Annotated in this window: 50 protein-coding genes and 2 CRISPR repeat arrays (1 of these 52 only partly in view); of the genes, 22 read left to right on the top strand and 28 right to left on the bottom strand. The window is 66.4% G+C overall.

Annotated elements, in window-relative coordinates; all coding sequences use genetic code 11:
* On the bottom strand, window positions 1–222 hold the 5' portion of the coding sequence (locus ACM9LZ_RS17690; protein WP_416620829.1) for an NADP-dependent malic enzyme. It extends 2,052 nt beyond the left edge of the window; 222 of the gene's 2,274 nt are visible here — the first part of the coding sequence; the start codon lies at window positions 220–222; the stop codon falls past the left edge of the window.
* A 270-nt stretch (window positions 223–492) separates the two neighbouring features.
* Between ACM9LZ_RS17690 and ACM9LZ_RS17685 the strand changes: the two genes are divergently transcribed.
* From ACM9LZ_RS17685 to ACM9LZ_RS17670, 4 genes are read left to right on the top strand one after another with little or no spacing between them, the layout of a single operon-like run.
* Window positions 493–2,034 carry an AbgT family transporter gene (locus ACM9LZ_RS17685; RefSeq protein ID WP_416620828.1) on the top strand — a complete coding sequence of 514 codons (1,542 nt, stop codon included), beginning with the start codon at window positions 493–495 and terminating at the stop codon, window positions 2,032–2,034.
* Window positions 2,031–3,053, top strand: a complete 1,023-nt coding sequence (locus ACM9LZ_RS17680) for a ligase-associated DNA damage response exonuclease (RefSeq protein ID WP_416620827.1) — start codon at window positions 2,031–2,033, stop codon at window positions 3,051–3,053. The genes ACM9LZ_RS17685 and ACM9LZ_RS17680 overlap by 4 nt, the downstream gene beginning before the upstream one ends.
* A complete protein-coding gene (locus tag ACM9LZ_RS17675) occupies window positions 3,053–4,675 on the top strand; it encodes a cisplatin damage response ATP-dependent DNA ligase (RefSeq protein WP_416620826.1) in 1,623 nt (540 codons plus the stop codon). Before ACM9LZ_RS17680 ends, ACM9LZ_RS17675 begins: the two co-directional genes overlap by 1 nt.
* Entirely contained in the window at window positions 4,672–4,962 is a 291-nt protein-coding gene (locus ACM9LZ_RS17670) for a hypothetical protein (RefSeq protein ID WP_416620825.1), read from the top strand. Before ACM9LZ_RS17675 ends, ACM9LZ_RS17670 begins: the two co-directional genes overlap by 4 nt.
* 189 nt (window positions 4,963–5,151) lie before the next feature.
* Here the strand turns inward: ACM9LZ_RS17670 and ACM9LZ_RS17665 are convergent, their stop codons facing one another.
* Window positions 5,152–6,120 (bottom strand): glycosyltransferase family 2 protein, encoded by a 969-nt coding sequence (locus ACM9LZ_RS17665; RefSeq protein ID WP_416620824.1) that lies wholly within the window; start codon window positions 6,118–6,120, stop codon window positions 5,152–5,154.
* A 127-nt stretch (window positions 6,121–6,247) separates the two neighbouring features.
* The gene (locus ACM9LZ_RS17660) at window positions 6,248–7,897 is read right to left on the bottom strand and encodes a hypothetical protein (protein ID WP_416620823.1); all 1,650 of its coding nucleotides are present in this window, start codon (window positions 7,895–7,897) and stop codon (window positions 6,248–6,250) included.
* Between the two features lie 216 nt (window positions 7,898–8,113).
* Between ACM9LZ_RS17660 and ACM9LZ_RS17655 the strand changes: the two genes are divergently transcribed.
* The 4 genes from ACM9LZ_RS17655 (at window position 8,114) to ACM9LZ_RS17640 (ending at window position 11,229) form a co-directional block, all read left to right on the top strand.
* A complete protein-coding gene (locus ACM9LZ_RS17655) occupies window positions 8,114–8,677 on the top strand; it encodes a hypothetical protein (RefSeq protein ID WP_416620822.1) in 564 nt (187 codons plus the stop codon).
* A gap of 145 nt (window positions 8,678–8,822) precedes the next feature.
* Complete coding sequence (locus ACM9LZ_RS17650; RefSeq protein ID WP_416620821.1) at window positions 8,823–9,215, top strand: PepSY domain-containing protein; 393 nt, start codon at window positions 8,823–8,825, stop codon at window positions 9,213–9,215.
* A complete protein-coding gene (locus ACM9LZ_RS17645) occupies window positions 9,215–9,874 on the top strand; it encodes a response regulator transcription factor (protein ID WP_416620820.1) in 660 nt (219 codons plus the stop codon). The genes ACM9LZ_RS17650 and ACM9LZ_RS17645 overlap by 1 nt, the downstream gene beginning before the upstream one ends.
* The gene (locus ACM9LZ_RS17640) at window positions 9,874–11,229 is read left to right on the top strand and encodes a sensor histidine kinase (RefSeq protein ID WP_416620819.1); all 1,356 of its coding nucleotides are present in this window, start codon (window positions 9,874–9,876) and stop codon (window positions 11,227–11,229) included. The genes ACM9LZ_RS17645 and ACM9LZ_RS17640 overlap by 1 nt, the downstream gene beginning before the upstream one ends.
* Window positions 11,230–11,231: 2 nt before the next feature.
* Here the strand turns inward: ACM9LZ_RS17640 and yihA are convergent, their stop codons facing one another.
* The 6 genes from yihA to ACM9LZ_RS17610 all read right to left on the bottom strand — a co-directional run bounded on the left by yihA (window position 11,232) and on the right by ACM9LZ_RS17610 (window position 15,886).
* Window positions 11,232–11,912: a ribosome biogenesis GTP-binding protein YihA/YsxC gene (yihA, locus tag ACM9LZ_RS17635; protein WP_416620818.1), complete on the bottom strand. Its 681-nt coding sequence runs from the start codon at window positions 11,910–11,912 to the stop codon at window positions 11,232–11,234.
* Between the two features lie 163 nt (window positions 11,913–12,075).
* The gene (yidC, locus tag ACM9LZ_RS17630; RefSeq protein ID WP_416620817.1) at window positions 12,076–13,806 is read right to left on the bottom strand and encodes a membrane protein insertase YidC; all 1,731 of its coding nucleotides are present in this window, start codon (window positions 13,804–13,806) and stop codon (window positions 12,076–12,078) included.
* 93 nt (window positions 13,807–13,899) lie between these two features.
* On the bottom strand, window positions 13,900–14,169 hold the full coding sequence (yidD, locus tag ACM9LZ_RS17625; protein ID WP_416620816.1) for a membrane protein insertion efficiency factor YidD: 270 nt from the start codon (window positions 14,167–14,169) through the stop codon (window positions 13,900–13,902).
* Window positions 14,166–14,591 (bottom strand): ribonuclease P protein component, encoded by a 426-nt coding sequence (gene rnpA / locus ACM9LZ_RS17620; protein ID WP_416620815.1) that lies wholly within the window; start codon window positions 14,589–14,591, stop codon window positions 14,166–14,168. The genes yidD and rnpA overlap by 4 nt, the downstream gene beginning before the upstream one ends.
* Before the next feature lie 11 nt (window positions 14,592–14,602).
* Entirely contained in the window at window positions 14,603–14,737 is a 135-nt protein-coding gene (gene rpmH, locus ACM9LZ_RS17615; protein ID WP_416620814.1) for a 50S ribosomal protein L34, read from the bottom strand.
* A gap of 183 nt (window positions 14,738–14,920) precedes the next feature.
* Window positions 14,921–15,886: a pseudouridine-5'-phosphate glycosidase gene (locus ACM9LZ_RS17610; protein WP_416620813.1), complete on the bottom strand. Its 966-nt coding sequence runs from the start codon at window positions 15,884–15,886 to the stop codon at window positions 14,921–14,923.
* A gap of 381 nt (window positions 15,887–16,267) precedes the next feature.
* Here ACM9LZ_RS17610 and ACM9LZ_RS17605 point away from each other — a divergent pair, with 381 nt between their 5' ends.
* Both ACM9LZ_RS17605 and ACM9LZ_RS17600 read left to right on the top strand, forming a co-directional pair.
* Window positions 16,268–17,233, top strand: a complete 966-nt coding sequence (locus tag ACM9LZ_RS17605; RefSeq protein WP_416620812.1) for an NAD(P)H-dependent flavin oxidoreductase — start codon at window positions 16,268–16,270, stop codon at window positions 17,231–17,233.
* Between the two features lie 192 nt (window positions 17,234–17,425).
* Entirely contained in the window at window positions 17,426–17,821 is a 396-nt protein-coding gene (locus ACM9LZ_RS17600; RefSeq protein WP_416620811.1) for a DUF1801 domain-containing protein, read from the top strand.
* Between the two features lie 18 nt (window positions 17,822–17,839).
* Here the strand turns inward: ACM9LZ_RS17600 and ACM9LZ_RS17595 are convergent, their stop codons facing one another.
* The 5 genes from ACM9LZ_RS17595 to ACM9LZ_RS17575 form a co-directional block, all read right to left on the bottom strand.
* Entirely contained in the window at window positions 17,840–18,622 is a 783-nt protein-coding gene (locus ACM9LZ_RS17595) for a competence/damage-inducible protein A (protein ID WP_416620810.1), read from the bottom strand.
* Between the two features lie 50 nt (window positions 18,623–18,672).
* Window positions 18,673–19,830: a glutamate 5-kinase gene (gene proB, locus ACM9LZ_RS17590; protein ID WP_416620809.1), complete on the bottom strand. Its 1,158-nt coding sequence runs from the start codon at window positions 19,828–19,830 to the stop codon at window positions 18,673–18,675.
* Between the two features lie 114 nt (window positions 19,831–19,944).
* Window positions 19,945–21,186 (bottom strand): hypothetical protein, encoded by a 1,242-nt coding sequence (locus ACM9LZ_RS17585; protein WP_416620808.1) that lies wholly within the window; start codon window positions 21,184–21,186, stop codon window positions 19,945–19,947.
* A 35-nt stretch (window positions 21,187–21,221) separates the two neighbouring features.
* Entirely contained in the window at window positions 21,222–22,241 is a 1,020-nt protein-coding gene (locus tag ACM9LZ_RS17580) for an NAD(P)H-dependent flavin oxidoreductase (protein WP_416620807.1), read from the bottom strand.
* A gap of 189 nt (window positions 22,242–22,430) precedes the next feature.
* Complete coding sequence (locus ACM9LZ_RS17575) at window positions 22,431–23,666, bottom strand: aspartate kinase (protein WP_416620806.1); 1,236 nt, start codon at window positions 23,664–23,666, stop codon at window positions 22,431–22,433.
* A 241-nt stretch (window positions 23,667–23,907) separates the two neighbouring features.
* On the opposite strand from ACM9LZ_RS17575, the gene ubiG reads away from it, so the two are divergent.
* Window positions 23,908–24,675, top strand: coding sequence for a bifunctional 2-polyprenyl-6-hydroxyphenol methylase/3-demethylubiquinol 3-O-methyltransferase UbiG (gene ubiG, locus ACM9LZ_RS17570; protein ID WP_416620805.1), 768 nt, complete (start codon window positions 23,908–23,910; stop codon window positions 24,673–24,675).
* Between the two features lie 54 nt (window positions 24,676–24,729).
* Here the strand turns inward: ubiG and ACM9LZ_RS17565 are convergent, their stop codons facing one another.
* Window positions 24,730–25,338: a TetR/AcrR family transcriptional regulator gene (locus ACM9LZ_RS17565; RefSeq protein ID WP_416620804.1), complete on the bottom strand. Its 609-nt coding sequence runs from the start codon at window positions 25,336–25,338 to the stop codon at window positions 24,730–24,732.
* A gap of 76 nt (window positions 25,339–25,414) precedes the next feature.
* On the opposite strand from ACM9LZ_RS17565, the gene ACM9LZ_RS17560 reads away from it, so the two are divergent.
* On the top strand, window positions 25,415–26,326 hold the full coding sequence (locus ACM9LZ_RS17560; protein ID WP_416620803.1) for an SDR family oxidoreductase: 912 nt from the start codon (window positions 25,415–25,417) through the stop codon (window positions 26,324–26,326).
* A gap of 228 nt (window positions 26,327–26,554) precedes the next feature.
* A CRISPR array of direct repeats spans window positions 26,555–29,206; the repeat unit is 29 nt; unit sequence GGGTTCATCCCTGCCGGTGCAGGGGCAAC.
* A 37-nt stretch (window positions 29,207–29,243) separates the two neighbouring features.
* Here the strand turns inward: ACM9LZ_RS17560 and cas2e are convergent.
* From cas2e to ACM9LZ_RS17525, 7 genes are all read right to left on the bottom strand, one after another.
* Window positions 29,244–29,552, bottom strand: coding sequence for a type I-E CRISPR-associated endoribonuclease Cas2e (gene cas2e, locus ACM9LZ_RS17555; protein WP_416620802.1), 309 nt, complete (start codon window positions 29,550–29,552; stop codon window positions 29,244–29,246).
* On the bottom strand, window positions 29,552–30,397 hold the full coding sequence (gene cas1e, locus ACM9LZ_RS17550; RefSeq protein WP_416620801.1) for a type I-E CRISPR-associated endonuclease Cas1e: 846 nt from the start codon (window positions 30,395–30,397) through the stop codon (window positions 29,552–29,554). Before cas1e ends, cas2e begins: the two co-directional genes overlap by 1 nt.
* 108 nt (window positions 30,398–30,505) lie before the next feature.
* Window positions 30,506–31,246, bottom strand: a complete 741-nt coding sequence (cas6e, locus tag ACM9LZ_RS17545; protein ID WP_416620800.1) for a type I-E CRISPR-associated protein Cas6/Cse3/CasE — start codon at window positions 31,244–31,246, stop codon at window positions 30,506–30,508.
* Window positions 31,239–32,084 carry a type I-E CRISPR-associated protein Cas5/CasD gene (gene cas5e / locus ACM9LZ_RS17540; protein WP_416620799.1) on the bottom strand — a complete coding sequence of 282 codons (846 nt, stop codon included), beginning with the start codon at window positions 32,082–32,084 and terminating at the stop codon, window positions 31,239–31,241. Before cas5e ends, cas6e begins: the two co-directional genes overlap by 8 nt.
* Window positions 32,081–33,340 carry a type I-E CRISPR-associated protein Cas7/Cse4/CasC gene (locus tag ACM9LZ_RS17535; RefSeq protein WP_416620798.1) on the bottom strand — a complete coding sequence of 420 codons (1,260 nt, stop codon included), beginning with the start codon at window positions 33,338–33,340 and terminating at the stop codon, window positions 32,081–32,083. The genes cas5e and ACM9LZ_RS17535 overlap by 4 nt, the downstream gene beginning before the upstream one ends.
* Window positions 33,333–33,914, bottom strand: coding sequence for a type I-E CRISPR-associated protein Cse2/CasB (gene casB / locus ACM9LZ_RS17530; RefSeq protein ID WP_416620797.1), 582 nt, complete (start codon window positions 33,912–33,914; stop codon window positions 33,333–33,335). Before casB ends, ACM9LZ_RS17535 begins: the two co-directional genes overlap by 8 nt.
* On the bottom strand, window positions 33,911–35,641 hold the full coding sequence (locus tag ACM9LZ_RS17525; protein ID WP_416620796.1) for a type I-E CRISPR-associated protein Cse1/CasA: 1,731 nt from the start codon (window positions 35,639–35,641) through the stop codon (window positions 33,911–33,913). Before ACM9LZ_RS17525 ends, casB begins: the two co-directional genes overlap by 4 nt.
* A 102-nt stretch (window positions 35,642–35,743) precedes the next feature.
* On the opposite strand from ACM9LZ_RS17525, the gene cas3 reads away from it, so the two are divergent.
* Window positions 35,744–38,548 carry a CRISPR-associated helicase Cas3' gene (cas3, locus tag ACM9LZ_RS17520; protein ID WP_416620795.1) on the top strand — a complete coding sequence of 935 codons (2,805 nt, stop codon included), beginning with the start codon at window positions 35,744–35,746 and terminating at the stop codon, window positions 38,546–38,548.
* A gap of 374 nt (window positions 38,549–38,922) precedes the next feature.
* On the opposite strand, the gene ACM9LZ_RS17515 is transcribed toward cas3, so the two are convergent.
* Both ACM9LZ_RS17515 and ACM9LZ_RS17510 read right to left on the bottom strand, forming a co-directional pair.
* Entirely contained in the window at window positions 38,923–39,435 is a 513-nt protein-coding gene (locus ACM9LZ_RS17515; protein ID WP_416620794.1) for a TonB-dependent receptor, read from the bottom strand.
* Between the two features lie 16 nt (window positions 39,436–39,451).
* Window positions 39,452–40,306 (bottom strand): TonB-dependent receptor domain-containing protein, encoded by an 855-nt coding sequence (locus ACM9LZ_RS17510; RefSeq protein WP_416620849.1) that lies wholly within the window; start codon window positions 40,304–40,306, stop codon window positions 39,452–39,454.
* Between ACM9LZ_RS17510 and ACM9LZ_RS17505 the strand changes: the two genes are divergently transcribed.
* The 4 genes from ACM9LZ_RS17505 (at window position 40,279) to ACM9LZ_RS17490 (ending at window position 42,848) form a co-directional block, all read left to right on the top strand.
* The gene (locus ACM9LZ_RS17505) at window positions 40,279–40,938 is read left to right on the top strand and encodes a thermostable hemolysin (RefSeq protein WP_416620793.1); all 660 of its coding nucleotides are present in this window, start codon (window positions 40,279–40,281) and stop codon (window positions 40,936–40,938) included. The genes ACM9LZ_RS17510 and ACM9LZ_RS17505 overlap by 28 nt on opposite strands.
* Entirely contained in the window at window positions 40,935–41,690 is a 756-nt protein-coding gene (locus tag ACM9LZ_RS17500) for an AMP-binding protein (protein WP_416620792.1), read from the top strand. Before ACM9LZ_RS17505 ends, ACM9LZ_RS17500 begins: the two co-directional genes overlap by 4 nt.
* Before the next feature lie 2 nt (window positions 41,691–41,692).
* Complete coding sequence (locus ACM9LZ_RS17495) at window positions 41,693–41,917, top strand: hypothetical protein (protein WP_416620791.1); 225 nt, start codon at window positions 41,693–41,695, stop codon at window positions 41,915–41,917.
* Window positions 41,918–42,182: 265 nt separating this feature from the next.
* Window positions 42,183–42,848, top strand: a complete 666-nt coding sequence (locus ACM9LZ_RS17490) for a tetratricopeptide repeat protein (RefSeq protein ID WP_416620790.1) — start codon at window positions 42,183–42,185, stop codon at window positions 42,846–42,848.
* Window positions 42,849–43,129: 281 nt separating this feature from the next.
* Here ACM9LZ_RS17490 and ACM9LZ_RS17485 read toward each other — a convergent pair whose 3' ends face one another.
* From ACM9LZ_RS17485 to cas7g, 4 genes are read right to left on the bottom strand one after another with little or no spacing between them, the layout of a single operon-like run.
* Window positions 43,130–44,143, bottom strand: coding sequence for a type I-G CRISPR-associated protein, Cas3-extension family (locus ACM9LZ_RS17485; RefSeq protein WP_445376627.1), 1,014 nt, complete (start codon window positions 44,141–44,143; stop codon window positions 43,130–43,132).
* On the bottom strand, window positions 44,143–47,013 hold the full coding sequence (gene cas3g, locus ACM9LZ_RS17480; protein ID WP_416620788.1) for a type I-G CRISPR-associated helicase/endonuclease Cas3g: 2,871 nt from the start codon (window positions 47,011–47,013) through the stop codon (window positions 44,143–44,145). Before cas3g ends, ACM9LZ_RS17485 begins: the two co-directional genes overlap by 1 nt.
* On the bottom strand, window positions 47,013–48,461 hold the full coding sequence (csb2, locus tag ACM9LZ_RS17475; RefSeq protein WP_416620787.1) for a type I-G CRISPR-associated protein Csb2: 1,449 nt from the start codon (window positions 48,459–48,461) through the stop codon (window positions 47,013–47,015). The genes cas3g and csb2 overlap by 1 nt, the downstream gene beginning before the upstream one ends.
* Window positions 48,461–49,693 carry a type I-G CRISPR-associated RAMP protein Csb1/Cas7g gene (gene cas7g, locus ACM9LZ_RS17470; protein ID WP_416620786.1) on the bottom strand — a complete coding sequence of 411 codons (1,233 nt, stop codon included), beginning with the start codon at window positions 49,691–49,693 and terminating at the stop codon, window positions 48,461–48,463. Before cas7g ends, csb2 begins: the two co-directional genes overlap by 1 nt.
* A gap of 1,024 nt (window positions 49,694–50,717) precedes the next feature.
* On the opposite strand from cas7g, the gene ACM9LZ_RS17465 reads away from it, so the two are divergent.
* The 5 genes from ACM9LZ_RS17465 to cas2 all read left to right on the top strand — a co-directional run bounded on the left by ACM9LZ_RS17465 (window position 50,718) and on the right by cas2 (window position 54,983).
* The gene (locus ACM9LZ_RS17465) at window positions 50,718–51,089 is read left to right on the top strand and encodes a hypothetical protein (protein ID WP_416620785.1); all 372 of its coding nucleotides are present in this window, start codon (window positions 50,718–50,720) and stop codon (window positions 51,087–51,089) included.
* A 77-nt stretch (window positions 51,090–51,166) separates the two neighbouring features.
* A complete protein-coding gene (locus ACM9LZ_RS17460) occupies window positions 51,167–52,153 on the top strand; it encodes a helix-turn-helix transcriptional regulator (protein ID WP_416620784.1) in 987 nt (328 codons plus the stop codon).
* Complete coding sequence (locus ACM9LZ_RS17455; protein ID WP_416620783.1) at window positions 52,150–52,809, top strand: hypothetical protein; 660 nt, start codon at window positions 52,150–52,152, stop codon at window positions 52,807–52,809. The genes ACM9LZ_RS17460 and ACM9LZ_RS17455 overlap by 4 nt, the downstream gene beginning before the upstream one ends.
* A 73-nt stretch (window positions 52,810–52,882) precedes the next feature.
* Entirely contained in the window at window positions 52,883–54,658 is a 1,776-nt protein-coding gene (gene cas4g/cas1g / locus ACM9LZ_RS17450) for a CRISPR-associated endonuclease Cas4g/Cas1g (RefSeq protein WP_416620782.1), read from the top strand.
* 25 nt (window positions 54,659–54,683) lie between these two features.
* Entirely contained in the window at window positions 54,684–54,983 is a 300-nt protein-coding gene (gene cas2 / locus ACM9LZ_RS17445; protein WP_416620781.1) for a CRISPR-associated endonuclease Cas2, read from the top strand.
* 210 nt (window positions 54,984–55,193) lie between these two features.
* Window positions 55,194–56,856: a CRISPR direct-repeat array (repeat unit 36 nt; unit sequence CCTTCCCCGGCTGAAAGGCCGGGGCCTCATTGAAGC).

Genomic DNA, 56,856 nt, shown 5'->3' with positions numbered 1-56,856 from the left:
GATGACGGCCACGATATTGCCCTTGGCCGTATAATCATAGGCCGTGGACGGATCGGCATGGATGCGCAGACAGGGGATGGCCACGCCCGGGGAATAGGCCAGCGACAGGTCGCGCTGGGTCGCCATGGGCTTGGTGGGGGTCACTTCCAACTTGCCAGGGCGCCCGCTGCTGTGCAGGAGAAGCGCCTCTTCCTCAGTAATACGCTTGTCGATACCGGCCATCCCACTTTTTCCTTCTTTGCCCGGCCCGGTATTCGGTCCGGACGGGTTTCCTGCTGTCGGGGCACATCGTAACGACCGAAAGCTACCCATGCCAGACCGTTGGCATTGCGAAAATGACGCGGCTGGTGCCGGCCACCGCCATCCGGTCACGATTGCCCCCGGCCGACGCACACCGGCCCTTGCCCTGATCGCAAAGCTTCCGTTAGCTGTATTTCTTCGGACAATCCATCCGGTCGGCGAACCGGAATGACAATGAAAAAGGAAACGGGCATGGCAGTCTTGGAGCGTGAGGAAAAGGTGGGTGGCATCCTGGGGGCCATCGAACGGGTCGGCAACCGGTTGCCGGACCCGGCAACCCTGTTCCTGATAGCCATCATCATTCTGATCCTGCTGTCGGCCATCCTGTCGGCCATGGGGGTTTCGGCCGTCCATCCCGGCACGGGCCAGGAACTGGCGGCCACAAACCTGCTGACCGGGGCCAATATCAGCCGGTTCCTGATCGAGCTGCCGCGGATCTTCGCGGACTTCCCGCCACTGGCCATCGTGCTGCTCTGCGTGATGGGGGTGGGCGTGGCGGAGAAGACGGGCCTGATCGCCGTGTCGCTGGGCTCCCTGGTCCGTGCCATGCCGAAAAGCCTGCTGACCCTGACCGTGGTCTTCGCCGGCGTGCAATCCAGCCTGGCCACCGACGCCGGCTATGTGGTTCTGATACCGCTGGCGGGGCTGTTGTTCCACAGTTCCGGGCGCCATCCCATCGCCGGCATCGCGGCCGGCTTTGCCGGCGTGTCGGGCGGCTTCTCCTCCAACCTGCTGGTCACCTCGCTGGACCCGCTGCTGAGCGGGATCAGCCAGGCCGCCGCCCGCCTGATCGATCCCGGCTATGAGGTGCTGGCGACCTCCAACTACTATCTGATGTTCGCGCTGGTGCCCCTGTTCACCATCATCGGCGCCCTGGTCACCGACAAGCTGATCGAGCCGCGGCTGATGCGCACCTCCCCCGTGCAGGCCGGCAAGATGGAGCCGGAGGCCGACCCCACGCCCGAGCAGCGGGCCAATGAACGGCGCGGCCTGCGCTTCGCCGGCCTGACCCTGCTGGGCATCGCCGCCCTGTTCGGGGCCGCCGTGGTGCCGGAAGGCGCCATGCTGCGCGATGCCAATGGCACGGTGGAACCGTTCCTGCGCGGCATCGTGGCCATCATCTTCATCAGCTTCCTGTCGATCGGCCTGGCCTATGGCATCGGTGCCCGGGTCATCCGGTCGGACCGCGACGTGGTCAGGATGATGAGCCAGAGCATGTCCGAGATGGGCGGCTATATCGTGCTGGCCTTCTGCTGCGCCGTCTTCATCGCGCTGTTCGCCTGGTCCAACCTGGGCGCCATCCTGGCCGTCAACGGTGCCGCCTTCCTCCAGGCTGCCGGGTTCACCGGCCTGCCGCTGCTGCTGGCCATCATCACCGTATCGGCCTTCATCAATGTGCTGATCGGCAGCGCGTCGGCCAAATGGGCCATCCTGGGGCCCGTGATGGTGCCCATGCTGATGTTGCTGGGGGTCACGCCGGAAGCCACGCAGGCGGCCTATCGTATCGGTGACAGCTTTACGAACCCGATCACGCCGCTGCTGCCCTATTTCCCGCTGATCCTGATCATGTGCAAGCGCTATGTGCCGGATTTCGGGATCGGGTCGCTGATCGCCACCATGCTGCCGCTGGCTGTCTGGATGGGTATGGGCGCCCTGCTGCTTTTCAGCGGCTGGTACCTGCTGGACCTGCCGCTGGGACCGGGCAGCGTTATACACATGCCCGTGGCACCATGACGGCACCGGCGCCCGACAGTTGGGTCACCCCCTGCCCGCCTGATCAGGGCGGGGGGCTGTGGGTGGCGCCGGGCGGGTTCCATATCGACCCGACCCGGCCTGTCGGGCGGGCCGTCATCACCCACGGCCATTCAGACCACGCACGGCCGGGACACGCCCATGTCCTGGCCACGCCCGGCACGCTGGCCATCATGCAAGCCCGCCTGGGCGAAGGCGCCGGCCTGCACCGCCAGCCGCTGGCCTATCGCCAGCCCATCCGCATCGGCGAGGTGACGGTGACGCTGGTCCCCGCCGGCCATGTCCTTGGATCGGCCCAGGTGGTGCTGGACTGGCGCGGCAGCCGCGTCGTCATCTCGGGCGATTACAAGCGCCGGCCCGACCCGACCTGCGAACCGTTCGAGCCCGTGCCCTGCGATGCCTTCGTCACGGAGGCGACCTTCGGCCTTCCCGTCTTCCGCCACCCGCCCGTGGAGGGGGAGATTGCCAAGGTCCTGCACGCCCTGTCGCTGTTCCCGGAACGCACCATCGTCATCGGCTGCTATGCGCTGGGCAAGTGCCAGCGGCTGATCACCGAGCTGCGGCGGGCCGGCTATGACCATCCGCTCTATCTGCACGGTGCGCACCTGCCCTTGTGCGAGCTTTACCGCGGGCAGGGGGTGGAGCTGGGGGAATTGCGGCCGGCCACGGCCACGGACGGGGCCGCCATGCGCGGCGGCATCGTGCTGGCCCCGCCATCAGCCATGGCCGACAAATGGCTGCGCCGGCTGGTCGATCCGCTGCCGGCCTATGCCTCCGGCTGGATGCGCGTGCGGGCGCGGGCCCGCCAGCACGGTGTCGAACTGCCCCTGATCGTGTCCGACCACGCCGATTGGGACGAACTGTGCCAGACGGTCCGCGATGTGGCGCCGGGCGAATTGTGGGTGACCCATGGCAGCGAGGAAGCGCTGGTCCATTGGGCCGGCACCCAGGGCGTGAAGGCCCGGCCGCTTCATCTGGTCGGATTCGGGGAGGAGGAGTGATGCAGCGCTTCGCCGCCCTGCTGGACGCGCTGGCCTACACCCCTTCCCGCAACGGCAAGCAGCACCTGATCGCCGATTATCTGGATACCACCCCCGACCCCGACCGCGGCTATGGCCTGGCGGCGCTGACGGGCGATCTTTCCTTCCGGGCGGCCAAGCCGGCCATGATCCGCGAACTGGTGACCCGCCGTGTCGATCCGGCGCTGTTCGGCTGGTCCTATGATTTCGTGGGCGACTTGGCGGAAACCGCGGCCCTGATCTGGCCGGCGCCGCACGGCCCGAACCGCCCGCCGCCGGGGCTGGCCGAGGTGGTGGAGACACTGTCCACCGCCGGGCGCGCCGGCGTGCCGGACCTGCTGGCCGGCTGGCTGGACGTGCTGGACGCCACGGGGCGATGGGCGCTGCTGAAACTGATCACCGGGGGGCTGCGCGTCGGCGTGTCGGGCCGGCTGGCGCGCACGGCCCTGGTGGAATGGGCGGCGGCCCGCGGCAACGCGATCGGACTGGAAATGGTGGAGGAACTGTGGCACGGGCTGGACCCGCCCTTCACCCCGCTGTTCGACTGGCTGGCGGGCCGGGCGGACAAGCCCGACCTGGACCGGACCGGCGGCTTCCGCCCCATGATGCTGGCCCACCCGCTGGAAGAGGCGGACATCCGGTCCCTGGACCCGGCCGCGTACCGCGCGGAATGGAAATGGGACGGTATCCGCGTCCAGCTTGTGGCGCGCGGGGCGCCGGAACAGGCCCGCATCTACAGCCGCACGGGTGATGAGATCGCGCAGGCCTTTCCCGATGTGGCGGCCCATATGGGCTTCGATGCCGTGCTGGACGGGGAATTGCTGATCCGCCGCGACGGTCGCATCGCGCCCTTCAACGACCTGCAGCAACGGCTGAACCGCAAGCGGGTGACGCCGGCCCTGCTGCGCGCCCATCCGGCCTGGGTCCGCCTTTACGATATCCTGTTCGAAGCAGGAGAGGATCTGCGCGCCCTGCCCTTCGATGCCCGCCGCGCCCGGCTGGAACAATGGCATGCCAGGGTGCGGCCGGCGGGAATGGACCTTTCCCCCCTTGTCCCGTTCGACCATTGGGACCATCTGTCGGAACTGCGCCTGTCGGCCCGCGATGCGGGCGTAGAGGACGGGGCCATCGAAGGGCTGATGCTGAAACGGTCCGACAGTGCCTATGTCGGGGGCCGGCCCAAGGGTCCGTGGTTCAAATGGAAGCGTGGACCGTTGACGGCGGATTGCGTGCTGATGTACGCCCAGAGAGGGCATGGCAAGCGATCCAGCTTCTACAGCGATTATACGTTCGGTGCCTGGCGGGGGGAGCCGGGGGCCGGCGGTGAACTGGTGCCGGTCGGCAAGGCCTATTTCGGCTTCACCGACGCGGAACTGGTCGAGATTGACCGCTGGGTGCGCAACCATACCACCAACCGCTTCGGTCCCGTGCGGGAGGTGTCACCCGGTCTGGTGTTCGAGGTGGCGTTCGACAGCGTCCATCGGTCCACCCGGCACAAGAGCGGTATCGCCATGCGCTTCCCCCGCATTGCAAGACTGCGCTGGGACAAGCCGGCGGCCGAAGCCGACCGGCTGGCGTATCTGGAAAGGATGGTGGCGGAATGAAGCAGCACCGGATCTACTCGGCAGACCCCGTTTCCGACGAAACGGCGCGCAGGCTGCGCATGGGGCGCAACAAGGTGCGGCTGGCAGGGCTGGTGGCGGCCGGGTTCGGCGCGCTGGCCGTGCCCATGTGGATCGTCGCCGCCACCTTCGGCTATTTCAAGCTGGACCAGGATTTCGGCCCCACCGTCTTCCCCCGCCTGATGTCGGAGCAGGAGGCGCAGACCATCCAGCAGCAGCGGATCGAGGAGAACCGCGCCGCCGCCGGCCAGCCCTCCCCCACTGACTGATACCAATCTCCCTTGATCGTGACCGATCAAGGGAGATTTAGTGTTCCCTCAATTGCCGGGCGGCGGCATCCGCCGCCTTGGCTCACGGCGCATGAGCGCCGGGCTGGCAGTCGCCAGCCTCCAACCTCCCTAAAGGTCAACCTTTAGGGAGGTTGGTATGATACCCCGGCCTTGGGCCGGGGCCGGGCCTTACTTTTTCAGGAACGCGCTGTCGAAATCCGGGGCCGCGATGTCCAGGTAGCGCAGGCGCTTCATCTCCCGCCGGCCGCGCGTCACCGTGTCCAGGATCAACCCGCAGGTCATGGACAGGAAGGACAGCAGGCCCAGCCCCGTGGCCAGCACGGCCGTGGGGAAGCGCGGGACCAGCCCGGTCTGGTAGTAGGTGATGAACAGCGGCACGGCGATGATGATCGACAGCAGCGCCAGCACCAGCGCCACCAGGCCGAAGGATTGCAGCGGCCTTTCCTCCTTGATCAGCTTGCCGATCATCCACAGGATGCGGAACCCGTCGCGGAAGGTGGACAGTTTCGACACCGATCCCGGCGCCCTGTCCTTGTAGGGCGTTTCAACCTCGCCCAGCGGCATGTTCATTTCCAGCGCGTGGACCACCAGTTCGGTTTCGATCTCGAACCCGCCGGCCAGCACGGGGAAGCTTTTCACGAAGCGGCGGGAAAACACGCGATAACCCGACAGAAGATCGTCGGTGCGCTTGCCGAAGACCATGGTGACCAGCGTGGTCAGCATGACGTTCCCGAGCCGATGGCCGGCGCGATAATTCTCCCAGTCGGTGACACGGGCGCCGTTGACCATATCCAGCTTCTCGTCCAGCAGCCGGGCGACCAGGGCCGGCGCACTGGGGGCGTGATAGGTATCGTCGCCATCGACCATCACATAGATGTCGGCCTCGATATCCGCGAACATGCGGCGCACGACATGGCCCTTGCCCTGCAACGGTTCCCGCCGCACCACGGCCCCCGCGGCCCGCGCGATCTCCGACGTGCGGTCCTTGGAATTGTTGTCATAGACATAGATCGTGGCGGTGGGCAGGGCGGCCTTGAAGTCGCGCACGACGGCTTCGATGGACGCTTCCTCATTATAACAGGGCACCAGCACGGCAATGCGCGGTGCGGCCTGGATCACGCTTTCAGGATTGGACATGGGATGCAGGGTCCGATTGGACGAAGGATGGAAACACGAGAGATAACACGGATCAGAGGGGAAAGCTGCGGCGCAAACGCGGCGATTTCATGTTCTTAAGGGTGGGGCAGGCCGCATCATCCACCCATCAAGGCACCGCTTCCGGTGCCGGCTCCGGCTGTGGCGCGGATGATCTGCGCAGCCGGCACAGCATCATCGGTTCATCCAGGTTGGACGTCACCAGCCGGCAATCCCCCATATCGGCGACCAGCCCATAGGCCGGCAGGATGTGATCGGCCGTCCAGACCTCCCAATGCGCGACCAGCCAGAAGAAATCGCCGTCATGTGCATCGATCCGCTGGCGCATGCGGCGGTTCAGCAGGATGTCGCCATGGTCGGGATGGATGAAATAGCTGTGGACGCGCAGGAACGGCACCTGCGGCGGAAAACCATAGGCCAGGAAGCTTGTCGGGGCATAGCCGGTCTGGATCACGATGGTATTGTCGGGATCCGGCAGGGCCGGCACGTTCACCTCCACGAACCGGTCGGCAAACGGCATGCGGGCCCAGGTGCCTGGCCGGGCCGTCACGCTGACCAGCACCAGCAGGGCCAGCACCAGCGCCCCCCTGGCCCGGGCCGGCAGCGGCCAGAGGCCGATGGCCGCCACCATGACCAGCGGCGCCAGCATTTCCAGCGGGATCAGGTAGCGGTAGATGGAGAACAGCTTCAGCCAGGCCAGATAGGTCAGCGCACCCGCAACGATAACGTACAGCGCCGGTCGCACGGGCACACCGGCGGCCGGGCGACGGCCCATGAGGCGCCCGGCCGCCAGCAGCAGCGGCGTGGCCAGCAGCACGACATACATGACCGGCACCCGCAGGTCGGTGAACAGGATTTCGCCCACCTTCCTGGGGTCCGTCACCCAGCTATAGGGAAAGACGAGATTGTTCCAGACGCCGTGCGGCAGGAACTTGTCATCGCGATAGGGCTCCGGCACCCCCCAGGGGGAGCGGAAGACATCGTTGAAATAGGGGAAAAGCGGGTTCTGGTAGGTTGACCAGAGGTGCCACATCCAATGGCCGGAGAACAGGGCCATGCCCGCGATAACCCCGATGCCGAAGAAGAAGGCCAGGAACATCCGCCGCCAGAACCCGCCGGCCACGGCCAGAAAGGCGAAGCACAGGCCGATGGCATAGGGCAGGGTCGGCTGTTTCAGCCCCACGGCGCCCCCCACCATCAGGCCCGCGACGAACACGACGGGAAAGGCCCGGCGGCCCGGCCCGTCCCAGACATCACCGGCCCGCGCCACCACCAGCCAGGCGCTGCCCAGCACGAAAAGGCTGATGACATTGTCATAGAAGGTGGTGCCCAGCAGGCCCATCTGCCCGCCACCCAGGAAACAGGCCAGGGCAAGCGCCACGGCGGCCAGGGCGCGCGACCGCGGGTTCAGCCCGGCCAGCAGGACCCAGCCCAGCCCCGTCAGCGGCACCAGATTCAGCCCCTGAACGAAGGACAGCACAAACGACACACCGCGCGCCGGCAGCACCTGCGCCAGCCAATAGATCGGCAGGTCCAGCGTGGGGTTGTAATAGGTGGCGACCTGGGCCGGTGCCACGTCCAGCACAAGCTCGCGCCCCGTCAGGAAGGCATAGGCATTGTACCAATGGTAATTGCGCAGATCCCAGTTCCCGTCCTGGCCCAGCGTCAGCGAATAGAAGGCGATCAGCAGCGGCAGGACGACCAGCAGCGGCACGATGATGGCGCTGGGCCGCGACAGGAAGGGCGGGCGGAGGGGCATGGGCGGGGCCGGACATCGGTTGAACCTTCCCGGTGATAAGCCGGCATCCGGGCGCAATCAAGGCGAAGCGACGCGACAGCGCCGGCCGGCGAAGATGAACGGCGGCTGAATACGGGCTTCAGGCGCCGTTCAGACAGGGGCGGGCAGGATGGGCCATCGGCTGCGGCCTTCCTTGACCGCGCCCGACCCGTCTGAACCATTCAGGAGAGAGACCCCATGTCGCGCAAGTCCGCTGCCGCCAGCCCGTTCGAGGGCGGCTACCGCTTCACCCAGATCAACGGCGCCATCACGGGCGTTCAGGAAATGGAGAAGGGCCGCTGGAAGAACGAGAAGATCGACCGCAATGAAAGCTGGTCGACGACGGAGAACGGCATCATCAAGACCGAGACGGACCGCGACGGCAGCGAGGTGACGCTTTATGTCGATACCAATGGCGATGGGGTCTATTTCGAGGCCTATAGCTGGAAGCGCCCCGTGGCTGGCGCCCAGGACGACCTTTACCGGTTCGGCTTCGCCGCCGATGGCCGCGTGACCTCCATCCAGGAATGGGATGATGGCCGGTGGGAGGTGGAACGCCCCGACCGCAACGAAACCTATGTCCTGCAGGACGGGCTGGTCATCAGGACGGAGATGGAAAAGGGCCGTGTCGAATGGACCGTCTTCGCCGACAGCAATGGTGACGGCACCTGGACCGAACTGGCCGATGGCAAGGGCGCACTGGACCTGATCGGGGTGAAGTCGCTGCTGGCCGGCCTGACGGCCGAAGGCCTGGTCTACTGACCCTGCCCCCCCAGGGTGGCGCCAACCGGGCGGTTCCCCCGCGGGACCGCCCGCGCTACCATCCGCCGACCCTGCCCCGTTCCCCCCCGCCCCCTTTCCCGCCCTTCCCCTTTCCCGCAGCCGCCGAGCGAGACCCCCCGCCCCCATGCGACGCCTGTTTCTGCTGCTTCCCCTTTGCCTGGCGCTTGCCGCAGCCGGCACCGTCCATGTCCGGGCCGTCGGCGACGAACCGGCCTGGACCGACGAGGGGGATGATGACGATGATGACGATATCGACGACCATGATCTGGCGCGGGCGGCGCTGGAGCGGGGGGAGATCATGTCCCTGCGCGACATCATGGAAATGGCGGAAAGGGGCTATCCGGGACGGTTGCTGGAGGTGGAACTGGAGATCAAGCGCGGCCGGTTTGTCTATGATATCGAGCTTCTGTCCCCCGATGGCCGGCTGATCGAACTGCTGTACGATGCCCGGACGGGCGAATTGCTGCGGGTGAAGGGGGCCGGCCGGAAGGACGGCCGGCCCGCGGGGGGCGGTTGATGCGTATCCTTGTGGCTGAAGACGATGCCAATCTGCGCGGCCAGCTTATCACCGCGCTGAACGCGGCCGGCTATGTCGCCGATGCCGCGCCGGATGGGCCGGAGGCGGCCTTCCTGGGCGAAACGGAACCCTATGACGCCGTGATTCTGGATCTGGGCCTGCCGGGGCGTGACGGGCTGTCCGTGCTGCGCGGCTGGCGCGCGCAGGCGCGGACCATGCCGGTCCTGATCCTGACGGCGCGCGGCACCTGGCAGGAAAAGGTGGAAGGCATGGATGCCGGGGCCGATGATTATCTGGCCAAGCCCTTCCGCATGGAGGAACTGCTGGCCCGGCTGCGCGCCCTGATCCGCCGCGCCGGCGGCCAGGCCTCCCCTGCCCTTGCCTGTGGCCCCGTGGCGCTGGACACCCGCACGGGGCGGGTGACCGTGGCGGACATGCCGGTGACGCTGACGGCGCATGAACATCGCGTCCTGTCCTATCTGATGCACCATCAGGGCCGGGTCATCTCGCGCACTGAACTGACCGAACATGTCTATGCCCAGGATTTCGACCGCGACAGCAACACGATCGAGGTGTTCATCGGCCGGCTGCGGCGCAAGCTGGGCGTGCCCGTGATCCAGACGGAACGGGGCCTGGGCTACCGCATGGATGCGGGCTGATGCGGCGCGGGTCCCTGGGCCTGCGACTGCTGGTGCTGGCGGCCATCTGGGTGCTGCTGGCCGTGGCCGGTGCCGGCATCCTTCTGACCGACATCTTCCGCCATCATGCGGAAGCCGAACTGGCCCGCCATGTCGAACAGCATGTGGACGAATTGACGGCGACGCTGACCCGCAGCACCGGCAACCGCGTGATTTCCAGCCGTGACCTGTCCGATCCGCGTTTCCAGCGTCCCCTGTCGGGCACCTACTGGCAGGTTTCCGATACGCTGGGTGTCGTGCTGCGCTCCCGTTCCCTGTGGGATCAGACCTTGCGGCTGGAGGGCAGCGTGCCCGACGATGGCGGCCTGCACCGCCGCACGGCGACCGGCCCCGACGGGGAGGAACTGCTGGTCTGGTCGCGGCGCGTGCGCCTGCCGGAGATGGCCGGCCCCGTTGAGGTCTCCGTCGCCGTCATGGCCGCCGACCTGAAGGCGGCAACGCGGCGATTCGCGGGCGTGCTGGCCCTGTCGCTGGGCGTGCTGGCCCTGGGCCTGCTGGCGGCGGCAATGGCCCAGGTGCGGCTGGGACTGGTGCCGCTGGACCGGCTGCGGAAGGCGCTGGCCGACCTGCGGGCCGGCCGGTCGACCCGCCTGGTGGGGGCCTTCCCGTCGGAGGTGCAGCCACTGGCCGACGACCTGAACCAGTTGCTGTCCGACAATGCGGAAATGGTGGAGCGGGCCCGCACCCAGGCGGGCAATCTGGCCCACGCGCTGAGAACGCCGCTGACCATCATCACCAACAGCGCCGCCGGCCTGTCCGATCCGGCCGAAGCCCGGCTGATCGCGGCGGAGGCCGACCGCATGCGCCGGCAGATCGACCGCCACCTGACCCGGGCCCGTGCCGCCGCCATGGCCAAGGGGGCAGGGCTGCGCACACCGGTGGCCGCCACGCTGCGCCCCCTGGCCCGCACCATCACCCGCCTGCATCCGGACAAGAATATTCAGGTCACGGTGGACGGGGATGACGGGCTGCTGTTCCGAGGCGAGGCGCAGGACCTGCAGGAAATGGCCGGCAACCTGCTGGATAATGCCGCAAAATGGGGGCGGCGGACGGTCACCGTGACCATAACCGCCGTCGGCACCGCCACCGGGCCGGGGATGGTGCGAATCGGGATCGCCGATGACGGGCCGGGCATCCCGCCGGCCGCGCGGGATGCCGTGCTGGCCCGCGGTGTCCGACTGGACGAGGCGACGCCGGGCAGCGGCCTCGGCCTGGCCATCGTGGATGATCTGGCCCGGCTCTATGGCGGGTCGCTGGCGCTGGAGACGGCGGCAGCCGGCGGGCTTCTGGCCGTGCTGACCCTGCCGGGGGCGTGAAGTCAGCCCAGCGCCGCCGGCTCTGCCATCCGCGTCAGAAACGCCCGCAATTCCGGAATACCCAGCCCGGTTTCCGCCGAGGTGGCCAGCACCTCTGGATGGGCGGCACCATGGGTCTTCAGCGCCTGGGCCACCTGTGCGCGGATCTTGTCCATCCCGCCGGGCTTCAGCGTGTCGGCCTTGGTCAGCACGATCTGATAGCCGACCGCCGTCTGGTCCATCATCTTCATCATGTCCACGTCATGCGGCTTCAGCCCGTGGCGGGCATCGACCAGCACCAGCGCGCGCTTCAGCGTCACACGCCCGCGCAGATAGGCGCGGATGAAATCCGTCCAGGCGGCCGAACGCTCCTTGGACACCTGGGCATAGCCGTAGCCCGGCATGTCCACCAGCACCAGCCGCTGGCCCAGGGAGAAGAAATTGAGCTGCTGGGTGCGGCCCGGCGTCTGCGAGGTACGCGCCAGTGTCTTGCGCCCCGTCAGGGCGTTGACCAGGGATGATTTGCCCACGTTCGACCGTCCGGCGAAACAGATCTCCGGCAGGATGGCCTCCGGCAGGGTCGTGGCGGCCTCCGCCCCCCAGAAGAAGTCGCATTCCCTGGCGAACAGCAGGCGCCCGGCCTCGATCTCCGCCTCGGTCAGATCACCGAGCAGGGACGGGGTGATAGTCAGCGGCTTCGCCATGATGCGGGTCCTTGCACTGGGGCGGGGCTGCCGGCAGGCGCCCCTTAAACAAATCAACCCTCCCCGGTGGGGGAGGGTGCGATCCGCGCGCCCTTCCGGCGCGGGTGAAAGCAGGAAGGCGGGGAAAAGCGCGCCGAACGGCGCCCTTCCCCCCGCCCCGGCCTTACGTGGCCTTCACGCCCATGCGGCGCATGATGAACCATTGCTGCGCGATGGACAGCAGATTGGACCAGGTCCAGTAGATCACCAGGCCGGCCGGGAAGGATGCCATCATGTAGGTGAAGATGAAGGGCAGCAGCATGAACACCTTCTGCTGCACCGGGTCCGGGTTGGACGGGTTCAGCTTCTGCTGCAGCCACATGGTGATGCCCATCAGCAGCGGCCAGACACCGACATGCAGGAAGCTGGGCGGGTCCCACGGGATCAGGCCGAACAGGTTGAACATCGTCGTCGGATCAATGGCCGACAGGTCGGTGATCCAGCCGAAGAAGGGCGCATGACGCATTTCGATGGTGACGTACAGCACCTTGTACAGCGCGAAGAAGACCGGGATCTGCAGCAGGATGGGCAGGCAACCCGCCAGCGGGTTGGCCTTTTCCTCCTTGTACAGCTTCATCATGGCCATGGAGAGCTGTTCGCGGTTGTCGCCGTGCTTCTTCTTCAGTTCTTCCATCTTCGGCTGAAGCTTCTTCATCTTGGCGAAGGCTTCATACTGCTTGTTGGCGATCGGGAAGAAGGCCAGACGCAGGAAGACGGTGAAGATCAGGATCGCGACGCCGAAATTGCCGACCAGCCCACCCAGGAAATCCAGGGCATGGAAGAAGGGAATGGTCAGGAAGTAGAACCAGCCCCAGTCCACGGCGTAATCCAGGCTGTCGATGCCCAGTTTCTCGTTATAGCTATCCAGCAGGCTGACGATCTTGGCGCCGGCAAACAGGCGATGGGTCGTTTCCGCCGTGCCGCCGGCCGCCACGCTGATGGCCGGGGCCTTGTAATCGACCTGATAGACGTCGCCCGCACCGCCCTGGTGCAGGACGCGCATGTCCGTCGTCTGCGACTGGTCGGGGATCAGGCCGACCAGCCAGTATTTGTCGGTGATGCCGATCCAGCCGCCTGTGGAGGACAGGTTGACGGTGGCGCCATCCTCCTTCAGGTCCTTGTACTTGTATTCCTTCAGGGTGCCGTTGACGATGGCCAGCGGTCCCTCATGCAGGACGAACATGCCCTCGGTCTTCGGGGTGCCGCGGCGCTGCACGAAGCCATAGGGGCTGAGCGCCACATCCGCCCCCGTCTCGTTGCGCACCCGCTGCGTCACCGTGAACATGTAGTCGGCATCGACCGTGATGGTGCGCTCGAACACCAGGCCGGCGCCATTGTCCCAGGTCAGGACCAGCGGCGCATCGGGCGTCAGCCGGTCGGCGCTGGCCGTCCAGACCGTGTCGGCCTTGGGCAGGTCCAACGCCGTGCCGGCATGGGCCGGCACCCAGCCGAATTCCGCGAAATAGGGATCGACGGCGCCGACCGGCGACAGCAGCACGACCTCCGCGCTGTCCTTGTCCGGCGTGACCTTGTACTTGGCCAGCGTCAGATCATCGATGCGGCCGCCGCGCAGGTTGATCGACCCGTGCAGGCTGGGCGTGGCGATGGTGACGCGGCCGGCCTCGGCCAACACGTCGGCCCGCGGCCGCGGTGCAGCCGGGCCGCCAATGGCCCCCACGCCCGGCGTGCTGCCCGGCACGGTGCTGCTGGGCAGCTGCTCGGCCTGCAGGGCCTGCTGGCGCTGGAATTCCGCCTGTGCCGCCATCTGGCGGGGGCGCTCGTAGAAGAAATGGAACCCGAACAGGATCGCGATGGAAATCACGATGGTCAGGATGAGGTTCTTCTGATCCGTCATGGGTGCTTGGTCCAGGTTCCGCTCGAAGTCATGGGCCAATCCGGTGCGTCGGCCGGGTTTGTGCCCGGTTGTTCACACGAAAACGGCAGGCAATCAATGCCCGCCGCAACATTTTCCGTCATCCACGTGTCTTGGATGCGCCGGGGGCACCGGGTCATACCCCGATCCGCCCCAGGGATGACAGCGCGCCAAGCGCCGCAGGGTCAGCCATCCGCCACGGATCGCGCCGTGCATGGACAGCGCCTCCAGCGCGTAATGGGAACAGCTCGGGTAGAAACGGCAGCGCGGCGGCCCCATCAGGGGCCGCACGACCCAGCGATAGCAAAGCACAAAAGCCCGGAGCAGCCAGGCCGCCGGGCTCATGCCGTGCCATCCGCGGGGCGGGCCGATTCGGCCGCCGCCCTCTCTTCCCGCCAGACCCGCAGCTTCTTCAGCGCCTGCTTCAGATCGGCCTTCAGCGCGGCATAGGGGCGCCGCACCGTCTCCGACCGCGCCACCAGCACGAAATCATGGCCGGGGGCGGCGTTAGGGGCCAGCACCTCGGCCAGGGCCGCGCGCAAACGACGACGGGCGCGGTTGCGTTCAACCGCGCCACCCACCTTCTTGCTCGCTGTCAGACCGATCCGCACCGGCGGTTCGCCGGGGTTCGGGTGCTGCCGGTCATCATGGGCACGGGCCTGAAGGATCAGACCCGGCGTGGCCCATTTGCGGCGGGCGCCCGCGACGGCCAGGAACTGGGGCCGCCTGGTCAGGCGCCCCACCTTGGCTTTGGCCGGGGGCGCCATGCCGGTCACCCTCAGGCGCTCAGACGCTTGCGGCCCTGGGCGCGGCGGGAATTGATGATCTTGCGGCCCGACACGGTGGCCATGCGGGCGCGGAAGCCGTGACGGCGGGCGCGCACGATCTTGGAGGGCTGGAAGGGACGCTTCACGGTACTTACTCCGCTCTTGGAAAACTGAATGCGAAAACGAAGCGCGTTCTATAGTGGCGAAGGGGCATGGAGTCAACCGGGCACGGGGGCCGGTGCTGCAACCCTGGCACGCGGGCCGGGCGCTCGGGCGAACGCGCGGGACGGCCGGCGGGGGCGTCGATGGCCGCCGCCGGCCGCCCGTCCTCAATAACCCGGGGGCCGTTTGGTCGTCGCCACCTTCTTGGGCAATGTCATCTCCGCCTTCTGGCGGGCATAGGCGATGGCGATGCGGGCCCCGATGCGGGCATTGTTCAAAAGCAGGGCACGGTTGGCCGCCAGGCTGGCGCCGCCCGTCAGTTCCTCCATCCGGCTCAGCAGGAACGGGGTCAGCGCCTTGCCCCGCACGCCCTGCGCCTCGGCCTCGCCCACGGCCTGGGCGATGGCGGCCTCGACCGCCTCGGCATCCAGCGCCGCCTCGGGCGGGATGGGGACGCCGATGACGACCCCGCCCCCCAGGCCCAACTGCCATTTGGTGCGCAGCACGCGCGCCACCTCTTCGGCCGAGTCGCAGCGGCCATCGACCGGCAGCGGCAGGGATGCCGTATAGAAGGCCGGAAACCGGTCCGTGCCGAACCCGATCACGGGCACGCCCTTGGTTTCCAGATATTCCAGCGTGCGCGGCAGGTCCAGGATGGCCTTGGCCCCCGCGCAGATGACGGCCACGTCGGTGTCAGCCAGTTCTTCCAGGTCGGCGGAGATGTCCAGCGTGGTTTCCACCCCGCGATGCACGCCGCCGATGCCGCCCGTGGCGAAAACGGCGATGCCGGCCAGGGCGGCACCGATCATGGTCGCCGCCACCGTCGTGGCGCCTTCGGCCCCTTGGGCCAGCGCCAGCGCCAGATCCCGGCGGCTGACCTTGCGCACGCCGCTCTGCGCCAGCCGCTCGATATCGTCGGCATCCAGACCGACGCGAATACGGCCATCCAGCACGGCGATGGTGGCCGGCACCGCGCCCTCCGCACGGATCGCGGCCTCCAGGGCGTTCGCCGTCTCCACATTCTCCGGATAGGGCAGGCCATGGCTGATGACGGTCGATTCCAGGGCCACGACCGGTCCGCCCGCCTTCAGCGCCGCCGCCACTTCCGGATGGATGGAAAGAAAGTCCTGCATCGTATCGGCCCCGTCACCTCTGGTCGCGGCGGAGAATGCAACGCCGCCGCGCCCCGCGCAACGCAAGCCCTCACCAGGGCCGCCATGCGCCCGGCAGGGTTCTTATGCCAGATGCCGGTGAGAGCAACTCACCGGCATCTGTTCCGGCGGCAACCGCCGCCCCGCCGCACATGCGGCGTCGCCAAGCCCACGGATGTGGGCGCCGGTGCCAAGCCCACGGATGTGGGCGCCGGTGATTGAGACCGGTGATCGGGTGCGATCACCGGGACTTATTAGGATGGCGCCCCTCGTCGCAGTGGTCACAAGCGAACGAGCGTGCTAAAAATTCCCGGAATATCAATCAGCCGCCCTGAAGGCGCCCGACCGGAGGAACGACCGAAGATGCCCATCCCCAGCCTGTTCCAGGGAAAGCTGTCACTGCCCGTCATCGCCTCGCCGATGTTCATCGTCAGCTATCCCGATCTGGTGCTGGCCCAGTGCAAGGCCGGGATCGTCGGCACCTTCCCCAGCCTGAACGCGCGGCAGCCGGAATTGCTGGATGAATGGCTGGGCCGCATCACGGCCGAACTGGCCGGCTTCGGCGCCGACCATCCGGGCGCGGCCGTGGCCCCCTTCGGCGTGAACCTGATCGTCCACCGGTCCAACAGCCGCCTGCAGGGCGATGTCGAACTGATGGTCAAGCACAAGGTGCCCCTGATCATCACCTCGGTCGGCGCGCCGGTGGGCATCGTGGAGGCCGTGCATTCCTATGGCGGGCTGGTCTTCCATGACGTGACCAACATCCGCCACGCCCGCAAGGCGCTGGAAGCGGGCGTGGACGGGCTGATCCTGGTGGCGGCCGGGGCCGGCGGGCATGCCGGCACCACCTCGCCCTTCGCGCTGCTGGCCGAGGTGCGCGCCTTCTTCGACGGTCCCATCGTGCTGGCCGGCGCCATTTCGACGGGTACGGAGATTCGCGCGGCGGAGGTGCTGGGCGCCGATTTCGCCTATATCGGCACCCGCTTCATCGCCACGGCAGAGGGCAATGCCCCGCCGGAATACAAGCAGATGCTGATCGACCATGCCGCCGCCGACATCGTCTATACGCCCATGTTCAGCGGCATCCCCGGCAACTACCTCGCGCCCAGCGTCGCCGCCGCCGGCCTGGACCCGGCCGCCATCACGGGCGGCAAGGCCGACCCCAACCTGACGATCGAGGATTGGTCGAAGAAGAAGGCCTGGAAGGACATCTGGTCGGCCGGCCAGGGCATCGGTTCCATCCACGACGCCCCCACCGTCGCCGACCTGGTGGACCGTATGAAGGCCGAATACCGCGCGGCCGCGGCCAGGCCCGCCCCCTTCGCCTGATGAAGGCCAGACCGGACATGCCGGCCGGCCCCTGGCCGCCGGCACCGAAGCGCAGGAGCCCGCATGGCGGATGACATCCCCGGAAACGCCGGTAGCCCCGAACCGGGGACCGGCAGGCCACGCAGGCGGCAGCCGCGCCCCGCGGCGTCAAAATCGGCCCCACCCACGGCACCAGCGGACGCGGCCGGGGGCGTGGTCCTGCTTTCGGGCGGCAACCCGCAAATCGCCAAAGGGTATGGCGATGAACCCGTCCAGCGCTATATCGCCGCCCTGCCCGGCTGGAAGGCCGGGGTGGGGCGGCGGCTGGACAGCCTGATCGGACAGACGGTCCCCGATGTGACCAAGGCGGTCAAGTGGAACTCCCCCCTTTACGGGGTGGAGGGGGCGGGCTGGTTCCTGGCGCTCCACAGCTTCACGAAATACATCAAGGTGACGTTCTTCCGCGGGACCTCGCTGGACCCCGTGCCGCCCGGCACCTCCAAGCACCCGGAAACCCGCTATCTCGACATCCGCGAGGGGCAGTTGGACGAGGCACAGTTCGTCGAATGGGTGCGTCAGGCCAGCCGGCTGCCGGGCGAGAAACTGTGACATCGCCGCCCGGCGGGATCAGGACGAGGCCTGGTCGCCGGTATCGCCATACCCGTCCAGCACCACCGGGTCGCCGCCCAATCCGCGCAGCAGCACGGTGACGGCCGTGACGGCCGCTTCCAGCGCCGCCTCATCCGTGGCGCGCAGGACCAGCGCGGTGGACACCTTGCCCTGGCGAAAGGCCGGGTAGGACCCGATATCGACGCCGGCATGTTCCACCGCCAGCCCGCGCAGGCCGTCGGCGAAGGTGCCTTCCGGCACGCCGGAAAGGACGGATCTGGTCCTCACCACGGGGCCACCCACCAGCCGGTCCCCGATGCCCGTCAGCATGGCCTGCATGATGATGGGCACGCCAGCCAGCACGAAGACATTGCCGATCTGGAAGCCCGGCGCGGTCGACACGGGATTATCGATCAGCACGGCACCGTCCGGGGTGTTCGCCATGCGCATCCGCGCCTCGTTCAGCATGCCGGTGCCGGCATAATGCGCCTCCAGCCGGCGCGCAGCCTCCGGATGGCGGATCAGGGGCAGGCCGAAAGCCGTGGCAACGCATTCCGCGGTGATGTCGTCATGCGTCGGGCCGATGCCACCGGTCGTGAAGACATAGGTGTAGCGGGCACGCAAGGCATTGACGGCGGCCACGATCTCCGCCTCCTCGTCCGGCACGACGCGCGCCTCGCGGAACCGGATGCCCAGCCCGCCCAGATATTTGGCAAGGAAGGCCAGATTGGCATCCTGGGTACGGCCGGACAATATCTCGTTGCCGATGATCAGCAGGGCCGCCGTGGGCGCGTCGGTCATTTTCCTGGAACTCCGGTTCTGGGGACGGCAGGGATTATAGCGCCACGTGATCAGCCAAGCACCAGATCGTCGCGATGCACCATCTCGTCGCGTCCGCGATAGCCCAGGACGGCCTCGATCTCCGCACTGCGCCGGCCGGCGATGGCGCGGGCGTCGCCGGCGGCATAGGCCGACAGGCCGCGCCCCATCGTGTGCCCGTCCGGCCCCCGGAGCAGCACCAGATCGCCACGCTCGAAATCACCCTCCACACCGCGCACGCCGGCCGGCAGCAGGCTGCCGCCCTTCAGCAGGGCGGCCACGGCACCGGCATCCAGCACCAGCGTGCCCAGCGGCTTCAGCGCCCCGGCGATCCAGCGCTTGCGGGCCGTGCGGGGCTCGGCCTGCGGCACGAACCAGGTGGCCAGTGCGCCCCCCTGCCCGGCAGGCGTCAGCAGCGCCGACAAGGGGTTGGTACGCTGGCCCATGGCGATGGCCATGCGGCAACCGGCCGCGAGCGCGATGCGCCCGGCCACGATCTTGGTCACCATGCCGCCGCTGCTGTATCCCGGCGGCGGCTCGCCGGCCATGCCCACGATTTCCGGCGTGATCTCGCGCACCAGGGGGATGTGCCTGGCGTCCGGGTCCTTGCGCGGGTCGGCGGTGTACAGCCCATCGATGTCCGACAGCAGGACCAGCGTGTCGGCGCTGATCATCTGGGCCACGCGCGCGGCCAGCCGGTCATTGTCGCCGAAGCGGATTTCGGCCGTGGCCACCGTGTCATTCTCGTTGATGACGGGCACGGCACCCAGCTTCAGCAGGGTTTCGATGGTGGCGCGGCCGTTCAGGTGGCGGCGGCGGTCTTCCGTATCATCCAGGGTCAGCAGCACCTGCGCCACCGTGATGCCGTGGCGGGCCAGCGTCTCCTGATAGGCATGGGCCAGGCGGATCTGGCCCGTGGCGGCGGCGGCCTGTTTTTCCTCCAGCCGCAGCGGCCGGCCGACCAGACCCAGGTGCTCACGCCCGCAGGCCACGGCGCCGGAGGTGACGATCACCACCTCCACGCCGCGCGCGCGCAGCGCCGCGACATCGTCGGCCACCGAATCCAGCCATTCGCGCCGGATGCGGTGCGTGGCGGCATCCACCATCAGCGCCGACCCGATCTTGATGATCAGCCGCCGCGCCGAACCCAGATCCTGCGAAACCGCCGCAACCGCACCCATGGCAACCATCCTGGCAAGAGAGGTGCTGCCTTATGCTTTTCGGCAAGCCGGGCGGTCAATGCATGAAGGAATATTGCCGGTATGCTCGGGTGGCGGGCTTGGCGGAATGTTACAAGGCCGCCATCAGCCGGCCGGCCGCGGCCACCGTTCCCGCCAGACGGGATAAAGGGTGACGATATGGTCGATCAGGACCGGCAGCACGGAAAGAACATTGTCCATCCCGCCGGGATGCCTGTACCCGTGGCCGGTCCTCGCTATCGTCTGGCACCGGAATCCATGACCGATCACCGGGTTCACCTGCATGGCGAGCTCGTCCACGCAGCGCCTTCCGTCGGGATGCATCCTGAGCGGGCTGTAACAAAGCTCGAACTTGGGACGGTCGGCACCAATATTGACACGGAACAGGGGCTTGCGCTGCCTGTCCGGCGCATCGACGGTGAAGTTGATGCGCTTGCCCTGCGCCGGGTCCGTCACCGCCGGCTGACCGAACCAGGTGACCGGCATGTCCGGTCGGGCCCGCAATTCATCCAGGCGCGCCCGGATCACGGTCCGTTCGGCGTCGGTATAATCCCCCTTCGACGGGGATGGCAGACGCACCGGCAAGGGCTGCCAGCCGCGCAGGATCTCCGCCGCCGCCGGCATCATCCGGCGCCAGGACCGGCTGAATTCGTGATGGAAGTCGATGGCCTCGCGAAATGCGCCGAATGAAGCGGCCTCCTGTTCCCAATCCGACCATGTATAGTTGCCCGGATCATGGAGCATGCTGCCATCCTGCATGCGGAACACCTGGATGGCCTCCCGATCGACGCCGGACAGGTGATCGGGCATGTAGCGCAGGAAGGGCCGCAGCTGCGCGGTCGCCTCCAGACCCGGTTTCGCGCCGATACCGGGATGTCCCCTGCGGTTCAGCCGCCGGTCCTCCGCCCGGATCAAAAGACAGCGCGGCGTCAGCATGGCCGCGGTGAAGGCTCCGTCGAAGAATGCCGCGGGGTCGGCCAGGAAGGCATCGCCCCTGACCAGGGCGGTGACGGGCAGCACATGCTCATCAACCTGACCGCGATCATCATATGGCAGGGACAGCAGCCATTCCTCGTCCCGAAGGGACATCAGCCGCCCCTGGGATATGAATAGGGGCGGCAGCATCAAGCTGACCGCGCGCACGATCTCCTGTATCCGCTGTGCGGGGTTGCCCACCCGCCCTGCGGGGGCGGTGAAGACGGCGAACGCCGCCTCGGCCGCCTGCATCATGGCTGCCCACATCGCACCGGGAACCGGGCTGCGGGCACGCTCCAGCTTCGTGCCTGCATCCGGCAGTTCCCGGCGGACAATGTCCCTGACGACATCGGACGTGAAGGCGGGCGGCATGCGATCCGGTTCTCCCAACGCAGGTGTCAACCGTGTCAGGCTGCCTGCCCACGGGCCTGCAGCGCCGCTTCGGCCTGGGCCAGCAGGTCGGCCAGGATATCGGCCACGGGCTGCTCGCGGGTCACCATCCCCACCGACTGCCCGGCCATCAGCGACCCGTTTTCCACATCGCCGTCGATCACGGCGCGACGCAGCGCGCCGGCCCAGTAATGCTCGATCTCAAGCTGGGCCTGCTTCTGGTCCAGCTCACCCGCGTCGAACCGGGCGATCACCTCGCGCTGCTTTTCCATGAAGCGCTTGGTGCCCTCGTTCTGCAGGGCGCGGACGGGGATCACGGGGAAACGGCTGTCCAGCGCCACCGACGCGATGGCCTCGCGCGCGCTGCCGCGGATGAAGGCCTGCTTGAATTTCGGATGCGCGCGGCATTCGGTGGCACAGACGAAACGGGTGCCAAGCTGCACGCCCGCAGCCCCCATCTCCAGATAGGACAGGATCGCTTCGCCCCGGCCGATGCCGCCGGCCACGAAGACGGGCACGTCACGGATTTCCGGCAGGATCTCCTGCGCCAGGACGGAGGTGGAGACGGGGCCGATATGGCCGCCGGCCTCGCTGCCTTCGATCACGATGGCATCGGCCCCGCTGCGGACCAGCTTCCTGGCGATGACCAGCGCCGGGGCGAAGCACATGACCTTGGCCCCGCCATCCCTGGCCGCCTTGATCGCGCCGCCGGGCGGCAGGCCGCCGGCCAGCACGATATGGCCCACCTTCTCCTCCAGGCAGACCTGGATAAGCTGGTCGAGCTGGGGGTGCAGCGTGATCAGGTTGACGCCGAAGGGCTTTTCCGTCAGCGCCTGCGTCGCCTGGATTTCCGCCCGCAGCAGGTCGGGCGGCATGGCGCCCGACGCGATGACCCCGAAACCACCGGCATTGGAGATGGCCGCAACCAGATTGCGATCCGACACCCAGGTCATGGCCCCGCCCATGATGGCAAGGTCGGTGCCCAGATAGTCCCGGCCCCGCGACCAGAGCTGATCGAGGCGTTGGCGTGCGGTCATGGCGGCGGGTCCCCAGAAGTCGAAATCATTCGGTCGGCTTCACTACCGTTCGTGGCGACCGGCGGTCAAGGGGAAGCAGGCGAGAACGGGCCGCAGGCCGGTCCCGAAGCGCAAAGGGCCCGTCCACGACCCGCCAGGGGGGGATCGTGGCCGGGCCCCTTCAGGAAGGAAGGGCGTCACCGGGGCCGGTCAGGCCTTGTCCAGCCCATAGGCCGTGTGCAGGGAGCGCAGGGCCAGTTCGGTATATTCCTCGGCGATCAGCACGGAGACCTTGATCTCGCTGGTGGAGATGACCTGGATGTTGATGCCGCGGTCGGCCAGCGCCTTGAACATGCGCTGGGCCACACCGGCATGGGAGCGCATGCCCACGCCGATCACCGACACTTTCACCACATTGGCATCGGCCGCCAGCCGGCGATAATTCAGGTCGGCCTGGGCCTTCTCCAGCACCTGGACCGCGCGGTCCAGGTCGGCCTTGCCGACCGTGAAGGTCATGTCGGTGGTGCGGCCATCCTCGGACACGTTCTGCACGATCATGTCGACATTGATGGCGGCATCCGTCAGGGGGCCGAAGATGGCGGCGGCGACGCCCGGCCGGTCCTCGACGCCCAGCAGGGTGATCTTCGCCTCGTCCCGGCTATAGGCGATGCCGCTGACCAGTTCCTGTTCCACGATTTCATCCTCGTCCACAACCAGGGTGCCGGGAAGATCGGAGCCCGGCGCCTGTTCAAAGGTTGACAATACCTGCACGCGCACATGGTGCTTCATGGCCATTTCGACCGACCGGGTCTGCAGGACCTTGGCGCCCAGCGACGCCATTTCCAGCATCTCCTCATATGTGATGCGGTGCAGCTTGCGCGCCGTCTTCACGATGCGGGGGTCGGTCGTATAGACGCCGTCGACATCCGTATAGATGTCGCAGCGGTCTGCATTCAAGGCGGCGGCCAGCGCCACGGCGGAGGTATCGGACCCGCCGCGACCCAGCGTGGCGATGCGGCCCTTCTCCGTCACGCCCTGGAAGCCGGCGACGACGCCGACCACGCCCTTGGACATGTTGTCCGACAGGGAGGTCGTGTCGATCCGCTCGATCCGGGACTTGCCGTGCGTCTCGTCGGCGATCAACGGGATCTGCCAGCCCTGCCAGGAACGGGCGGGGATGCCGATCTCCTGCAACGCGATGGCAAGCAGCCCCGACGTCACCTGCTCGCCCGAGGCGACGACGGCGTCATATTCGGCCTGGTCGTGGACCTTGGCGATCTGGCGGCAATAATCGACGAGCTGGTTCGTCACGCCCGACATGGCGGAGACGACGACCGCGACCTCGTGCCCGGCATCGACCTCCTGTTTCACCTTTTTGGCGACATTCTTGATCCGCTCGATATCGCCGACCGAGGTGCCACCGAATTTCAGGACTAGCCGCGCCATAACGCCATTCCATCAAGGGTCAGGGTAATTTTCGTAAAAGCTCCGGTGCCGGAGCGGGCTATCCATAACCCCGCCGGCCCGGACCACGCAAGCCGCGCCACCCCCCGCCGGCCGCACTGCACCCATGAGAATGGCGCCAATCATATCCCCGCTGCGCTCAAATGTGCCCCGCCCCATTGTCCGCGCGACAGGACGGCCCACCTTTGCTATGCCAGTCACGCCCTTTTCCGCGAGGAGAGCCATGACCGCCGCGACCGCCACCGACAGCCCGCCGGGCCGCACGACCGTCGATCCCGCCGAGATCGAGCGTTTCAGCCGCATCGCAGCCGAATGGTGGGACCCCGCCGGCAAGTTCCGGCCGTTGCACAAGTTCAACCCCGTGCGCCTGGCCTGGCTGCGCGACGTGATCTGCAAGGCCCATGGCCGCGACCCGCACGCCCCCCGGCCGCTGCAGGGGCTGCGCATCATCGATGTGGGATGTGGCGGCGGGCTGCTGTCGGAACCGCTGGCCCGTCTGGGGGCCAGCGTGACGGGCATCGATGCGGCCGAGAAGAATGTGAAGACGGCGGCGGCGCATGCCGCCGAGACCGGTGTGGATGTCGATTACCGCGCCGCCACGGCGGAGGATCTGGTGCAGGCCGGCGAACAGTTCGACGTGGTGCTGGCCATGGAGATCGTGGAGCATGTCGCCGATGTCGACCTGTTCCTGGGGGCGGTTTCCGCCCTGGCCCGGCCCGGCGGCCTGGTCTTCATGGCGACCCTGAACCGCACGGCCAAGGGCTGGCTGCTAGGTATCGTGGCCGCGGAATACATCCTGCGCTGGCTGCCGCGCGGCACGCATGACTGGAAGCGTTTCCTGAAGCCATCGGAACTGACCGGCGCCCTGCGCCGCACGGGCGTGGAGGTCCGGGAACTGACGGGCGTGGCCTACAACCCCATTTCCGACCGGTTCAGCCTGGCACCGCGCGACCTGGATGTTAATTATATGCTGTGGGGCGTGCGGGGCTGAACACCCCCCACCCCCACCCCAACCCCCTGGCCCCACCCCCTGGGGTATCAGATTTCAGCCTCCGATTTCAGCCTCCAGCGCGTCGAACGCATCGTTCAGCATGTCGACAAAGGAACGCCGGCCCCCTTCCCGGCCGAAGGTCTCCGTTGCCAGGCGTATCGCGCCCATTGCGAGCATGGCGACCAGCCGGAGCCCGGTTTCCCGGCCCGGCGCCGGCCAGCGTTCGCGCAACGCCGTGAACAGGGCCATTTCCTGCTGGACGTAGCTGGCCTGCTTGCGCGCCTGCACGGCCTCGCTTGAGCGCATCAGCCGGTCGATGGCGATCATGTCATCGGTGGGAATGAGCGCGCAGACCTTCACCGTGGCCTCGCGTATCGCCTCGATGGGCCGCTTGCCGGGCGCCACCTCCCGCAGTGCGGCGACAATCATCTCCCCCGCCCCGCTTTGCAGGGAGAGCAGGATTTCGTCCTTCGATTTGAAATAATGGAAGAAGGTTCGGCGGGAAATTCCAGCCGCAGCCGCGATCTCATCCAGCGTGGCGACGTCATAGCCCTTTTCGATGAACAGACGGATCCCGGCATCGGTGATGCGCTGACGGGTCTGGCGCCGCTTGCGTTGCCGCAGCCCCTCACGGGGAGAATCCGTTCCAGCATCCACTTTCATCAGGCCAGCCTCTTGAATTTGCACTGAGTGCAATTATTATTTTACACCAAGTGCAAATTTTGGAGAAGGCAGGATCATGCCAGGCTGGACCAATGCGGATATTCCCGCCCAGACAGGCCGCTCGGCCGTCGTGACGGGCACGGGCGGGCTGGGGTTCCAGACTGCCCGTGCCCTGGCGAAAGCCGGGTGCGGGGTGGTCGTCGCGGGCCGCAACCCCGACAAGGGGGCGGCGGCCATCGCAGCAATCCGACGCGAGTTGCCGGACGCGGCCGTCCGGTTCGAACGGCTGGACCTTGCCAGCCTTGCATCCGTGCAGGATTTCGCCGCGCGGCTGTGTGGACGTCAGGACAGTCTCGACCTGCTGATCAACAATGCCGGCGTGATGGTGCCACCAAAGCGGCAGCAGACGGAGGATGGCTTCGAACAGCAATTCGGCACCAATCATCTCGGCCATTTCGCGCTTACCGGTCATCTCATGCCTCTGTTGCGCAGGGCAAGGGATGCGCGGGTGATCACACTGTCCAGCATTGCGGCCCGCAAGGGCCGCATCGATTTCGATGATCTGGACGCACAGCGCCACTACAGACCGATGCCGGTATACAGCCAGTCGAAACTGGCCTGCCTGATGTTTTCCCTGGAACTGCAGCGGCGGTCCGTGGCGGCAGGGTGGAACATCGCCAGCATCGCCGCCCATCCGGGGATTTCGCGCACCGACCTTTTGCACAATGCGCCCGGCCGCTGGAGCGGTGTCGGCATGATGCGATCCCTGCTCTGGTTCATGTTCCAGCCGGCGGCGCAGGGGGCCCTGCCGGCCCTGTTCGCCGCCACATCGCCGCAGGCAGAAGGCGGCGGCTATTACGGCCCCGACAGGATGAACGAGACCAGGGGCTTCCCCACCCTGGCGATGATCCCGCCACAAGCCCTGGACCCGGTCGCTTCAGCCCGCCTGTGGGAGGTTTCCCGGCAGATGACCGGGGCAACCTTCTGAGACACCGGCGCCCCGCTTCAGCGGCAGCCCGCACGGCGCAGCATGTCATCGACGAGAATGGGGGTGGCGGCCGACCCGTCCCGTTTATCCGTGTCCGTGCGCGACAACCGCGTCGCTGAAAATCCCCAACGGTCGGGCGCAGGCAATAAGGTCGGGCGAAAGCTGCGCGACCCTTGCGATCATCAGGCCCCGTGCTCTCCCCGAACGCATCCACCTGCACGATGCGCAGGGGTCATCCCTGCCGGTGCAGGGGCAACCTGGCCCTGCGCCTGGTCGATACCGGGGCGGAGGGTTCATCCCTGCCGGTGCAGGGGCAACGCCGCATCGAGGCGCTGCGCCGCGCCACGCTGGGGTTCATCCCTGCCGGTGCAGGGGCAACCCGGTGATTGTCGGCAGTGGGTCCATGGGGTCGGGTTCATCCCTGCCGGTGCAGGGGCAACTTCCGTCAGCGCCGCACGGCGCCAGCGGACCAGGGTTCATCCCTGCCGGTGCAGGGGCAACGGATCTTCCACTGCCGCCCCGCCCCATTCGACGGGTTCATCCCTGCCGGTGCAGGGGCAACAGGCGGCGCGCGATGTCGCCCTTGGCCGCTGGGGGTTCATCCCTGCCGGTGCAGGGGCAACTGGCAGCGGCCGGGCACAGTGCGCGGGGGCAGGGGTTCATCCCTGCCGGTGCAGGGGCAACAGGCCAGGGCATTCAGCCCGCAGGCGGGACACGGGTTCATCCCTGCCGGTGCAGGGGCAACGCATGGCCCGCGTGCTGGAAAGGCTGGCTCAGGGGTTCATCCCTGCCGGTGCAGGGGCAACTTGGTCAGCGTGAAGCCGGTGCCCCCGTGCGGGGGTTCATCCCTGCCGGTGCAGGGGCAACCCGGCGCCGGCGAGTTCGCGGTGCTGGTCCTGGGGTTCATCCCTGCCGGTGCAGGGGCAACCCGCATAGTTCAGCGATGGGATCGGCGTGGACAGGTTCATCCCTGCCGGTGCAGGGGCAACTGCGTCGTCCGGCGCCACGGCTCGCTGAAATAGGGTTCATCCCTGCCGGTGCAGGGGCAACGTTTCCGACAACCGCGTCTCGCTGTCCGTGCAGGGTTCATCCCTGCCGGTGCAGGGGCAACCAGGCGGCGTCCGGGGCCGTCAGGCGGGGAAAGGGTTCATCCCTGCCGGTGCAGGGGCAACGGGGCTTCGGCCAGCACGGCCAGCCGGCGGACGGGTTCATCCCTGCCGGTGCAGGGGCAACGATGTCCAGTTCACCGTCCGGCCAGAAAGTCGGGGTTCATCCCTGCCGGTGCAGGGGCAACGCAGGGCCATGCTGCGGCGGTAATCATCCAGGGGGTTCATCCCTGCCGGTGCAGGGGCAACCCCCATACCTATCACTGGCGCTGGGGGGCGGAGGGTTCATCCCTGCCGGTGCAGGGGCAATGCCTGTTGCGCCGCGCCCGTGTCATTACCCTGGGGTTCATCCCTGCCGGTGCAGGGGCAACTGAAAATCGTTCCGGAATTCGACGTGGGAATTGGGTTCATCCCTGCCGGTGCAGGGGCAACGGACGATTGCGCGCAACTTGGGCGTTGGCAACGGGTTCATCCCTGCCGGTGCAGGGGCAACAACTGGGCGACCTGCGGCGGCAACTGCGGCAGGGGTTCATCCCTGCCGGTGCAGGGGCAACCAATTGCAGGGCGCGTTGAATTTCCAGAACAAGGGTTCATCCCTGCCGGTGCAGGGGCAACACCCTTGGCTTCTCCGACGAACTACAGGCGGGGGGTTCATCCCTGCCGGTGCAGGGGCAACCTCAGACCCACCAGCGGGAACCGCGCTTTGCAGGGTTCATCCCTGCCGGTGCAGGGGCAACCCATCTTGCCCCACTTCCTCCGCGGCCAGCAGGGGTTCATCCCTGCCGGTGCAGGGGCAACACGGATATGGCCAATGGCGCACGTTGGTCTATGGGTTCATCCCTGCCGGTGCAGGGGCAACGGGCGTGCCGGTCGTGCCAATATCCACGGTCGGGGTTCATCCCTGCCGGTGCAGGGGCAACGTTCGCATCACCAGTGCCGGCGACGATGACGGGGGTTCATCCCTGCCGGTGCAGGGGCAACGCGGGGCGGCGATGATCCGGCGGGCGACGGAGGGGTTCATCCCTGCCGGTGCAGGGGCAACGGTAGACTGCTTTGTCGAGGATTGCGACACCGGGGTTCATCCCTGCCGGTGCAGGGGCAACCCAGAGAAACAGCAACTCAATGCCCGAGACACGGGTTCATCCCTGCCGGTGCAGGGGCAACGCTCTGACGATATCATCGTCTCTGGCTACCGGGGGTTCATCCCTGCCGGTGCAGGGGCAACTGTTCGACCCGCTCCCGCGTCGCCCCTGTTTCGGGTTCATCCCTGCCGGTGCAGGGGCAACTTGAACAGGGTCGCGGCACTGAAGCGGCGCTGCGGTTCATCCCTGCCGGTGCAGGGGCAACCGGGAGCCAGGGGTGGCTATGCGTGGACGCTGGGGTTCATCCCTGCCGGTGCAGGGGCAACGATGACATCGCCGCCTTGGAGAAGGCGGGCATGGGTTCATCCCTGCCGGTGCAGGGGCAACGCTGATCTGGACCGGCTGGCGCAAGAGGTGTTGGGTTCATCCCTGCCGGTGCAGGGGCAACCAGCACACCCACGGGCCGGGCACGTCGCGCAAGGGTTCATCCCTGCCGGTGCAGGGGCAACTGCGCCTCTATCAGCCGCTGGGCATAGCCCGTGGGTTCATCCCTGCCGGTGCAGGGGCAACTCACGCCTGCGCCCGACGGCATCTATCGGACGGGGTTCATCCCTGCCGGTGCAGGGGCAACCATGGCGGGCTTTTTCATGGAGAATGCATCATGGGTTCATCCCTGCCGGTGCAGGGGCAACCTTGCTTCCAAGTTTTTGACCCAAAACGGCTTTCGTCTCAATCACTTTCCGTCATCTTCACCATTTCCATCAACGCATAATGCCCATCATAGTCGACAATGTCTCGTTTCGGGGCGCCCAAGCAGCGGAAGTCGATTTCCATCGGTTTCGACTTGTCCCGGTAAATCATGACGGCCTGTCCCTGCGGGTCCGACTGCCACCAGTTTTCCAGGATCCGCCAAATGCGGTCGCGTGAGCCTGCATCCAGGTCCATCGTCACATAGACGCCCGGATGCACGTTCAGCATGGTGGACCGCAGGAAGCCGTGGAAACGGTCGGCGGTGGCCGACAGGCAGATGACGATCATCAGGCCAGAAGCTCCTTGATATCCGTGATCACGGTATCGATGAAGTCCTTGTCGCGGACATGGCGCGACACCGCGCGCCGGCACAGCCGGTCCAGTGTCTCGCCCGGGCGGTCACGCTGCTGCCGCACGCAGGAAAACGCGATAGGCACCGTCACCGTCGTGCGGTAGAGGTCGCAGAGGTCCAGCACCCAGCTTTTGGCGCTGTCCTCATGCAGGAATCCCAGCGGTGGCAGGGTGCCGGTGGCCTGGACGGCGATGGCGACACAGGCTTCAACCGCCGTCACCGCATGGTTGATGGCCTGATTGGGGGCGTCGTCCCCCTCGGGATTGGCGCGATCGAAATGGCGGCCGCGCCAGATGATGCCGGCCTGGCCGGCGATGATCTCATAGGAACGCTTGATGCGCGCCGCCTCCATCCCGCGCAGGCTGTCCAGCGACGTGGTGCGCGGCGTCTCGCCGAAGCGTTTGGCATACATGCGCTTGGCCACCATCATGCGGGTGGTTTCCGACGCCCACCATGTCGCCTGCTGCCGGGCCAGCGTGCTGTCGCGCGCGAACAAGGGCGGGGCGGTGTACAGCCTTGTGCCGTCGGTACCGACGAAAGCCAGGCAGGTACCGTGGCCGGAACAATGGCGCACGGCGTCATGGGTGATGGAACTGCCGGGACCCAGCAGGATGGCGTTCAGCCGCTGATAGGGCAGTTCCAGCGTCTCGCCCTTCTCGGTGAAATGCAGGATCAGGCTGCCATTGTCGATCGACAGCGCGCAGCGCTCCACATAGATCAGGCCATTGCGGGATTTCTGCGGTATCCGCGCCTCATCCAGGCCCAGCCGTCCCTTCAGCATTCGCCTTGGCTCCTCTCGACATGACAGCCCGTGCCGCCGCCCGGTGCCGGTTCCGGGCGGCGGGTTGGTGCAACCTTTTCACTTGTCCATGACCCGGCCCCTCGTGCTTTACGGCGCGGGGGCGATCTGCATCAGGCCATTGCCGAAGGCGCGGCCATTGCCCAACCCGTCGGCCAGTGCCCTGCGCAGGGCCGCCGGGTCCGTCACGCTCAGCACCCCCTCGAACGTAACGGCGCCAAAGCTGATCTGCCTGCGTGCCTTTGTGGTGGGCGTGCGCGACCATTCATACTCGCGCAGTTCCACCATCCCCTCGGCAAAGCTGAAGCCGCAGCGCGCCCCCTGCCGCGCCAGCCAGTCCAGGCAGGCGGCCTGGGCGGCTTCCTCCAGCCGTTCGTCGGTGCGTTCATCGGCGGGGATCCGGCGCCAGGCGGCGACCACCACATCCTCGCGCTTGCCCCGCTTGGCACCGGGCTGCGGCTGCCAATGGCTGGCCACGGCGCGCAGGCGGAAGCGCAGGCGTTGCCCGGCCACAAGCTGCGGGTCGAAGGGGCGCACCTTTTCGATCCGCCACACCCCGCCCAGCCCGTCCACGGGCGGACGCCGCGACCGGATGATGGCGGTGAAGGGCTTTTCCTTCTCCACATGGAACAGGAACAGGCCAGGGCGGCGCGCCTCGGGCGTGTCGGCGAACAGGGTCCAGATCATCTTGTGCGCGAACTGGCCGCCCTGGCGTGCCTTGGGGTCCAGAATGGCATGCAGGGCCTGCGGGTTGCGCGGTGCCAGCACCACCCGGCTTTCATAAAGGGGACCGGGATCGGCATCGAGCGGCGGGGCGGGGCTGTCAGGCATGGGCTTCCTCCCCGCTTTCCACCGGGACGGGCCAGTTCATGCGGATTTCCTGCCGGTCATGGAAGCGCTGATAGATGCGCCCGCCCGGCAGGGGCAGCGGGTCGGGCTGGTCCCGGCGGCTGATCCGGCGCTGGATGATGCCGTCGGCCGGCTGCGGTGCGCCGGGATAGCCCTCCTCCACGGCCAGCATCTCCGGCTCCCGGCGGGCGGCCTTCAGGGTCAGAAGGGGGGCCAGCGCGCCTTCCTTCAGATCGGGATGCCGCTCCCACGGCCAGCCATAGTCCGTCAGCGCCGCCACCGGTCCCGAAGCGGTGACCAGTGCCGGGTCGGGCGGCAGACCCAACATGCAGGATTTCCGCCCGGCATAGAGCACCCAGCGCGGGGAACCTAGTGCCGCCGCCAGACCGGCCAGATCGGCGCCTGCCCCGGTGGCGGCCACGGCCACGCTCCACAGGCCGCAATGCCAATATTCGCGTTTGGACAGCATGGCGCCGCTATCGTCGCGGCCCTCCAGCGCGGGGCGCAGTTCCTCGAACCGCGACCAGCGCTCCCGCCCTTCGGGCCGGCGGGCGCGGCTGATCGTGTGGTAATCGGGCCGTGGGTCATGGCGCGGGCGGATGCCGGTGCGCACCGCCACCCGGAGTGCGGCCGCCAGTGGCCCCAGTGCCGCCCGCTCCACCCCCATTGCTGCGCCCAGCAGCCCGACAATGGCCGATTTCGGCGGGTCCAGCTCCGTCGCCTTCCAGGCCGTGGTGGCCGAGGATGGCGATGCCGCCCCCCAGGCGCCATAAGGCGCCATCAGGGTGAAGCAGAGCTGCGGAAAGGCCGGCACCGTCATGTGCGGGGCCCCAGCACGAAGTTGCGCAGTTCCGCCATTGTCCACACCTCGTTCACGGCCGGCTGATTGGCGCGGGCGGGCGGATAGGCGTTGAAGATGCAGATATCGTTGCCCAGACCATAGGCCTCGGCCAGCTTCTGCTGGAAATCGGCCAGCCGTCCGATGGACGCCTTCATGATGTCGCTGTCCTGATCCGTCGTCACCGGGTCCAGGAAGGCCAGCCCCAGGTTCAGCGACGGGTCGCCCCCGCGCGTGACCAGCACATAGGAGGCGCCGACATCGCTGGCGTGGCTGTTGCGCTTTCCCTTGGGCTGGGACAGAACCAGGCCGGTCAGGAAAGCATCGATGGCCTGATCGGCCAGCAGTTTCGCTTCCGCCAGCGTGCGCCCCCTGGTCAGGTTCTCACGCAGGTGTCCCCGGTCCAGCACCGCATGCTGGTAATAGACACCGCCGCCGAAGAAGGCATAGCTGGTGATGGCGGCCCCAGTGCCCTTCAGTTCGTTCAGTTCCTCTCCGGCGGAGAAGTAATCCGGCTCCTCCCGGAAGGCGTGGGTGGTGAAGGCATGGCCGACCGCACAGGCCGCCTCAATATTGAAGCCGGGATCGGCGGCGACCATGCGGCCGAACAGGGCCGTGTCCAGGTCGTGATCGTCGGTGGTCAGCAGCTTGTCCTTGGCCACTTGCCGCACCCAGGTCTCCAGGTGCCCGGCGAAGCCGTCACGGTCCTCTTGCCAGGCCTGGATCAGCCGCGCCATGGCCTCGTCGATGCGGGCGAATTCGCGGGTGCTGATGACCAGGCCCTGTTCGGTGCCCAGGGCCTTTTCCACGGCCGCCCGATCGATGATGGCATCCTCGGCCGGGGCCGCCGCCTTGCCCTTCTTTCCGCCTTTGCCTCCACCGCCCAGCAGCTTTTCGGCCTCGGCCAGGGTTGGAGCATTACCGCCGGCCCCTGTGGCATGGTTGACGGCCAGTGCCGCCCAGACCGCATGCACATCATCGATGCCGGCCGCGGTCAGTTGGCGATAGCAGCGAATGCCCGCCTCGCGCGTGCGTTTTGCACGCTGGGCCTCGGGGAAATGCGGGGCGAAGCGCAGGGCGCGCTTTTTGGCCTGGCTGGAGATGCGGCCGCGCAGCGTGCCGCCCAACTGGCAGCTTTTCGGCCGCCCATCCTCGTCCCGGTTCACATTGTGCGGGGGAAAGGTGGTCAGCATATGGAACTGCAGCAGGTCCGCGCGCGGCAGGGACGTGTCAGGCATTGTCGATCTCCGAAACGGGCAGGGAGCGATAATAGGAGAGGAAAATCGCGCGCCGGACGTCGGCGCGCAGCGACGGCGTGTGCCAGGCGCCGACCACGTCGGCCACGTCCTGGACCGGCGCCCTGTCATCCAGCAAGCCCAGCGTGCTGCGGAGCAGGCGCAGGAACTGGTCGGGATCGTCGGCCGACAGCAGCAGGCGCAGCCGCTCCTTTGAGACACGGCGCTTGCCGGACGGTGCCATCACGGCCAGTGCCCGGCCCAGGGTCACGCCCCAGCTCACCGGCTTGTCCGGCATCCCGTCGGCATCCTCCCCCTCGGCTGGGCTTTCGGTCCGGTCCTGGCGGATCGTGGCCAGCGCCATGGCGATGCGGGCGGCGGTCAGCGGTCGGTTCCATCGGCCGAGCCGGGGTTGAAGCGCATGATAGGCGGTGACGCCAAAGACCTCCTCCACCTGCTGCGCCCGGCGCAGTGCCGCCCGCTCACCCTTCATTCCCGGCACCTGCAGCCAGGCATGCCAGCGCTCGGTGGCGGTGCTTTCGTCTTCCGGCTTCTGCGCCGTGGGATCGGGGCTCATGCGTGTGCCTCCCCTTTCAGGATAGTGTTCAGCCGCCGGACCAGGCGGGTGCGGAACGCGGCCAGCTTGTCGTCGATCGGCCCCAGCCCATCGATGGGAAAGCCGGCATCGAACAGGGCCAGGGCGCGGCGGCGGGCCAAGGCCAGGAAATCATCGCGCAGCCTGTCGGCCTGCGCGTAACAGTCCGGCCCCGCTTCCCGCACAACCTGGGCCAGTTGCCCCGGCAGGTTCAGGGCCGCGGCGTCCAGGTCGGCCAGCAGCGCGTCGCCCAGATTGTCAGCCAATGCGGCCGGCCCCTCCCGGCGGCCCAGGCGGACGGCTTCCCGCGCCATCCAGCGCAGCGCCCCGGCCATGGCCGACGCTTTCTCCAACACCGTCGTCACCTCGCCGCACAGCCAGTCCAACTGTGCATCGGGCAGCAGCCAGAGGGGCAGTTCCCGCTGGCTCATCCCGCCCACAGCCTTGCCATAGTTGAACTGGGCAAAGGCGCGGACGCGCAGGCTGCCCCGACCCAGGGCCGTGTCCACCCCGTCCACCGCCGGCAGCAGAGTGGAGCGTTCGACATTGGCGATCTGTTGCAGCACGGCCGGCAAATGGCGGCGCTGGGCGCCAGCCTTCTCCGTCTTGCGCTCCCGCGGCGGGGCCAGCGCGGTTTCCAGCCAGTCGTCGAAGCGCAGGGGGCCGGATGCGCGTGCGAACCGCGCCTCCTCCTCCGGCTTGCCCACGATCTCCTTGCGGGAAACGTTGGGATAGCGCCAACCGCGCGGCGCATATTGCAGCCCCTTGGGCCAGCGGTCATAGGATTGATAGACCGGCCCCTCCAGCCCCGTCAGGTCGCATCGGCCCTGTACCGGCGGCGACAACAGATAGCGGCGCGGCATGGGGATATGGGCCGGGTGCAGGCGCGGCCGGTCCAGCGCCTTGGCCGCCCCCTCATCGCGCCGACCCAGCGGCAGATGCGGCAATTCCGGGTCCAGCCAGGGGAAGGCCGATGCATCCAGGGGCGCCGGCCGCCCGGCACCCGGACCCTCATACCCGTCCATGCCGGGATACAGCACGTTCAGCCACAAGGTACGCCACAGCGTGTCGCCCACCATCTGATACTTGATGCTGTCCGCCCCGTGCGGCAGCCCGAAATAGCCACCGCCGCCGGGCGGGAACAGCACCATGTGGCCATACAGCACGGGCAGCATGGCCCCGGCCCCGATAGCCTTTACTCCGCCGCGCCGCACGAAGAAATCCGCATCCTGCTTCACCGCCTCGCCCGTGGGCAGGTCGGGCAGCAGGGCGGCGATGGGCTGGCTGCCCGCTTCCTCACCCTCATCCTCGTCGGCATTTTTTGCGGGGCGTTTGGCCCCCTTGCCCGCTGTGGCGGCGGACAGGCTGTGCGGGGAAGGACGGGCCTGAAGGCAGGGCGTGTCGGGATGATCCAGCCGGAAGACGCTTTGGTAGGGCGCCAGTGCTGCGGCCAGTTCCGCCGGCGTCGGGGGTGTGGCCAGCCGGTGCAGCCACTCCGCCTTGTCGCGCGGCGGGAAGGCGGCCTGCAGGATGTCCCGCATCAAAAGCTCGAACCCACGGTCGGCCAGGGGATGGCCGAACTGGACGGCGATAATGGGGTCGTCAGTGTGATCGGCCGTCAGTTCCAGAGGCGTAGCGGTACCGGGGCCGGAATGTCGGCGCAGAATGGGTATTCTTGTATTAAACCAACAGATATGATCCCCTTTCACGCGGTCCTCCGCCTGAGATTGTTTTTTAATTTAGAATTTTATCTACACTATGCAATTCATGATTTCGATCAACCCAGTTCGATACCAAAGGTGAACTTGGTCATGGATCGATGGGCCAAGGCCGGCAAGGACAGCCACCACCCGCTCCCGTACCATTGCCTGGATGTGGCAGCGGTGCTGGATGTCGGGCTGGCGCGGCGGCCGGCGTTGCTGGATTTCATCGCCGCCGGCCTGTCGATGAGCCTGGCCGATACGCGGGCCATGCTGCTGGTGCTGCTGGCCCTGCATGATATCGGCAAGGTCTCGGCGGCTTTTCAGGTGAAGCGGCCGGACATCCTGCGCCGTCTGGGTCGTGTCCCGCCGTCACGAAAGCCGGCCAACTGGCCCCATGATGCCGTCGGGCAGATGATCCTGCTGGACAGGCTGGGGCCGTCGGGTCTGGCGGCGCTGGGCCTGCCGCTGGCGGACATGCCCCGCGACGGACTGGACCTGCTCTGTGCCATCGCCACGGGCCATCATGGCAGCCCGCCGTCGCGCGGCTTCGATCCGCGCCGTCTGGAACGTGAGGGGGTGCTGGCCCCCGACGATCTCGACGCTGCCAAGGAACTGGTCGCCGCCATGGCGGCGCTGTTCGGCTGGACGCAAGGCACGCCCGATCCGGTGGGGCTGGACCGGCTGTCCCCCTTGTTGAACGGCCTGTTCACACTCTGCGACTGGTTGGGGTCGTCGGAACGCTTTGCCTATCGCGAGGGCGCGATGGATCTGGCCGATTATTACCGGCTCCACGCCCTGCCCGGCGCCGCGGATGTGCTGGACGAGGTGCAGCCGGCCCTGTTCCGGCAGTTGACGCCGCGCCCACCCTTGTCCTTCGCGCAGATGTTCGCCGCCCTGGGCCAGGGCGGATCGGCGCCCGCGCCCACGCCGTTGCAGGCATTGGTCGACCGGCTGTTCACGGCCCGGGCCCTGCCCGACGGGCCGCTGCTGGTGCTGGTGGAGGATCTGCCCGGATCGGGCAAGACGGAGGCCGGGGACCTGATCACCCAGCGGCTGACGGCACTGGGCCGGACGGATGGCACCTATGTCGGCCTGCCCACCATGGCCACGGCCGACGCCGCCTATGACCGCAAGTTCGCGGTCGATGGTGCCGTCCCCTTCGCGGCACAGTTGCTGACCGGCACGCCGCAGGTGGTGCTGGCCCATAGCCGCCGCCATCGCCACCGTACCTTCCGCTTTGCCGCCACCCGCGCCGGATTGGAGGAGGGAGAAGGGGTGGCATCGGCCTGGTTCGCCCGCTCCTCCCGCCGGGCATTGCTGGCGGAACTGGGGGTAGGGACCGTCGATCAGGCGCTGGCTGGCGCCCTGCGCGCGCGTCACGCCACGCTGCGGCTGGCCGGCCTGTGGCGCAAGCTGCTGCTGGTGGACGAGGTGCATGCCTATGACCATTACATGCAGCCCCTGCTGGAGGCGCTGCTGCGCTGGCATGGGCGGATGGGAGACCCGGCCGTCCTGATGTCGGCCACGCTGCCCACCCGCATCCGCAACGCCCTGATCCGCGCCTATGCCGAAGGTGCCGGCTGGGCCGACATCGCCGCCATGACGGAACGCACCCGGCCCGGTGCCTATCCGCTGCTGACCCTGGTCAGCCAGCAGGGCATCGCCCAACACCCGCTGGACCCCGTGCCGGGGCCGGGTACACGCCCGGTACGTTTCGAAGGCGTGGAGGATGAGGCGTCCGTGGACGCGGCCATCCAGGACTGGCAGCGCCAGGGCCGGTCGGTCATCTGGTTCCGCAACAATGTCGGCGATGCCGTGACAGCCTGGAAGCGCCATGCGGAGGCGGCAAGGGCGGAGGGGCTGGCACCCCCCATGCTTTACCATGCCCGGTTCCTGCCGGCGGATCGCGCCGCGGCAGAGGTGGCGCTGATGCGCTTCTTCGGCAAACAGGCGGTTCCGGATGAACGGCGCGGCCGCCTGTTGGTCACCACCCAGGCTGCGGAGCAGAGCCTGGACCTGGACGCCGACGAGATGGTCATTGACCTGGCCCCCGCCGACGCCGTGATCCAACGCCTGGGCCGCCGCCGCCGCCATGCCCGCACGATCGATGGCGCTTTGGCCGGTGATGGGGTGGATCAGCGCCCCGACAGCCCGGTCCTGCTGCACACGCCCCCCGTCTCGGCCCCTTCAAAACATTGGTATGCCCGCAAGTTTCCGCGCGCCGCCTACATCTATCCCGACGATGCGCGCCTCTGGCTGACGGCGCACCATCTCCTGGCCCCATCGACGATTCCCGGAAATCCGCCCGGTAGCGATCATATCGTCCCGGCTCGCGATCTGCGCCCGCTTCTGGAAGCGGTTTATGCCGAACCACCGGCCGCCCCGCCGTGCCTGATGGCCAGCCATGAGACGGCTGACGGCAAGGCTGCGGCGGAACGGCAGCAGGGCCGGCAGGCGCGGCTGTCGTTCCGTGCCGACCTGCTGACGGAATGGCACGCCCATGCCGGGGTCGCCGATGATCCGGCAGGAGAGCCGCGGACACGCCTTATCGACAGCCATATGGTCGGCCTGGCCGGTATCGTCGACGGACGGCCGCAATGGCTGTCCCTCCTGCTGCACCCGGATTTGCCAGAGGGCTGGGACCCGGTGGAGGAGTCCGAATGCCGCTCGCCCCGGCCCTTGATTTGTCCGCCCGAAGAGGAAGGGCTGGCAGGCGCCCTCAAGTCCACCCTGCCCGAGGCGGGGCGAAGACGCTGGGAGGCGCTGTCCGTGATCCTGTTGAGGCCCGCATCGGCTGACCACTGGTGTGGAGAGGCGGTGACCGGCGACGAGATTGGGAGCAAGCGGCGCCGATATACCGTCATCTATAACGTAGGTGAGGGACTGACGCTGACGACACAGGGTCAGCCCTGAGCCTCCTCCTGCTTGCGGGACGGCGGAAGCTTCGGGCATAGGAAGATAATTTCTGCAACAGGTGCCATTGTGCATGCTTTGCTAGCCCGGATTATGCACCGGGTGCGTCCTGCTGGTTGGCGGGTGCAGCATAAGCCATTGATTGGGTTTAGGATTCAGTCGCCAAACACAAATCCGCCCGATCCATGGTGATGGGCACGCACGATGATCGCATCGATCATCAGCCATTCAACGTCTGTATCCGCAGCCAGGAACCGAAGTATCCCGCCCCGGTCATCGCGCTCGACCCGGCGTAGTAGCACCGCTTCACAGCGGGCCACATCGGGTCATGCCCGGGGGATATCAACGCGCATAACCCGAGAACCTGCGGCCGCCTATCCCGACCATCCGAAGCTCAACCGCACTGTCCTGGGGCGGGGCGGGGTCGTCTGCGGGCCACCGGAGAGGGTGAATGGGTTGCCATAGGCGAACTGGTTGGCGGCTGTATCCAACATGTTGCCCACCGACAGCCCCACCGACAAGCTGTCGGCGATATCAAATACCAGTCGCCCATTCAGCAGATCGACCGGCCCTTGGCTGATGCCCTTGGTAAAGGTCAGGTGGGTGCGACCAGCGTGGCTGTAATCCAATGCCGCCAGCAGGTCGACCCCGTCGATCAGGGGGCCCCGCCATGAAAGGCTGGCACCGCCACTGATATGGGCCGCACCCGGCAGTCCGCCTTCAGGTACGGCAGGAAACCCCGGATGGAGCTTGGTCAATTCCGGATCGCTCAGCGTCAAGGTGGCCTCCAGGCGCCAAGGTCCCAGATGCAGGCGGGGGCTGACCTCCAGCCCTGTGTTGCTGCCGTCGCCAGCATTCGTCGTGAAAGTCAATCCATCCGCCCGCAATTGATCGGTCTGTACATTACGCCAGCGAGCATGGAACAGCGCCGCATCCAGGTTGAACCTGGCCCTGCCACAATGACAGCTTCATACCTAACTCGTAATTCCAAAGCTCGTCCGTAGCGAAGCGCGCGGTGCGGTAGTCGCCGACACCGGAACCTCCAGACTCTTCAATATCGATGCCGCCGGGCCGGTACCCTTCCGCCATCTGCGCATAAAGCGTGATGACACCTTCAGGTTGCCAGGCCAGCGCAACCTTCGGCATGGCATCCGTTTCGCGCGCATAGCCTTCGGTTTCCGCCTGGTCGGTGACGGGAGCGGTAGCCGCCGCATCCACCTCCTGGGCGATGTGGAAGACACGGCCGCCCACCGTCAGGGTCCAGTCAGGGCGGAACCGCCAGGAAACCTCCCCGAACAAAGCCCCTTCCCTCACCTCGTCATCACGATTCCGTCGCCACAGAGCCAGGCCGGCATCATCAACGGGAAACAGGGTCCGTTCGGAACGGGACACCTGTCGCGACACATAGAGCCCGGCCAGCCAGTCGATGCTATCACGGCCTTCCGTGTCCACAGGCCCGGCGGCACCGGTCAGGCGGGTCTCGTGCGTCCATAATCGGGACAGAAGCCCTTCCTGAAACAGTGCTGGCCGGGCAGGCAAGCCGGCAAGGCCCGGTACGGCGCTGCTGGCATCATAGAACGTATCCAATTCGTGCCGCACGAAGGCCGTTGTGCTGTGCAGGTCTGCGAAGGGCAGATGCCCCGACAGGTTCAAATGGCCCTCGTGGAAATCGCTGTCATGCGGTTCGGACAGCTGGTCGGAACGGGTACCTGCGGTTCGATGCTGGACGGGTGGCCGGCCTGACCCGCTGCCGGCCAGCCGTGGTGGCCATAACCCATCATTTCGCCCCCGAGCGGCAGCGGGTGGAGGGGATGATCCGCGACACCTATGCCAGCACCTACGGCGGCCATATCGCCGTGACACACCCCATGCTGATGAGCCTGCGCGATACCGAGGATCGCATCCTGGCCGGCGTCGGATTCCGACCGGCGGGTGAGGCGCCGCTGTTCCTCGAAACCTATCTCGACCGGCCAGTGGAGGCGATGATCCTTGGCACTGTGGCCCGATCCCGCATCGTGGAGATCGGCAATCTTGCAGCGGTGGAACCGGGCGCCTCCTATCTGCTGTTCATGGCGCTCGCCGCCTATCTGCACGGGTGCGGGTTCGAGAAGGCGGTGGTCACAGCCACCCGATCCTTGCGTCGCCTGTTCCGCAGGATCGGGTTCGACGCGATGGAACTGTGCCAGGCCAGACCCGAACGGATGGGCCCCGCCGCCGCAGATTGGGGCAGCTATTACGCCGCAGATCCGCGCGTCGTGTGTGGCGACGTCGCCTTCGGCGCCGTCTGCCTGGACCGATTCCTGACCGGTGAAGGTCATCGGGAATTGCCAACCCGCCCCACCTTTCCCCGTCTGCATCCCGCCATCGCGGCGGCGGAGGTGACAAGATGAGCCGTATTCTCTCCGCCATTCGCATGCAGGATCCGCAGCGGCCCGCCATCAATGACTGGACCTATGGGGCCCTTGCCGGTGCGGTGGACCACCTCGCTGCTGAACTGCGCGAACGGATCGGCACCGACTCCCGCCCTGTGGCCGTGGAAGTGACGAACTCCGCCGCGTGGGCCGTGCTGGATCTGGCGCTGCTGATGCTGGGCCAGATCAGCCTGCCCCTGCCCAGCTTCTTCACACAGGTTCAGCGGCGTCACGCCCTGACCGATGCCGGCGCCGGCTGGCTGGTGACGGATCGGGCGGAAACAGGAGGCGAGCTTCTGCGTATCGGGATGCAGATCCTGTATCTGCACCGTCTGGACCATGCCCCCGTGCCGTTGCCGGCCGAGACGGCCAAGATCACCTACACATCGGGAACCACCGGCGCATCCAAGGGCGTCTGCCTGTCGGCCTGTGGCTTGGAACAGGTTGCATGTTCGCTGGTAACCGTGATCGGAGCGGAGCGCGCCGGCAGGCATCTCGCCATCCTGCCGTTGCCGGTTCTGCTGGAGAATGTGGCCGGACTTTACGGCACCCAGCTGGCGGGGGGCCATTACTTGGTAGAGGCCCCGACCTTGCTGGGCGTGGACCAGCCGTTCCAGCCGGATTTCATCAGGCTCCTGTCGGCATTGTCGGCGTTGCGGGCCAGCAGCATCATCCTGGTCCCTGAACTGTTGCGCGGCCTGATGGGGCGGAAGCCGTGGCCAAGGCATTGAACTTGCCGAAGAGCTGCTTCACCTACCTCAACAGCCACGGGGCGCTGGACATCCAGCATATGGAATTCTTCCGCGACCTGATGAACCGGGTGGAGGATGTTCGCGACCGGCAAGCGATCATCGCCATGGCAAACCGCATTTTCGGCCTTTTCGCCGGTCTGTTCCTGGCCATCACCCACAATCGGCCGACCGCGACCGCCGGCACGGAGGTGCGCCATGTCGCTTGAGCGAGGGCTGGAGGGACGCACGGTCCTGGTCACCGGCGGGGCCGGTGGCATCGGATCGGCCCTGGTCGGCTTGCTGCGCCACAGAGGGGCGCAGGTCACAACCCTGGGCGCGGCGAGGCGCCGGGCCGGCACATCCGGGCCGATCTGTCGACGCAGGCCGGCATCGCCCTGTTCCCCAGGCTGATCGACCGCGCCCTGTCCGGCAACGATACCAAGGCCGCCAGCCTGTTCACGCCAAACACCCCTTTCATTCAGGAGGAACCCAATGCGCATTGAAAAGAAACTGGCCGCAGCCAGCCTGGCCCTGCTGTTCACGATGCCGGCATTGGCATCCGCAGATTCGGTCATGGATGCCCGCATCGCGGACCTGCAGACCGGCTGGGCCCACGCGAAATATGAGGTGAAGGGCGAGGAAGCGCAGCAGCGGGCCATGGAGGCCCTGGCCGTCACCGCCAGATCTTTGACGACCACCTATCCTGGCAAAGCCGAGCCCTTGGTTTGGGAAGCAATCATCCTGTCCACCGAAGCCGGCCTCAAGGGCGGCATGGGCGCGCTTTCACTGGTGAAAGAGGCGAGGGCCAAACTGGAGGCTGCCGAACAGATCGACCCCGCAGCACTGGACGGTTCCGTCAGCACCTCCCTGGGCAGCCTCTATTATCAGGTGCCGGGCTTCCCCATCGGCTTCGGCAATGACAAGAAGGCCAGGATCTATCTTGAAAAAGCCCTGGCTCAGAATCCAGACGGTCTCGATCCCAATTATTTCTACGGTGACTTCCTTTTCCGCCAGGGGGAATACGCTAAAGCACGCGACGTCCTGACCCATGCCCTGGCCGCCACGCCGCGCCCGGGCCGCGAAATTGCCGACGCCGGGCGACGGGAAGAGGTGAGCAGCGTGCTGGTCCAGGTGGAAGCCAAACTTGCCCGACGGTAAGCGGGCCGGCCCTAGAGGATAGCACATAATACTATTTTGCGGTGATCAGAACCTGTTGGTTCTGGTCACCGCCCTCAATTGCCGGCGCCAACATTCGTTGGCTTGGCTGCGCCGCACGAGCGGCGCGGCGGCAGTCGCCGCCGGACCAACTTGCGATGAGTTCTACTCATCGCAAGTTGGTATAAAAACTCGACATGCGGGTTTTCAGGATGATGCGATAAAGCGATTTAAAAATGCGTTCCCTCATAGGCGGTACAAGGTGCCGAAACGGCGCATGGAATTCATTCGCCGGCAGCCTTGCCCTTGATAAAATCGGCGCGGGTGAAGTTCATGAATTTTCCGACCGAAACCCGCCGCGCCATCATACAACCGTCAATTCCCATTACAGTGAACTGTTCGGGTTTGCGCAAGCCCGGATGGCCCAACAGACTGCGGATGGCCGCCAGACTGGCCGGTGGGTGCCAGATCGGCCAAGCCAGCGAAAAACCCTGGCGATCCCAGTGACCTCCAGGGATCGCGGCACGTACCCGCCCGGCCCGGACCTCCGGTGCCAAGGTCAGAACAGCCAGCCCGATGGCCGCCAGACGGTTTGCCCCATGCTGCGTGCCAGCCTTATAGGCAGAATCAGTCGGGTTGCCGGCCATCAGCGCATAACGCACATCCTCTTCTGGATCCCAGCGGAAGGAGAAGGTCGGATCAGTTCGATGCCAGGGGCTAAACAAGGCTTCGGCCAGACAATCCTCGGCGGTCAAGGTGACGGCGCTGCGCCCCCGGCCGCGCGGTGGCGGGGCGGGTTGCGCCGGCACGCTGGCCAGCCGGTCCAGAAAATGCTGGTGCCCCTGGCCAAACAGCAGGCAGAGCGGCGTTGGGTCGATCAGCGGCTCCGCTGTTGCCCCCTTCGCCTCCTTCACAGCAGCGTCGGACAGCAAAGCTGACAGCAAGAACACTCGCGCAGCATCATCGGTGGCGCTTTTCAGCAAAGCGCGCGCTTCGCCTTCGCTGTAGTTCAGGTCTTTGCGCCCATCGAAATGATGAGCCTTGGCCAGCAGCGCCACACCGTCTGCCGCCCGTGCCACCACCTCCCCCGTGGTCTGGGCTTTCGCCAAATGCAGCACCGGGCGCAGGGGTGGTTCATCCAGGCTCCAGGACAGGCGCGGTCGCAGCCGGTCTCCATCCCCGTCAACCGCTTCCAGCGCCCGTAGAAGGCCCAGCAAAGCCAGGAAGGCCAGCAGATTATCGGGTTCCAGCCCCGTCAGCCGGTGGGCGCTGGTGGCCTGTGTCGTCCCGTTTTCCACTATGCCACCCCTTTCTTGGCCGCAAACTCGGACGCCCGGTGATCGGCCAGACGGAGGATCGCTTCCATATGGGCCAGACCCCAGGGGCCGTAACGCTGCTTCAACCGGTCGAACAGACCGTGCCAGTCCACACCGTCATGATCGAAATCCAGCGCCTCCGGTCCGGCTGCCGTCGGCGCCGTGTCCCACAGCGCTGGAACCGGCAGCAGATCGGTCCGTGGTCGCGGATCGACATGGGCAAAGAACGGCCGACCGAAACCATGATGGGTACCGATCAGCCAAAGGATGAGGTCGGGATCGCCCCCCTCGCTCCGCCGTTCCGCCAGAAGGTGGGAACAGGCTGCCAGCCGCACCGACAGCACCTCGTGCCGCCATCCCTGTGGCAGCCCCGCCTTCTCCTTGGCGTCTGGCGGCAGCTTGCGGGCAGATTTGGCCAGCACATGGTCAGGATCCGCCCCCAGCGGATCGCCGGCGGCCAGCCATTCCTGAAAACGCGGATCGCACTTGCCAGCATCATGGAGGTATCCCGCCAGCCGCAGATCCTGGACCCGCGCTGGTGCCAGCCCGGCGCGCTTGGCGAAATCCGCTGCAAAGCCAGCCACATCCTCGCTATGGGTTTGCAGCAGCAGCGGAAAGCCCGAAAGCGAGCCTGCCAGATCATCCTCGGTGACGGCAGTTGCCCCGGCGGTATCCGGTGCCGTCATTACGCCTGCGGGGGCCAACAGCACCAGGCCCAAGGGCCGCCCCGCCGTATCCCTGCCATAGACATCCCAGATCGGATCAAGTTTCCGGCCGCCCAGCCTGTCATGCAGCCACCTCACATCGTCAGCCCCATCATAAGGGGCCAGGGTCGCACAAAGCCGCTTCGGGTCGCGTTCCCCTTCCAGGGCCGCCAGCGCGGCCAACAGGTCTTCCCCATCCTTGTCAGGCGGGATCAGTCCGGGCGCCACCCGAACCGCAAAGCGCCGCCCGGCAAAATCATGCGCAGCCTTGCGGGCGACATCCCTCACAGGGTCTTGATTGCCGGGGTCCCACCCATATTGATTGTCCAGGCCGCCATAGGCGGCGGGCACGATGACTGTATCACCGGGGCAAATCTCACGGGCTGCGATCCAGCGGGATGCTTCATCTTCGCCGCCGCGCCAGCGGAAGACGCGGCGGTCCTTCTGCCCCTCCTCATCTTCTGGTGCTGGTGCCGGAATGTCGGCCAGGGCATCGGTGCTCTGCCCCTGCAGCCAGCGGCGCACTGTCCAGACCGGCAGTAACACGGCCTCTCCCGCGCGTGGCGGCACCAGGGTAAGCAGACGGCACATCTGCGCATCATTCGGGAAGCCCGGCGTCACATCGCCACGCCAGACAAGGGTAACACCGTCCGGTTGATGTTTCGGCCCATGCAGGAACAGTGATGTTTCCGGGGTTGGTGACGGAACCGGCCAAGTCTGGCTGAACAGGTCGAGAAGGGCTGGCATCAACACTGGCGCATCGGGCTGGGATGACAGGGCCGGCGCAGGCGGCGGGACATCCCGCAAGGTCGCCGCCATCGTGTGAATACCAAAATCGACTGATGGCAAAGCGGTCAGCCAATCCCAGGTTGGACGCAGGGCCCCGCCATAGACCGGGTCATCATAGCGGGCGGACAGCTCCTGCTTGGTAGCCAGGATCACGCCTTGGGCCGGGATCGGTCGGCCGCCACGGTTGAGCCGGCCGAAACGCTGGCGCAGCGCGTCCAGCGGCGCCAGTTCCGTGACCAGCCCGTCCAGATCAATATCGACGCCGGCTTCGATACATTGCGTGGCGACGATCAGCAGGGGTGCCGTCGCATCGCGCTCCCGCCCCGTCCTGACCCGATCCAGCATGCGCACCAGATCTTCACGGTCGACACTGCGGGATGGGCCGATCAGCAGCAGGCGATCCGCCGCCACCCCTTCCAGCGCCTTGAAGACGCGGCGGGCGCGGTCCACGCGGTTGACGACAACGCCCAGGGCCGGCTGGGCGATGCCGTCCGCGCACAAGGCGTCCAGCATCCGCTGTGCCTGCACGGCCATCGCTTCGGCCCGCTGCGTCTCCGTCAGCGCATCCTTGCCCCCCTCCAGACGGGCCGGCTTGGCGGCAGTCAGCCGCTTTGCCAGTTCCCGGTTAGCCCAATCATCCTCGTTCAAACCGAAGGGTGCCACCGCCCCGTCAGCCCGGGGCGTTGCGGACAGAACGGACAGGGCCCAGGGTGTGTGATGGTTAAGACGATGACGATATTGTCCGACCCAACCAAGGGTTTGCCGAAACGGTTCGGCCAGATGCGCTTCGTCCAGCAGAATCAAGCAATCCGCACCCAACAGGCCGGCATGGATCGGCTTGGCACGATCCGTCACGCCATAGCCGCGAAACAGCAGGCGGGAACCGACCTGATCGACCGTCGAACAAAGGATGGTCGGCTGGGCTGGTGTGCGGGCCCAATCATCCTCCCGTGGGATGCCGCCGCGCAGACGCCGCGCCAGCAGCGGAGGAGCATCGCCGGACAACAGGCGTAGCCGGTCGGCAACGCTGGCGGTGACCGGGCCGGCAGGGGCCGCAAGGGCATCGGCCAGACGCTTGGCCCGTTCAAAGGCATCATCCACCACGAGACGCCGGTCAACAACGAAGGCAATGCGCACCGGCGCCTGTCGCCCCGCCGGCTTCCCCGCCTCCAGCGCCAGATGGAACAGGGCGATATCCAGACAGGCCGTCTTGCCGCTGCCGGTGGGCAGGCCCAGACAATCGGGCCAGCAGCCACTGGCTGCCAGTTCGGTCAGCAATCTTTGTTGCCAGGGAAAGGGCGGATGGCCGTTCACTTCCGCAAAGAAGGCGGTGAAATCGTCTGACGCCAGCGCGCTCATTACCGCCGCTCCTTCTTCTCATCCAGCGGACAGCACAGGCCCAGCCCGGCAAAGCGCCCAGCCCCCAGGATGACCGGCCCGCTCACCTCTTCGGGGAAACGCAGCACGGCATGGGTCAATTGGCGGTGGGCCAGGGCACCCGGCAGATGCCAACGCGGCACGGTGGCGGACGCTCCCGGTGCCGGCACCGAATAAGCGCCCTCAACAGCGGAATGCCGGTCGGGCACCACGATATCCGGTGCCGGCAGGCCGACATGATGACAGGCGGCCATGATCTGGCCGATGATTTCCTGCTGTCGCTCTTCGCCCTTGTGCTTCAAATGCCGGTTAAGCACGATCGGCGTCACCGTGGCAAAGGTCCGTGACGGCCTTGTATATTCCTGCGGGTCCAGCGACCGACGCAGCCCATCCGCCTCTCCGGCCAGGGCGAGATCAAGACCGAAACGGTGCAAGCGAAGCAGGCGTTTCCCTTCCTCCCGCAGTTCAGTCACTTTGCGCAACGCGCTGCGGAAATCCACGTCAGCGACCAGGTTGCTGCCGCGTGGCGGGATGATCGCATAGCCCAGCACATGCCCGTCGGCATGGAGATATCCCGTGAAAGAAAGCGGCACGATGGCGATGTGCGGACCAGCCAAGGGAGCGCCGTCGGACTGATGGCCGCTGACGATGCCAGGAATTTGATCACCCAAGCCGATCTGCCTGTACCCGCTCATCAGCGTATCGCGGATGGCCTTGGCCACCAGCGCCGCCGCCCTGATATCCGGCATGGTGCCATCGATATGGTCCAGGATCAGCCAGCGCTCGGCGAACGGGCTGGCGGCAACCGGCTTGGGCATCGCCGGGGGCGGCAATACGTCAAAGCCCCGCAGCGGCCGCTGACCGCTTTCAAAACGCTGCCGTAGTTCATTGAAACGACCCGGATAGACCCGCCGTCCGGGCCAACCAGCGTTCTCCGGCACATTGTCAGCCGGTACGTGGCGGAAATGACAGCGGGTCAGACTGGCGGAATGACCGATATAGGCGGTGTCGCCGGCCACCCCCTGCAAGGCCCGCATCGTCGCCGCATCGGGGCAGGCATCGGGCCAGAACAGACGCAGGGTGGGATCATGCGGCCGGGCAGCCGGGAAGCGGCGCGGCTGGCGGGCGCGGAAGGCCGGCATCACCTTGCGGTCGCCAGACTTGCCGGTCTGCGCGTCGTTGGGCGGCACGAAGCTGACAGGGGCATGGCGAACCGCATGGTCCGATGCCAGCAGGCGCGGCACCGGCTGCGCTTCCAGCCATCGCAGCGCCGCGGCCTCCTCCGCCCGCTCCCCCCGTGCCGCCCAGGCGGCAACCAGAGCAGAGAAGATGCGGTCGGGCTGCGGCGGCCAGTCTGGCTGGTCGCTGGCCGGCCCCTGGGCGGAGAAGGCGATACCGGTCAGATGCTCGATCTCCAGAACCAGGGTCATCACGCATCCCCGTTTTCGTCGCCCTCTTCCCCGCCCTCGCCGGCCAGCGCCAGTTCCTGGCTGCGCCGGACGATCTCCACCAGCTTCGGCTGCGGCGTCAGGCGGATGGGACCGGCGGGGAAAGTGAAGCCGGCCTGGGTGGCCGCCACCAATGCCTGTGCGAAAAGCGCACGGGCCCCCGCCCGGTCCAGAGCGATATCGGCAACCGCCCCATCGGGCTTGACCAGTTGCAGCGGCGCCCGACCGTCACAGACCAGATCGCAGCGCGACCGCAGGGCATAACCCTGCACATCCTGTTCCGCCACGGCCAGCAGGCCCAACGCCGCCAGCAGCCCCCGCCCCGCCGCATCGCGGGTGGGCGAGCCGAAACGCAACCGGCGCAGGGCCGCGAAGCTCAACACCATCATATGTTCGGCATAGTCGCAGGTGATGCCCAGCGGCATGACCGACGGGGCAATATTGCCATGGTTGATCTCCGACGGGCGCACCTGCTTGGCCCCCTTGCCGGCCCTGGACTTGTCGGTGTCCCACCCGGCGGCCCCCTTGAACACCTCCACCTTGCGCAGCACACCCAGGGGATCGATGCGGCTGCCAGTACGCCGACCGGCGGTCCGCACTTCCAGTTCACCCGTGCGCTTGTCGGCCACGAATTCTTCCACTGAAACGCCGATGGCGCTGATTTCCGACACCAGACAGCGGGCGAACTTGGCGCCGATGCCGCCGCCATCGCCGGTGGAATGCCAGGCACCGAACAGCAGGGCGGTGGGGGAGGCTTCCAGCACCGCCGTCGCGTCGCCGATCTTGGCCTTGGCCAGCGCCTCGCCCAGCGGGCTTTTCATGAAGGGCTGCCCCTCCAACAGACTATCACGCAGGATGGCGTCATAGACGCGGTGCGGCGCGTCCAGCGAGGTGATCTGGGTCAGCCCGGCCAGCCCTTCCCCGCTGAAATCCACCAGCAGATGCGGGATGCGCACCCCGTCGCGCACGGCGTCCAGCAGTGCCTCTTCCAGCCGGTTGGCCTGGGACTGCACACTGTCCACCAGCACGCAATCGACATCCTTGCCGTCGATCCGCCGCACTTCATGGACGTGGCGCGGTGGGGCATTGCGGCCTTCGCCAGGATATGTCGGCGGGAAAATCTTGTCCCCGCGACCGCCAACCGGCTGCAGAACCTGCCGCCGCCGCAGCGCCGCATTACCGGCAACCATTTGGGAAAGCGAGGGAAAGTCCATGTCCAACTGCTCCTTCTGGGCGGATCTTCAGAGGCGTGTAGGGAAATGAAACACAATTCATTGCCGGATGAAATTTATGCTTCATCCCGCTTTCAGAGAACAAGGCATCTGTTTATAACTCGCTGATGGTATATCGGCGATGTGCCTGAATCGGTCACATCGCCGAGATGATGGCATGAACAAGCGACGGGTCGGGACTCGCCCGACCCGTCGCTTCAGCATCATTGTGACTTTGCGCGGGGATTCGGCCGACGGGCCGGCATGTCCGGCAACACGCCGAGAATTTCAGCAGCGCGCTGGCGGCTATCAGGGAACTTCAGTTGGTGTAGAATCTCCCACACCTTCCGGGAGTTACAGCCGAAGCATCCGGCAATTTCGTGTAGATACCGCCCCGCATGATACATCAACCATGCCTGGGTAGCATTTTCCTGGGTTAGTTCAGCGCGATGGGACATTTTGGGGTGACGCATGTGGCTCTCCACATTTGGGTGATGCCCCCCTTGACGCGCGCCCGAACATGAAACATCATGCCAAGTGCAGTGCACTGCGCCCAGGGAAGCCTGGGATATAGTTGGCGGGGGTCGTGACCCCCCGCCAACTACCTTACCCAGCTACATCGAGAGAATACGCCTGTCAAGATTTTTTTGAAGATCCGTATCACATAATTCCAAGCAATCTATCCTCATACTAAAGGAACGTTTGCATCACCTGCCAAGACACGCTATACCTCAGACGTCACGGGGCTCTGGATGATCCGTCTCAAGCCGGCATTCTTCCTCGGTCGTCAGACCGAGGCTACATTGAAGCAGTCTCAGGGTTGAGTGTTTCGTAGCAATCCAAAGACGTGAGCCCCGTGACACCTACCTGATGGCTATGCCCTTTTTTTCCGACCAGCAATAATCGGGGCAACGCCCATGACAGAAGCGGTCACCCACCAGTCGGGCTCTTCCCGTCCAGATGACCGCTTCTGTCACCGATCGCCACCATCCTGCTGTCACCTGTGGCGTACTGGTTGGGGGATGGCATGTCGAAACAATGGGCGGACAGCACCGGCGCGGAGTTGGAGGACGCCATCTGCCGTCTGACATCCCAACTGGAACGGATCGACCATAACATCCAGGCTTTGAAGCGGGATCGACAACTTGTGGCGGATGAGTTGAACCGCACCCGTCAGGCGCTGGCCAAACGACGGGTGGCGCGACCGGAACCCACGGTCAGCGCCCATGCGCTGCTGCGCTATCTGGAACGGGTTTTGGAGATCGACCTGAAGACCATGGAATCCGCCCTGCTCACCCCCACCGTGCGCCAGGCCATGCAGGCCGGTGCCACAAGGGTGACCATCAATGGCGTTGATTTCGTCATCAAGGACAATGTGATTGTTACTGTTTTGAATTGAAATACATTATGCCTCTACACTATCTAATTTGAATTTGCGGCCACTATCCCACCCCAGCGCGAGGCACCTTCCCGGTCATGCGGCATGAAAAGGCTCATCTCCTGTTCCGGCTCGCCCTGGAAATGCAGGGCACCCGTGAGGGATTATCGCTGGAAGAAATCGGGGAACGGTGTGGGGTGGGGCGGCGCACCGCCATGCGTCTGCGCGACGCCCTGCTCCAGACCTTTCCGCAGATGGAGGAAACCCAGGGCGCAGACCGATGCAAACGCTGGCATCTGCCCAAGGGCACCTTGAACGGCCTCGCCGGCATCAATGCCGACGAGTTGGCGGCGTTGGACATCGCCATGCGGCTGATGGTGGAACAGAACCGTCCGGCAGAGGCGGAAACGCTGCGCACCCTGTCTGGCAAGTTGAAGGCGGTGATGCGCCCGGACGCCGTCCGGCGGATTGAACCCGACCTGGAGGCAACGCTGGAGGCGGAGGGACTGGCCATGCGACCGGGGCCCCGTCCCCGCATCGACCCGGCCCTGGTGGGGGAACTGCGAACCGCCATCAAGGCCTGCCGCAAGGTCACCATCCGCTATTACAACCGCAACACCGGCAAGACCAAGGACCGGCTGGTGCATCCCTATGGTTTCCTGCATGGCCACCGGCATTATCTGGTCGCCTGGCATGAAAACCCCAAGGCCAATGATTTCGCCCTGTTCAGCCTGCCCGGTATCCGGGAGGTGCGCCTGGAAACGGCGTCCTTCGCCCGCGACGCCGGATTCGACCTGCAGGCCTTTGCCGCCCGTTCCTTCGGGCTATTCCAGGAGAAGCCGTTCGACGTGGTCTGGCGCTTCGCCCCGGAAGCGGCGACCGTGGCTGCCGATTTCGTCTTCCATCCGTCCCAATCGCTGGAATGGCAGAAGGATGGCAGCCTGATCGTGCGTTTCCGTGCCGGCAGCAATCTGGAGATGGCTTGGCATCTTTATAGTTGGGGCGACAAGGTGGAAGTGCTGGAACCGCCGGCGCTTGCAGCTCTGGTCAATCCCGGCAGGCGCGGATGGACGGCGCTGCCGTGAGCGATCAACCAGCCCCCCCATCAGAACCATATTGGCGGCGACGGCTGACCATCGCCTGCCAAAGGCTGGCCGCTGGCCAACCAGAACAGGTCACCTGCCTGCTGCCAATGCAGGGCCTAACCGAATTTCCCGAACAAGCCATCCTTTTCCTGCATTTCCTGATGCGCCAGGCATTGGCGGAAGCTCGCGCCAATACGGCCAGCCCCCCGGGCGCGGTTGAATTGATCGACGCGATCCTGGCCTTCGCCCGTGACACGGTACGCCCGCTCAGCCTGGATGAGATGGCAGAAGCCAACAGCTTCTTCCGTCGATGTTACGAAATGCAGCCAGGTTGGAGGCGGACTTGGATTCATTCCAGCCACCGGACCGGTACCGACAAGCCGCTTCTGATGGCGGAGAGTTTCCTGGCTGCTCTTTATCCGAGGTCAACCGATCAACACTCCCAAAGCCCCCTTCCATGGAAACCAACAATAAACATTGGGGTCGATTGTTATTATCTTTATCGGGTCTGCGTATATTACGTAATGAGAAGAGACAGTTATCGATACCACCTCGATCAACACAGCGTGCCTAGGCTGGGCAACATACTTGATTGGTGGATGCCGCACTTTCCCGATGCACGGCCAACAAAGCGATATGGGCCGCTGTTGGTTTGACAAGCTCGCTACCTCTCCTTCCAGTGACCAGATCGAAGCGAGGATAATGGTGGAAGACGGTACGGAATCCATTTTGCCCGACCCGGCACCAACCCCACGCGCGGTACAGCTTTCGCTGGCCCTTCCCGCCCCGGCTGCGGGGATTGATGATGTGCTGGTGCCCGCGCGGATGATCAATGAATGGGTTTATTGTCCCCGCCTTGCCTATCTGGAATGGGTGGAGGGGGAATGGGCCGACAGTGGCGATACGGAGGAGGGGCGGCGCGTGCATGCCCTCGTCGATGCCGCCCGTCCTTCCCTGCCCGCACCGGAAGACGTGACAGAGGATAGCCGCCCGTTCACCACCCGGTCGGTGGAGCTGGCATCCGAACGGCTGGGTCTGGTCGCCAAGCTCGACCTGCTGGAGAGCGATGACGGCATCGTTACCCCGGTCGATTATAAGAAAGGCAAGCGCCCGCATGTGGAGACCGGCGCCTATGACCCAGAACGGGTACAGCTTTGCGCGCAGGCCCTGATCCTGGAGGATAATGGCTATCGCGTCGGCGATGGTTTCCTGTGGTTCGCTGGCAGCCGGGAACGGGTGCCGGTGCGGTTCGATGCGGAGTTACGGGCACAGACAGCGGCGGCCGCCGCCTCCCTGCGGCTGGCGGCGTCCACCCGGCGCATCCCGCCGCCGCTGGAAAACTCCAGGAAATGCAACCGCTGTTCGCTACTGCCCATCTGTCTGCCGGATGAGGTGAACCTGTTCCGCACGGGCGGCGTGCCGCGCACGCCCCCGCCATCGGTTGACGGTGCCCTGCCGCTTTATGTGCAGCAGCCGGGCGCGCGCATCGGCAAGGAAGGCGAGGTGCTGGTGATCAAGGCCCCTGCGGCACGGCCCGCCGACAAGGAACGTGACGAGGGCTTTCGGGACAAGGAGGAAGAGGTGCGGGTCGCCATTGGTGAGGTATCGGAGCTTGTGCTGGCCGGCCCTGTCAACCTGTCCACCCCGGCGCTGCACGCCCTGATGAAGGCCGAGGTGCCGGTGGCCTGGATGAGCAGCGGCTTCTGGTACATGGGCACTACGGGCGGGCGCGGGCCGCGCAGTGCCGGGGCACGGATGGCCCAATACCGATTGCGCGAGGATGAGGCGCGCCGACTGGCCTTTGCCCGCACCCTGGTCGATGCCAAGCTGAAGAACCAGCGCACCCTGCTGCGCCGCAATTGGCGCGGGGGTGAGGCGGAGCGGGAACCCGTGCTGGAGCGGTTGCGCCATCTGTCGGCGAAACTGCCGCAGGTGCGTGATATGGCCGAGCTGCTGGGAACCGAGGGCGAGGGAGCGGCAATCTATTTCCGCGCCTGGCCCAAACTGCTGAACGAGAAAGCAGCATCCCTGCCAGAATTCGGGTTTGAACGGCGGTCGCGCCGTCCCCCGGCGGACCCGATCAATGCCTGCCTGTCCTTGTGCTATGCCTTGTTGACCCGCGCCATTTCTACGGCACTGGAGGTGGCGGGGCTGGACCCCTGGGTGGGCTTCTATCACACCGAACGACCGGGCCGCCCTTCACTGGCGCTGGATATGATGGAACCTCTGCGCCCCATCCTGGCTGACAGCGCCGTGCTGACCGTATTGAACCAGGGGGAACTGGGCCCGCGTGACTTTGTCACCCTCGGTCCCGGCTGTAACCTCACGCCCGACGGTCGGCGCACCCTGATCCGCGCGTTCGAGCGGCGATTGGACCAGGAGGCAACGCACCCCGCCTTTGGCTATCAGATTTCCATGCGCCGCATGCTGCATGTGCAGGCCCGCCTGCTGGCAAGGTATCTGCGCAGCGAGGTGCCGACCTATCCGCATTACGTGCCCCGCTGACCCGGCCACAGGAAAGGCTGCCGCCATGTCCCGCCACCATGAACGGCTCTATATCGTCACCTATGACATTGCCGATCCCAAACGCTGGCGGCAGATTTTCAAGGTGATGGAGGCCTATGGCGACTGGCTGCAACTGTCCGTCTTTCAATGCCGCCTGACCGCCCGCCGCCGCGCGGCTCTAGCCATGCGCCTTGACCGTGAGATCAAGGCATCGGAGGATCACATTCTGATCCTCGACATCGGCCCCGCCGACGACGTGGATCTGCGGGTCGAAAGCCTGGGCAAAAGCTTCAAGGCAATCGAACGGCAAGCCAGGGTGATTTGAGGGGCTCTGCCGGTCGCAGGCGCGAGCGGCTCTGTACCCGCCAAAACCTGGGACCCGCTCGCAAGGGCCTAAGTGCTTGGGATTGCAATGGTTCTTGGACATTGTGCATATTTGTCAAGGCGGGTTTGGCACCCCAAAGCCCCGCCCGCACAGACCCGCTCGCAAACCCGGCCATTTCTTGTTATCTTACAACCGGTTCCAGAGCGGGATCCTTCCCCGGCTGAAAGGCCGGGGCCTCATTGAAGCGCTTGTACATCCGTCCGGTAAGCAATTTTCCGAAAAGCCTTCCCCGGCTGAAAGGCCGGGGCCTCATTGAAGCACGTAGCGTTCGATTACGCCAGAAAGGCCATCGTTGAAGCAACCTTCCCCGGCTGAAAGGCCGGGGCCTCATTGAAGCGCGTGTCCGATGAGGTGACTATGAGTAATTTACCCACCCTTCCCCGGCTGAAAGGCCGGGGCCTCATTGAAGCGTCAGCGTGGTCAGCGTGGTCAGCGTGGTCAGCGTGGCCTTCCCCGGCTGAAAGGCCGGGGCCTCATTGAAGCGTATTCGCAATCGGCCCCGCAGGCGTCGGTAAGACTCCTTCCCCGGCTGAAAGGCCGGGGCCTCATTGAAGCTGGCCTTTCGCGTGTTGACTTGATGTGGTCGAACACGGCCCTTCCCCGGCTGAAAGGCCGGGGCCTCATTGAAGCGCAGGCGTGATTGCCCGTGTCGTGTCCGTTCCAGTCTGGGCCTTCCCCGGCTGAAAGGCCGGGGCCTCATTGAAGCGGCAAAACTGCAAAAGGCACTCTTGACGCTGATGACGCCTTCCCCGGCTGAAAGGCCGGGGCCTCATTGAAGCGGCCTTCGAAGCTGTAGGTATTTACCCACCCCCCCCGCCTTCCCCGGCTGAAAGGCCGGGGCCTCATTGAAGCAGGATGGGCGCCGGACGCCTTTCGCGCAGCAGGTGCGACCTTCCCCGGCTGAAAGGCCGGGGCCTCATTGAAGCTTCGATCAAGAGGCCGCGAGAGCGCTCCGGATATTTAACCTTCCCCGGCTGAAAGGCCGGGGCCTCATTGAAGCTGGCGAACCGGCCGTGGTGGTGGAAGTGGGGCTGCGCGACCCTTCCCCGGCTGAAAGGCCGGGGCCTCATTGAAGCTGGCCCGCGCGATGGGGGCGGAGAACGTTGATTTCCATCCCTTCCCCGGCTGAAAGGCCGGGGCCTCATTGAAGCCACATTCATACGCCATGAAGAGCGACATCCCCTTTCCCACCTTCCCCGGCTGAAAGGCCGGGGCCTCATTGAAGCAACTCGAGTGCATGTGGCGCGAATATGGCTGCGCCACCTTCCCCGGCTGAAAGGCCGGGGCCTCATTGAAGCGCCGTAGGTGCCGCAGAATGACCACGCGCCGCTGGACCTTCCCCGGCTGAAAGGCCGGGGCCTCATTGAAGCCAGCGGTCGCGTGCCGAAATTACCGGAAGGCCCCATGCCTTCCCCGGCTGAAAGGCCGGGGCCTCATTGAAGCTCCAATCCGTAACGTCACCGTGACCGCTGTCACGATCCCTTCCCCGGCTGAAAGGCCGGGGCCTCATTGAAGCTCATTTAGCAGGGACGCTGGTCAGGGCAGGGGGGGGCTACCTTCCCCGGCTGAAAGGCCGGGGCCTCATTGAAGCATCGCTGACGCGGGATGGGGAGAACTGGTGCGCATGCTCCTTCCCCGGCTGAAAGGCCGGGGCCTCATTGAAGCATGATCGCCTGCTTGTCGCTGTCGGTGCCGGCCTGCGTGCCTTCCCCGGCTGAAAGGCCGGGGCCTCATTGAAGCGCGCAATCTGGCAAACTCGTTACGAGCGGCTTGCTTGCCTTCCCCGGCTGAAAGGCCGGGGCCTCATTGAAGC

The sequence above is a fragment of the Niveispirillum fermenti genome, assembly GCF_048066175.1.
Classification (GTDB): Bacteria; Pseudomonadota; Alphaproteobacteria; order Azospirillales; family Azospirillaceae; genus Niveispirillum; species Niveispirillum fermenti.
The sequence above is the reverse complement of the archived record's forward strand: the minus strand, read 5'-3'. Positions and strand labels throughout refer to the sequence as shown.

Bases quoted from the DNA above. Each gene is read 5' to 3' on its own strand.
- ACM9LZ_RS17645 (WP_416620820.1), top strand. From the start codon at position 9,215: ATGCGTATCCTTGTGGCTGAAGACGATGCCAATCTGCGCGGCCAGCTT.
- ACM9LZ_RS17575 (WP_416620806.1), bottom strand. From the start codon at position 23,666: ATGGCGCGGCTAGTCCTGAAATTCGGTGGCACCTCGGTCGGCGATATC.
- ubiG (WP_416620805.1), top strand. From the start codon at position 23,908: ATGACCGCCGCGACCGCCACCGACAGCCCGCCGGGCCGCACGACCGTC.
- cas3 (WP_416620795.1), top strand. From the start codon at position 35,744: ATGGATCGATGGGCCAAGGCCGGCAAGGACAGCCACCACCCGCTCCCG.
- ACM9LZ_RS17665 (WP_416620824.1), bottom strand. From the start codon at position 6,120: ATGTCCAATCCTGAAAGCGTGATCCAGGCCGCACCGCGCATTGCCGTG.
- csb2 (WP_416620787.1), bottom strand. From the start codon at position 48,461: ATGACCCTGGTTCTGGAGATCGAGCATCTGACCGGTATCGCCTTCTCC.
- ACM9LZ_RS17655 (WP_416620822.1), top strand. From the start codon at position 8,114: ATGTCGCGCAAGTCCGCTGCCGCCAGCCCGTTCGAGGGCGGCTACCGC.
- cas1e (WP_416620801.1), bottom strand. From the start codon at position 30,397: ATGCTGAAGGGACGGCTGGGCCTGGATGAGGCGCGGATACCGCAGAAA.
- cas2 (WP_416620781.1), top strand. From the start codon at position 54,684: ATGTCCCGCCACCATGAACGGCTCTATATCGTCACCTATGACATTGCC.
- ACM9LZ_RS17650 (WP_416620821.1), top strand. From the start codon at position 8,823: ATGCGACGCCTGTTTCTGCTGCTTCCCCTTTGCCTGGCGCTTGCCGCA.
- cas7g (WP_416620786.1), bottom strand. From the start codon at position 49,693: ATGGACTTTCCCTCGCTTTCCCAAATGGTTGCCGGTAATGCGGCGCTG.
- ACM9LZ_RS17685 (WP_416620828.1), top strand. From the start codon at position 493: ATGGCAGTCTTGGAGCGTGAGGAAAAGGTGGGTGGCATCCTGGGGGCC.
- yidC (WP_416620817.1), bottom strand. From the start codon at position 13,806: ATGACGGATCAGAAGAACCTCATCCTGACCATCGTGATTTCCATCGCG.
- ACM9LZ_RS17580 (WP_416620807.1), bottom strand. From the start codon at position 22,241: ATGACCGCACGCCAACGCCTCGATCAGCTCTGGTCGCGGGGCCGGGAC.
- ACM9LZ_RS17500 (WP_416620792.1), top strand. From the start codon at position 40,935: ATGAGCCGTATTCTCTCCGCCATTCGCATGCAGGATCCGCAGCGGCCC.
- ACM9LZ_RS17560 (WP_416620803.1), top strand. From the start codon at position 25,415: ATGCCAGGCTGGACCAATGCGGATATTCCCGCCCAGACAGGCCGCTCG.
- ACM9LZ_RS17465 (WP_416620785.1), top strand. From the start codon at position 50,718: ATGTCGAAACAATGGGCGGACAGCACCGGCGCGGAGTTGGAGGACGCC.
- ACM9LZ_RS17640 (WP_416620819.1), top strand. From the start codon at position 9,874: ATGCGGCGCGGGTCCCTGGGCCTGCGACTGCTGGTGCTGGCGGCCATC.
- ACM9LZ_RS17565 (WP_416620804.1), bottom strand. From the start codon at position 25,338: ATGAAAGTGGATGCTGGAACGGATTCTCCCCGTGAGGGGCTGCGGCAA.
- cas3g (WP_416620788.1), bottom strand. From the start codon at position 47,013: ATGAGCGCGCTGGCGTCAGACGATTTCACCGCCTTCTTTGCGGAAGTG.
- ACM9LZ_RS17595 (WP_416620810.1), bottom strand. From the start codon at position 18,622: ATGACCGACGCGCCCACGGCGGCCCTGCTGATCATCGGCAACGAGATA.
- ACM9LZ_RS17585 (WP_416620808.1), bottom strand. From the start codon at position 21,186: ATGCCGCCCGCCTTCACGTCCGATGTCGTCAGGGACATTGTCCGCCGG.
- proB (WP_416620809.1), bottom strand. From the start codon at position 19,830: ATGGTTGCCATGGGTGCGGTTGCGGCGGTTTCGCAGGATCTGGGTTCG.
- ACM9LZ_RS17490 (WP_416620790.1), top strand. From the start codon at position 42,183: ATGCGCATTGAAAAGAAACTGGCCGCAGCCAGCCTGGCCCTGCTGTTC.
- ACM9LZ_RS17670 (WP_416620825.1), top strand. From the start codon at position 4,672: ATGAAGCAGCACCGGATCTACTCGGCAGACCCCGTTTCCGACGAAACG.
- cas5e (WP_416620799.1), bottom strand. From the start codon at position 32,084: ATGACGGTGCCGGCCTTTCCGCAGCTCTGCTTCACCCTGATGGCGCCT.
- cas2e (WP_416620802.1), bottom strand. From the start codon at position 29,552: ATGATCGTCATCTGCCTGTCGGCCACCGCCGACCGTTTCCACGGCTTC.
- ACM9LZ_RS17675 (WP_416620826.1), top strand. From the start codon at position 3,053: ATGCAGCGCTTCGCCGCCCTGCTGGACGCGCTGGCCTACACCCCTTCC.
- ACM9LZ_RS17660 (WP_416620823.1), bottom strand. From the start codon at position 7,897: ATGCCCCTCCGCCCGCCCTTCCTGTCGCGGCCCAGCGCCATCATCGTG.
- ACM9LZ_RS17605 (WP_416620812.1), top strand. From the start codon at position 16,268: ATGCCCATCCCCAGCCTGTTCCAGGGAAAGCTGTCACTGCCCGTCATC.
- ACM9LZ_RS17460 (WP_416620784.1), top strand. From the start codon at position 51,167: ATGCGGCATGAAAAGGCTCATCTCCTGTTCCGGCTCGCCCTGGAAATG.
- cas6e (WP_416620800.1), bottom strand. From the start codon at position 31,246: ATGCCTGACAGCCCCGCCCCGCCGCTCGATGCCGATCCCGGTCCCCTT.
- yihA (WP_416620818.1), bottom strand. From the start codon at position 11,912: ATGGCGAAGCCGCTGACTATCACCCCGTCCCTGCTCGGTGATCTGACC.
- rnpA (WP_416620815.1), bottom strand. From the start codon at position 14,591: ATGGCGCCCCCGGCCAAAGCCAAGGTGGGGCGCCTGACCAGGCGGCCC.
- ACM9LZ_RS17610 (WP_416620813.1), bottom strand. From the start codon at position 15,886: ATGCAGGACTTTCTTTCCATCCATCCGGAAGTGGCGGCGGCGCTGAAG.
- casB (WP_416620797.1), bottom strand. From the start codon at position 33,914: ATGAGCCCCGATCCCACGGCGCAGAAGCCGGAAGACGAAAGCACCGCC.
- yidD (WP_416620816.1), bottom strand. From the start codon at position 14,169: ATGAGCCCGGCGGCCTGGCTGCTCCGGGCTTTTGTGCTTTGCTATCGC.
- ACM9LZ_RS17535 (WP_416620798.1), bottom strand. From the start codon at position 33,340: ATGCCTGACACGTCCCTGCCGCGCGCGGACCTGCTGCAGTTCCATATG.
- ACM9LZ_RS17680 (WP_416620827.1), top strand. From the start codon at position 2,031: ATGACGGCACCGGCGCCCGACAGTTGGGTCACCCCCTGCCCGCCTGAT.